The following is a 57,671-nucleotide window of genomic DNA, read 5'->3' as shown; positions in this document are numbered from 1 at the left end:
CAACCGCTATTGATTACTCAGCTTCAAAATCTTCAAATAGTGCGCGGACGATATGAGTCGTTGAAGCAAGAAACCTCAAGTCTGGAGTCAATGATTGCCGAACTGACCGCCAATGCTAAAAACTATGGTAGCAACGCCAAGCAGCTATTGCGTCTGCAACGTGACGTCACACTAAAACGTGAACTGTATGACGAACTGGTAGAGCGCTACGAAATGGCTGAACTTACCGGCTCACTGGGGATATTCGAGCAGAATAAACGCGTAAAAGTGATTGACCTACCCTACACACCGAGCAGCTCGACCAATTTGCCAGCTATCGTTTTCGCTATATTAGGGGTCATTGCCGGGATCGCACTTGGGATTGGCACCGCCATATTCCTTGAGCTATTTGATACGACCATTCGTCGTCGCCAACAGCTCGAAGACGCCAAACTACCTGTCATCACAGCCATTCCCAAAATCAGTTTCTAGATTTGCTATTTTGCATGTCATTTCGAGAAATGGCATGCAACCTTCCCTAACCCTCTGTTTTAAGGAAAATTAAATTCTTGGCACACTAAGTGCAATTCTTCTAGTAAACGGCGCTGCCATCGTTAATTTGCAACACGACGAGAACGGCGAATGATACAAGTAAGGAGACGAGAATGATGGCTATTCAGCGTAATCAATCCACAAAGAGCCAAGGTAGAAAAGCAACACTGACCACAGTGCATGTTGTTCAGCATTTAGCACCAGGCGGCCTTGAAACCATGGTCATTGAACTCCTGAAGCAAACCCCCACTGGCGAGCGCTGTTACATCATCAGCTTGGAAGGTACTCAGCAACAAGCCATTCAACACTGGCCTATTTTAAGACACTTCCAGTCTCAGTTGGTGTTCTTAGACAAAGCAGAAGGGTTTCAACTATCGCTGATTAAACAGCTCAGCGCCGAGCTAAAAAGCCTAAGTGCCGACGTGGTTCATACTCATCACATTGGCCCACTGCTGTATGGTGGTATCGCCGCAAGAATGGCACGCATCACTACTTGTATTCATACCGAACACGATATGTGGCACCTGCAAAACACCAAGCGTCGCCATGTTGAAACGCTTGCGCTAAAACTAGTGAACCCTATATTGGTTGCAGACGCAGACGAAGTGAGCAAACAGTTGAATGAGCTATTTCCATTTACAGAGTCAAAGGTGATCAAAAATGGTATCGACTGCAACCGCTTTGTCCCTGCTAACCAAGCTGCTGCGAGACGTATTCTAGGGCTACCAGCAGACACTCTACTTATTGGTACTGCCGGTCGATTGGTTCCCGTTAAATCCCATACAACGCTCATCAAAGCGGTATCACGATTACCAGAGAACACACACTTAGCGATTGCTGGCGCAGGGCCTTTAGAGCAAGAGTTAAAACAGCTTTGCCAACATCTAAACATTAGCCATCGCGTTCACTTTTTGGGGTTAGTGAGTGATATGCCAAGTTTTTATCAATCACTGGATTTATTCTGCTTACCATCAAGCTGTGAAGGATTTCCACTGTCTCCACTTGAAGCTCAGGCGTGCAATATCCCTGTCGTGGTAACCGACGTAGGCGCAGCGCGAGAAACTCTATGTCCACTCTCCGGGCTTACGACCAAATCCAAACGCGTATTTTCACTATTGGCCACGCTCGAGAAAGCCATTGCGACTCGTCACTTATTTACACCGAGAGATTTTGTGGTCGAACATAACGATGTTCGCACCATGAGCCAAGCATACCGCGCACTGGCGGTTAAGGCATAAACGATGACTCACGCACTTCAAGGAATAGATATGCAAACACTACTTATCAGCTTGTTTTGGACGAGTGCTTTTTTTATTGTCTATCACCACGCTATTTACCCGATGTTGCTGAAATGGTGGGCGTCACGCCATCCGCTACCTAAAGCAAAGCGAGTGCCGCTTTATCAACTAGACAACAATGCAGCCTTGCCAACGATCACTATCGTCATCCCTGCTTACAACGAAGCAAAGTGGATAGCCGATAAGATCCGCAACTGTGCAGTGCTCGACTACCCTCGCGATAAGCTGGAAGTCATCATCATCAACGACGGTAGCACTGACAACACTATCCGTGTTGCGGAAGAAACCATTCAAGAGGCCATCTGCTGCGATACTCTGTTTAGGATCATCGACAATGCGGATAACCAAGGAAAGGTTTTCCGACTCAATCAACATTTGTCGGCAGTTGAAACCGACATCACATGTATCTCCGATGTGTCAGCATTGATTTCCATCGATGCTCTCAAGCTCGCAGCGCATCACTTTCAGAACAAAAGTGTCGGCGTGGTTAACTCGACGTATCAGCTACTAGAACAAGATGAACGTGGTGAGTCTCTATACTGGCGCTACCAGAACCAGGTGAAATACAGCGAGTCTACTCTAGGCTCTACGATCGGTGCCCATGGTGCGCTCTACTTCATCAGAGCAAACTTATTTGAAGCGCTGCCTTACAACACCATCAATGATGATTTCATTATTCCGATGAACATCGTTCGTCGTGGCTATCGAGCCGTGTACGAACCGCACATGAACGCCATTGAGATGGAAAGCAGCGGCACTAACCAAGACTTTAAACGCCGATTACGTATCTCTGCTGGCAACATGCAGCAAATTATTGCCCTAATGCCACTGTTTGCCCCGCAGCACAAGGGCACTGCACTTACCTTTTTTTCTGGAAAAGGATTAAGAGTGCTTACCCCTTATTTGATGCTCATATGCCTGATTACCTCAGCTATGATGGCGTCGAGCAGTGCACTATTTGCCAGCTTTTTATTACTACAAGTGACGCTCTATGGCTCAGTAGCTGTCAGCGTACTTATCCCTAAACTACAGTCCATTAAGCTAGTGCGAGCGTTTACGTACCTAGTTGTTGGACACACTGCAAACTTAATCGGTGGTCTTCGCTATCTAATCGGCTTAGAGAACGGCGCATGGAAACGTCTACCACAACAGGAGAATGAACATGAAAAAGGTTAATATGGAAAAAACTCTGATTCGTACCTCAAAGCGCATCTTTGACTTAATCGGCGCGAGTTTAGGCATGCTCATTCTTGGTATGTGCTTTATCCCTGTTGCTTTAGCGATAAAGCTAACCTCAAAAGGACCGATTTTTTATCAGCAGCTTCGCGTTGGTAGATGGAGCCCAACAAAAATGGACTTTATCCATGTGCTTAAATTTAGAACCATGTACATCGATGCAGAGTCACGTACAGGTGCGACTTGGGCAACGGAAAACGACCCACGTATTACACCTGTTGGACGTTTCCTGCGTAAAACACGCCTCGATGAACTGCCACAATTTGTTAATGTACTTCGTGGAGACATGTCGCTTATTGGGCCGCGCCCAGAGCGCCCGGATTTCTATCAAAAACTAGAAAACGATATTCCATTCTTTGTTGAACGTACTTATGACGTGCTTCCTGGCATCACAGGACTTGCTCAAGTTAATCAAGGTTATGACACCTGTATTGAAGATGTGCGCAGCAAAGTTGGATTCGACCACAGTTACGCACTGTCGCTTTCATCGTATAAATCGTGGTTAATGACGGATGTGCATATTGTGTTTAAAACACTGAAGATTATGGTAGATGGTCGCGGTCGCTAATACGGAATCAAAGGCAGCATTTAAAAAAAATCCAGCTCAAGAGCTGGATTTTTTTGCAGTAAAAATGAGAGTAAGGCCAAGAAGAATACAGCCAATACCAGAAAGCTTAACCCAACTAAATGGCTCATCAAGCCAAGGCAGGGTGACAGCTAGAGCGTAAACTATAACATAGCTAAGACTGAGCAACGGATAAGCAACACCAAGTGGTAAGTGCTTCAATGCCATAACCCAGCAGCCCATAGACAGTGCGTAGCATCCCAGGCCGATAGCGACGCAAAGTAGCGCAGGCCAAAACTCAGCGACAACGGTAATCACATCGATTGCCATTAGAGCAGGTTGCAGTGTTCCCCACCCGGCGGACAAACCACCCATGCCCCATTTCATTGCGAGTTGTGCGACAGAAATAAGCAGCACACTAATCAGCGCAATAGGAAGCCCGGCTTTGAAATCTTTCAATACCATCAGTGCGCGCCCCCAATGATACCGATACCAATCATGATCATCATGACGCCAAGCCATTGTCTTGGCACAATCACTTCCCCAAAAGCAAATTTAGACACCAACAACATGATGACAAAATTGACGCTAAGCAGAGGGTAAGCGACGGACACGTCCCATTGGCTCAATACACCAAGCCAAGTAATCGCACTAGTACCCAAAAAGCCAATGCCTAAGATCATTGGAAAACTAAATAGCTTCCCCACCATCGTCAGCTGTGGATTCTCTTCAAAGTACATAGCAGCTCGCTTTTGCCAATATTGACTGAGCGAGCTTGCCAGTACCGATATGATGTACAGCAGTACTGTCATTACTCAACCGATACTTTATTGAAAATCAAAGCATGGTAGCGACCGCGATCGACGTGATCATCTGCGACAGGGAAGTCTTCTGGCAATGCCGGCAAGTTCCTAAAGTGAAGTAGTACTGGTGCCGTCTTTTGCTTCTCTTTAATAAAATCGCCAAGATCTGCAAATGGTACCCAACGATGATTCGCATCGTCGTAAGCTAAGCCATAATCGACTTCGCCCATACCTTTTGTTAGGTAGACATCTGTACGCTTTAGATACCAGTTTAGTGCTGACATCGTGTCTGGGTAATCAGCAATCAGCACCATTTCGTCGGTAACTTTCGGTGCTAACTCTTCCATAAAGCGACCTGGCATTTTTGAATCAATGGTCGTATTCGGTACCACGGTTGAGAACAACGCAAACAACGCTAGTGGAGAAAGCATATAAGCTGCAAACTTATGCTCAAACGCCTTAGCTTTAGCGGCAAAAAATGCACACGCAGCCCAGAAACCTAAGATAAATAAAGCAATCCAAGGACGGTACGCCTCGGATTCATCCAACGGCAGTTTGCCCATAAAGAACATAACCATCAACGTGATCGCCACAATCGCGAAGAATGCGCCGTTAATCAGTGAGCCAATCGTTAAGCCTTTCGCTTTCTTGCTATACGCTTTAAGAATGCCGTGTGTCAGCAAAATCGCTATCGGTGCCATACAAGGCAAAATGTAGGTTGCCAGCTTACCACTCGCATAAGAGAACAGTAGAAACGGCATCAACGCCCACAAAATAGAGTAACGAATCAACGACTTACTAAACTCACCTTTCAGTTGAACGGTCGCTGATGGCACCCAGAACACCCAAGGAAGCGTACCTAGGAATAAGAACGGAACGTAATACCAAATCGGAGCGGCGTGTTGTGCATCTTCTGCAGAGAAGCGGTGAATATGCTCTTCCCAGAAGAAGTAGTTCCAGTAGTCAGGTTCAGCAGCATGTACAGCAAGTGACCAAGGCAAGCAGGTAATAAATGCCACTAGCATCACCCACCAGCCCCAACGAAGGATCTCAAGGAACTGTTTTTGTAAAATCATGTATGGCACAACCACAATCACTGGCAGTGCGAGTGCAAGGAAACCTTTGGTAAGAACGGCACAACCGCAGAAGAAACCCGCGAGACCATAGTGCAGCCAACGCTGCTTGGTACTCGTTGCTTCTGTAGCAAAATAGAACGCGGCATAGCAAGCTGTTAGCCAAAATGCGAGCATGCCATCAAGAACACTGTAGGTACCAATTGCCGCTACCATAAACATGCTCAAGAACACGCCTGCAGTTAGCCAACCTTGACGACGATCAGCCATACGGCTTACTAACGACACTAGGAATAACGCACCGCCGAAGGTTGCCAATGCAGAAGCAATACGCACCGCGAAATTGGTATCACCAAACATAACTTGAGCGATAGCATTGAACCAATAGCCCATGACCGGCTTTTCGAAATAGCGCAGGTCGTTGAAGGTCGGAACAATCCAGTTTCCTGACGCGACCATTTCACGAGAGATCTCACCGTAACGAAGTTCATCTGGCGACCACAAAGGGCGCAAGTCTAGCGGTAATATGTATAGCGCAATAAAAAACAGCGGTACCCATACCGCCCAGTTAATTCGTGATTGTTGCATTCTTCATCCAATTGAATAAAAGCCCATGAAGTCATGGGCTCTGATTGATGGCACGTGAGACACTAAACCCAACGCGCCGTAACTAAAGCCCCATGCGCTCAACAAAAGACGCTTGGTGCGTTAGCCACCCTTCTCGCCCTTCCATCTCGATGTTTTTTATCGAATCTTTTGGAAGTGGCGTCTCTGCTTCGTGAAGCAGATCTATCATAGGCACGAATTCTATATTCTGTTGCTTAGCTCTGACAATCAATTCTTCAAACATGTCAGCGCAAACAATCCCTTCTACTTCCGCGTGAATAGTATAAACATTTAAAGCATCACGCTTGATGAGCTTAAGGATAGCGTCGTTATAGTTGCTATTGTCGACACCATCTTGGCCGACCAACTCATCATAAGTAGGAAGTGTAACAGGAATTTGCGGCGCCATTCCCTCACCAGGAGAGAAGATAGAATCACCACGACAGTCACTGTTATATTGGAAAGGAAATGCGTCTTTTTCAACCAAGGTTTGGTCTGTACAACGCCAACCGGCAACGGCGCTGCAGGGCAAATCACGTCCGGTGATCGCCTTCAACATCTCGTAGCCCTTGGTGATCTCACTACGCAACTGTTCTGCTGACATGGCGTCAGTTTTCATCTGCCATTTGTGGTGATCCCAAGCATGAAGGCCAATCTCGTGGCCAGCAGTATCGGTCGCTTCAATGATGTGACGGAGCTTTTTACCAATGACAGGTCCAGGCCAAATCGTGCCACGGATCAGTATGTCGTAGCCGTATAAGCTCGCAGCTTTTGAGCGAAGCATCTTCTTCAAAAATGCAGGACGCAAAAGGCGCCATATATGGCGCCCCATGTTATCAGGTCCAACAGTAAAGAAGAATGAAGCCTTCACTCCGTGCTTCTCGAAGATTTCGAGTAGCTTAGGGACACCAAGTTTGGTGCCTCTAAAAGTGTCTACATCGATACGAAGACCGACTTTAGTGACTTCATTCTGTTCCATTACTTCTCTTCTGCTACTGCACCTTTAAGGAAGAAATCGAGTGTCTCTTCGATTGTATCGTTCATGTGAACTGTTGGTTCCCAATCAAGCAGTTTCTTCGCATTTGCGATGCTTGGTTTACGGTGTTGAACGTCTTGGTAGCCGTCACCGTAGAACGCTTTGCTTTCTACTAGGTTGTAGCCAGCAAATGGAGGGAATTGATCACGCAGTGGGTGGTTCTCAAACTTCTCAACCAGTGTCTCTGCAAGCTCTTTGATGCTCGCTTCGTTTTCTGGTGCACCGATGTTGATGATTTGACCGTCACACAGACCTTCTTTGTTCTCGATGATGCGGAATAGCGCTTCAATCGCTTCAGATATATCAGTGAAACAACGCTTCTGTTCACCACCGTCGATAAGTTTGATCGGCGTACCTTCAACTAGGTTTAGGATAAGCTGAGTGATCGCGCGGCTAGAACCGATACGTGCAGAGTTCAAGCTATCTAGACGTGGGCCCATCCAGTTGAACGGACGGAATAGAGTAAACTTAAGGCCATCTTTCTTACCGTAAGCCCAGATAACACGGTCTAGTAGCTGTTTAGATACTGAGTAGATCCAACGCTGACGGTTGATAGGACCGACGATCAGTGGAGACGTATCTTCGTTGAACTCAGGATCCGTCGACATACCGTACACTTCTGACGTCGATGGGAAGATGATACGCTTGTTGTATTTCACACACGCACGAACGATCTTCAGGTTCTCTTCAAAGTCCAGTTCGAATACGCGAAGTGGGTTACGCGTGTATTCGATTGGCGTTGCGATAGCCACTAGTGGAAGAATGATGTCACACTTCTTAACGTGGTATTCAATCCACTCGTTGTGGATAGTGATATCACCTTCAACGAAGTGGAAATCTGGGTGGCTTAGGTGCTCTTCGATTTGGTTTGAGTTCATGTCCATTGCATAAACTTCGTAACCACCGTCGTCTAGAAGACGCTTAGTTAGGTGAGTACCGATGAAGCCGTTAGCACCAAGGATAAGTACTTTTTGACGCTTCTTAGCGTTGATAAGTGCACTTGCTTGAGGACCAAAGCGCATGCCTTCAACAAGGTGAAGCTCAGCAGCTAGCTGCTCACCACCTAGGTAAAGACCGTTTTCCGCTTCACCAGACTTAACAATCAATGAGCCTTGAGCACAAGCGATTGTCAATGGTGATGTAGCTACGATAGTACCTGGAGTCACGTCATAAGTTTTGTCACTTGCTTCTGCGCTCCAGATAATAAGCTTACGCTCACCTAGGAAAGTGAATGCACCTGGGAATGGTTCAGTCACAGCACGTACTAGGTTAAATACGGTGCGAGAATCGTTTGACCACTTAATTTCACCGTCAGCTGGAGTGCGACGACCAAAGTAAGTTGCTTTGCTTTCGTCTTGAGCTGTCGCTTTGAAAGAACCATCAACGATTGTTGGCAGTACTTTGCTTAACAGGTCGCTAGATGCAACGTTCATGCGCTTATGAAGCGTTTCAGCAGTATCTGCGTCAGTGATCGCGATCTTCTCTTGACCTACGATGTCACCAGCGTCCGCTTTTTGAACCATTTTATGTAGCGTTACACCTGTCTCTGTCTCACCATTTACTAGTGCCCAGTTGATTGGCGCACGACCGCGGTAAGTAGGAAGTAGAGAACCGTGTAGGTTAAAGCCACCTTTTGGTGCAATATCCAGCACTTCTTGGCTGATCATGTTGCGGTAGTAGAATGAGAACAGTGCATCTGGCTTCATTGCACGGATCTTTTCAACCCATAGAGGGTGGTTTACGTCTTCTGGTGCGTAAACTGGAATACCGTTTTTCGCTGCAAGTTTCGCTACAGACTCAAAAAACACATTCTCGTTGCTGTCATCAACATGGGTGAATACCGCTTCGATTTCCACACCTGCTTCAAGCAAGCTACGAACGCCAGTACAACCGATATTGTGGTAGGCAAACACGACTACTTTCATGGAATATTCCTCTGGATATAAATCTTATTCTTTGTTCTTTAATTCATCAGTTTCACGTGCTTGCTTAGTGGCTTCTCCCACTAGCACATCTTGCACGTAAAAACGCGGGCGCGCTCTAACATCGGAGTATATACGGCCAATGTACTCACCGAGCAAACCTAGACCGACAAACTGCGCACCCACAAATACAAATAGGATAGCGAATAGCGTAAACAGACCATCGCCTGCCCACTCAGAACCAAACATAATGCGCATCAACATCAAGATGATGCCAAACGCGATACCTGCCGCAGCGATACCACCACCAACAATGCTTAACAAACGCAATGGCGCGGTTGTCATGCTAGTGATCAAGTCAAACATTAGGCTAATAAGCTTCATAAAGCTATATTTTGACTCGCCGTCTGCTCGCTCATCGTGATGAACGTCGATTTCTGTCGTGTGACGAGAAAAGCCGTTCGCCAGAACAGGAATAAAGGTGCTGCGCTCGTGACACTCAAGCATCGCATCAACAACGTGACGACGGTAGGCACGAAGCATGCAGCCGTAGTCATTCATCTCAACGCCCGTAGAACGTTTCACTAACTTATTGATAAGCTTTGATGGGTAACGGCGAAGTGCGCTGTCTTGACGGTTTTTGCGAACAGTACCTACAGAGTCAAAACCTTCTTCAGCTTTAGCGACTAGGTTTGGAATCTCTTCTGGCGGGTTTTGAAGATCCGCATCGAGAGTAATAATCAAATCACCACGCACCTGCTCGAACCCCGCCATGATCGCGTTGTGCTGACCGTAGTTGCGGTTAAGGATAACGCCAACGACGTGGCTACCTTCTTTTTCCGACGCTTGCTCAATGATTTCTGCACTGCGGTCACGGCTACCGTCATCAACTAGGATAAGTTCATAGTCTTTGCCAAGACTATCACTGGCTTTAGTTGTGCGGTCAATCAGTTCTTGCAGACAGTTTTCTTCGTTGTATACCGGTATAACGATAGACACGAAATTAATGGCTTCAGTGTGTTTCATGGTTTATCCAATTATCTCTGACACGGCACTCACTACACGCTCTACATCATCCTGAGTCATATCAGGGAAAAGCGGCAACGAGCAAATTTGATTACTGTTACGTTCGGTATTCTGCAGATTTGGGTTCATGTCCCCAAACAGCTCCGCGTAATTCTCGCGGTAGTATTTCTGAGTATGGCAAGCTTTAAAATGAATGCCCGCACCGATGCCCTTTTCTTTAAGCGCAGCAATAAGGTCGTCACGATTCAGGCCGGCAACAACTGGGTCTACTCTTACAATCATAAGGTGCCAGCAGTGCTTGTGATCGTGGGAAGCCAAACCCAATGGCGTGATGCCTTTGATTGATTCAAGTTTACCTCGGTATGAAAGCGCAAGTTCAGTGCGCTTAGTGGTAATCTCATCGATGCGATCCATCTGACCAAGTGCAAGCACGGCACAGATGTCTGGCATGTTGTACTTAAAGCCAGGTTCAACCACTTCAGCTTGCGGTGCACGGCCTTGTGTTTCACGGTCAAAGGCATCTACGCCTAAACCATGGAATTTAAGGCGGCGCACTTTATCAGCCAGCTCAGCATCTTGAGTAGTAAAAATGCCGCCTTCTGCTGTCGTCACATTCTTGATTGCATGCGTTGAGAACAAGCAAGAACCACGATGCCCAATTGGCTGGCCTTTATATTCTGTGCCGAGAGCATGCGCCGCATCTTCAATCACTGGAATATTGTACTTCTCACCTAGAGCGTAAATAGGATCAAGATCAAGCGCAGCACCTGCATAGTGCACAGGGATAATCAGCTTAGTCTTATCGGTAATAAGCGGCTCGATCTTCGCTGCGTCTGTCATTAAGGTATCAGCATCCACATCAACAAAGACAGGTTTCGCACCCACCAAGGTAACCATGTTAACTGTTGAAACCCATGTTAATGACGGCGTGATAACTTCGTCGCCAGGTCCAATGCCCATCGCAAGTAGAACAAGATGCATGCCTGCTGTCGCACTGCTGAGTGCTACGCTGTGTGGCGCACCAGTGTGCTGAGAGATCTTAGATTCTAATTCTGCGTTTTTGGGACCGGTGGTGATCCAACCTGAACGAAGGACATCCACAACAGACTGAATGTCTTGCTCGTCGACAGCTGGTCGACATAATGGAAGAAAGGACTGGCTCATTTTTTAAACTCACAGTTAGTTCGTGACGCTGTGCACGAAAATTTGACACTAAAGTTTACTAGGGCGTTCAAAGAATTAAAAGGCTTGATATCGACTTACCACACAAAACATTGACATTCTGTACATATAGTCGACAACCATTAGCAAAACAAATCATTGTTCACCCGTTTTCATTAGCAAAATAGCGCTAATGACACGTTTCGTCCAAGAAAGCCCCCACAACTGAACGTTTGTCCCGCAACTTTTCACTTTAAAACCGGTAAAATGGCGCAACGTTAAATTTGTGTCAATTTAGCAAGCAGACAAGCGATCCCTACATTCGCTATTCTGGCACAGCAACTGGTTTAGCTATGTAACGATTTGTCGTCTCTTCGTTTGTAACTATGAACGCCAAAGAGTACACTGCGCCACCTGTTTTCTGCCCAGTGTCATATCAAGGTAGCGCCCATGAAACTTAATGATAGCCCAGTCACCGAACATCACTTTCAAGGGCATCACTTTTTCCTCAAAAGGGATGATTTGCTTCATGGACACTTTAATGGCAACAAAGCACGTAAGTTCATGTCCATGCTAGAGCAGCCTCTACCGGACAAAACTCGACTCATCGGTTGGGGCTCTGCGCAAGCAAACTCACTGACCTCCCTTGCCGCACTCGCTAAAATTAAAGGGCTCAAGCTAACCTACTACGTTGCACATAAACCATCTTGGTTAGATGTGAAGCCAATGGGAAACTATCGAACAGCGCTTGAACTGGGTGCTGAGATTATTTCACTCCAAGAGTTATTTGGAGAAAAGGCGCCGCACCCATCGGAATTTATCGTGAGGGAGCATGCAGGTGATCCAGAATGCCAGATCATTCCCGAAGGGGGGCATTTTAGAGACGCGAGAAAGGGTATAAGCAAGCTTGCGGACGAAATTCTCTCTTGGTCGAGGTTTGAAAAAGGCCGCAACATCAAAGTAGCTTTGCCTTCGGGCACAGGTACGACTTCACTCTATCTTAGCCAGCAGTTAAAGCCGCAAGGCATTGAGGTTCTTACCTGCCCATGCGTATCAGGAAAAGAATATTTATCAAAGCAATTTCTCGCACTTGGCGAGACTGAACATTACCCGACAATACTTGAACTCCCGTCTAAACATCACTTTGGGAAGCTATATCAAGAAGACTATAACCTTTGGCAAGAACTGCTTGAAGAGACACATATTGAGTTCGATTTACTTTATGACCCTATGATGTGGCGTTGTTTGCTTCCTTGGCTTCAGGACAATAACGACACAACTATCATCTATGTACACCAAGGTGGCCTACTCGGCAATGAAACCATGTTGGCTCGTTATCGACGCAAGTATGGCGACCAGCAGTCGGGCTGGTAACGTCGTTTGCTAAATCGAGGCAAACGTTTCGTAACTCTTAGTTTCGTAACTCTTATATGAAAAAGGAAGCATTGCGCTTCCTTTCAAACAAATCGCTAGTTAATCATTTATGAGACGAGTGCTGCGCTAAGTATTGTGCCGCTTTTTGCTGCGCGATCGAGAGTTCATCCGAACTGAGCTTTTGCGCTAAATCGTCACGAAGCTTTTCAGCCGTTTTATACCCGTTGGTAGAAGCAACCGATGCCCATGCATAAGCTTCAACACTATTAAGCTCTACGCCTTCGCCGAGTGAGTATTTATAGGCTAAATTGCGCTGTCCATAAGCATAACCGTTTTCAGCTGAACGTCGGTACCACTTAACGGCCTCATCGTCATTCTTTGCAATGCCTAGCCCTTTAGCGTACATAACGCCTAAGCTATTTTGCGCAACGTCAAAACCGTTTTCAGCTGCTAGGCGGTAGTATTCAACTGCTTTTTCGTTACTTTTAGGTACGCCACGTCCCCATTTGTACATCCCAGCTAAATAGTATTGCGCCTGAACGTTGTTCTTTTGAGAAGCCTTTTCAAACCATGCGGCAGCTTCTTTCGCATCATAAGGAACACCGTGACCGTTATCGTACATCATGCCAAGTTTGTACATGGCAGTCTCGCTACCTTGCTCAGCAGCCTTTCGGTACCAATCAACGGCAGTCACGTCGTTTTCTTCTACGCCATTCCCGGTTGCATAACGATCGCCCATCTCAATCTGAGCAAACAGATCTCCGCGATTAGCTTCTGCCGTCACTTCATGATTGCTTTGCTTTGACCAATCCTGAACAAATGCAAAGCTGCTTGCACTAAAACACAGACCACATAGTGAAACCGCTAACAGTGTTTTTCGCATTATCTTTTCCCACCCTTAAAGAATTCGTCAAATTCTGCCATATGATTATTAATGATCTAGCAAATTATTGAGAGTTGTCCTTACTCTGACACAGAATTCCGACCAGATCACAAAATCTCTTCCTAAAGGTTACATTATAGACAGCATATAATGTCTCTAATGTTTGTAAAACTTCGTTACCTCGCTTTAATGGCTAAAGCTGTAATCGTTTACAAATAGCACTCGTTTTCATTGCTGTTATTTTGTAGACTTAAACACAACAAAACCGCTACTTAACACACATCAAAACTGGAGTAATTATGGCGTCTAAATGGGCAAAACGATTTATTCAAATGGCTGAATTGGTTGGCTCATGGAGTAAAGATCCGTCAACACAAGTAGGCGCAGTCATTACCAAACAAAACCGTATTGTTTCTGTAGGCTTCAATGGCTACCCTCATGGTATTTCTGACAGTGCCGAAGTTGACGAAAGAGAAACCAAATACTTAAAAACGCTTCACGCAGAAGAGAACGCGATTCTTTTTGCTAAGCGTGATCTCGATGGCTGTGAAATTTGGGTCACCCACTTCCCATGTCCAAATTGTGCGGCAAAGATCATTCAGACCGGTATTTCAGTCGTCCATTGCCCAGAACAAGATGAAGACTTTATGTCTCGTTGGGGTGAGAAGGTAATGGTCAGCCAAGATATGTTTGAGCAAGCTGGAGTGTGCGTAGACTGGCTTCCTCTAAGCGAATTGAGCACCGATTCAAAATGAGATCAGTTTCTTAACCAATAGTTTATTTTGATTTTTTTTTGAACTAGCCGGAACTTCCTGACGTAAGCCTTGGTGCGATTAACGAAAGCAACGAGGCTTGTCATGAAAATTATTAAAATATCTTTAATCGCCGCTGCAGCAACGACATTATTTGGCTGTGGCAGCGATTCAAACAGCGATAACACGCATTCCGGACCAACTGCACAGCTCAGAGTCACCCATGCTAGCGCTGATGCGCCCGAAGTATCCATTTTGATGGACGGGGCTATTGTCAGTGGATTAGACAAAGTGGATTATTCTCACGGCAGTGGCTTGCTCACCATTGACTCTGGCGATCACGATTTGATCGTAAGAGGCCTGTTAGCTAGTGAGCAAACAGCAGATGTTATCATTGCCAACGCTGTCAATTTTTCTCCCGACATGCAATATGATGTATTTGCGGTGAACAATGTGTCTTCTATTGAGCCCGTCATCCTTTCGCGTTCAAGCACGGGACCTGACGCATCGTCCGTTCGCTTAGATGTATTACATGCCCACCCTGGTGTCAGCGGAGTAGACATTCACGTGACCACTGACGCAAGTATCAGCCCCAGCACGATTGCCATTTCAGATCTTACCTTCAAAGAAGACGATACTAACCTACCTGTCACTTTACCTGCGGGAACATATAGAATCCGAATTACTTTGGCGGGTCAAAGCACTGATGCCGATGTAGTGTTCGACAGTGGCGAAGTAATGCTTGATGGTGGTAGTGACCTAATGCTAACTGCGGTACCAAATGTTAGCGGCGGAACCGTTTCTCCTGTTAATCTGTTAGTAGCGGATGGTACGGGCGTTGACGTGGTACGTAGTAGTGGAGAGAAAGCGACCGTTAGGGTTGGTCACGCCGTTGCAGACTTAGGCAACGTGGACGTGAGAGCCAGTGGTAATGTCGTTGCTGGTTTAGACTCTATCGCTTATCAAACCATTAAAAGTTTGGACCTGGATGCAACTAGCTATGATTTGACGGTTACCCCTAGTGGAGCCACAACGCCGGAAGCGATCCAGGCACCGGGGACTTCGTTCGCTGCTGGCTCTGAAACGACTGTCTTTGCTGTTGGACAATTCTCAGCCAATTCCATTGAACCGCTCATTATCGAAGATGATTTAAGAAGCGTTGCCTCTTATGCGAAGCTGAGAGTGGTACACGCTAACCCAGTAGCAGGTACGGTGGATATCCATGCAACAACTGCTGGCGGTAGCTTTTCAGCTGATACGGTAGTTCTTGCTGGCGTTAATTTCAAAGATAGCGCTGTGTTGAACGTCAATGCTGGAACCTATGACTTTGCCGTCGCTGAAGCGGGTACAACTAGCGTTCTACTGTCAGCGACCAACGTAGCGTTAGGTGACGGGAACGTTGCCACAGCCTTTGCAACCGAGAACTCTATTGCTCTTAATGTTGACAAGTAATCCCAGCCCCTTGAGTAAAGGAAAATCTGCCGGTCCATTACTGGCAGAATTTGTTTTACATTAATAATAAATTCGCTTTTCAATCATTCATGCCTCATCTACAATCCGCCCTCCTATAATTAAGGCATATCATTCCAGAGAGCATGGCGTATTCAATGAAGGCAATTTCTCAACAACTAACCCGAACTCTGTTTGTTCTTCCTCTGCTAACGGCAAACATCGCTCACTCACTAGAACTTCCCTTGTTCAAAAAAGAGGCTGAAGAACGTGGTTACACCTTGCCTGAAGCCGTTGGGCTTAGTCTTGGCTATATGAGTGTGTCGCAAGGAATAAATGTCAACTCGATAGCTCTTACCGGTTTGCCTACCCAAGTACAAAATTTGGAAATAGGCACACAAGGGGGTTATCAAGAATCCGAAGTGCTGACATTGAAAGCAGATGTTTGGGTTCTACCGTTTCTGAACTTCTACGCTATTGGCGGTAAACTCAATGGTTATTCAGAAACGACTATCACCTCGGTTAAAGGCGAGCTCGACCTCTTACCTCCTTTACCGGCGATCCCAATTGAAGTCGATAACTTAAACGAACCGTTTCGATTGGATCTCGACGGCTACACCTATGGTATAGGTACTGTGATTGCAGGTGGATACGAAAGCTTCTTCGCGCTTGTAGATGCTAGTTACACCAAAACCAGTCTCACCGTGATTGATGGCGAAATTGATTCAATAGTTGTTTCACCACGAATCGGATGGGATTTCTCTCGAAACAGTGATTGGCCAATTAGAGCTTGGGTAGGTGCGCAGTACCAAAATATTGAACAAACCCTAACTGGTAACGTTAAAGACTTGCCACTTGGCTCTATTGGTTCCTTGCCTATGTTGGACGACGCAAAGTTCACTGTGACGCAAAGCCTCGCCAATAACTGGAACAGCCTAGTCGGCGCGCAATACGAGTTCACCCCCAACTGGGTACTAATAAGCGAGCTTGGCTTTGGTCAACGAAAGAGCTTTTTCGTCACCCTAGACGCTCGCTTCTAACCTTCAAGAGCTACATAAGCCCATTACTCAATGGGCTTTTTCTTTGTTACCTCGAGTAACAGTGGCAACAACGTCAAACTAAACACCAAAATACAACTCAGTGCGATCGTGAGCACGAGGCCGATAGAGTGCATTCCTTGGTGATCCGCGACGATCAAAGCACCGAACGTAGCCAGCGTCGTCAAACAACTCACCAGCGATGCTTTTGGTGTTGAGGTCTCAAAGAAGGCCTTCAAAGTTCGTACTGCCCGAAAACGTTTCACAATGTGAATACCATTATCGACACCCAAACCAAAGATCAGCGGGATCACTATGATGTTCGCCATATTCATCGATAACCCCAACCAATGCATAAGGCCCAAGGTCGACAGTGATGCCAATGTCAGTGGAATAAATATCAATAGTACATCGCGTTTCTTTTCAACCGACCAGATGAGAATCAATGCGATACCAAATACAGACATCATGATTGCTGCTTGAAAGGCACTGACAATAATCGTACCCACTTCTTTTTCTGCAACCGCTCTGCCGGTAGCATTCGGTGCAATTTGTTTGGATTCAGCAATAAACTGGTCTAATGCGTCGACGTTAGTCATGTCTTCTCGTGGAGAGATCACCACAAGCCATTCACCCTCGTCGCTAATGTAGCGCTCGCTCAAAACCGTTGGTAACGATTCTAAGGTCACCGGCTCAAATTGTGTTAGCGAACCCAAACTTCCCGATAGTTCTTTAAATAAGCTTCCAGCGACAGCTGCACTATCAATCGCACTAGGTAAGCGTTCACTACCCGGCCACTGCTTCATTTTGGCGACATCAACAAACTCCGAGTAACTCATTGGTGTCGCAACGTTCGCATCTAATAATATCGCTTGAAGTTGCTGTGTTCTTTTTTCGAGATCTTTTGGCATGAAGTCACTGACGACCCTTACCGATGCTACAGAAGGTTGCTTAGTTAAAAGAGCCTGCCACTGTTCCGCTTGCTGCTGATTTTTGGCAATAGCAAACAGCTGATAGCTTGATCCTAAACCTTCTTGTTGAAGTTGGTTCAACGCAAGCACAGACTCAGACTGTGGGTTTTTGAGCACCAATGTTGAGAAATCAAACTTGAATTGAGTGGCGCCATACCCCATCACAATCGTTAACACGATTGCCATGCTAAATACTAAGCCTTTAAAGCGCATCAACTGTGCACCAAACCAAGCAAAGCGATGTGTATCACGTTGATGACGTACTCTCGGGTAACCGAACAAGGTGAAGAATAGAGGAATAACGATAAAGGTGGCAGCTAAACCAAGCACCATCCCCAATGCAGAAACAACCCCCAATTCACCCAGACCTGTATAAGCGGTAGGATAAAAGCTCAAAAAGCCAAGTGCAGAAGACAGCGCACACAGTGACAACGGTCTTATTGAATGGGCTATCGCATCGCGCATCGCGAGCGAATCGTCTTCGCCTTTGAGTCTCAGTTCCTGAATATGAAGACACAAGTGAATTGAGAAATCGACAGCAAGGCCAATAAACATCACCATAAAGACGATCGATATCGTGTTGTAATGACCGATAACAGCAAGACCCGCTGCGAACGTCCAAGCCAACCCAACCAACACCGTCAGATAACAAGCGAGAATCACACGCAGTGAGCGGATACCAATCGCCAATATCAGAATAAGGCCGACTAAAGAAGCACTACCCGCAATAGCGATACTGTTGTTCGCATCCGCAATTTCATCAAAGTCCAGCGCAGCCTGACCGGTAATTTTCACATCCACGTCTGATGGCAAATCTGCTGCTTTGATACTGTTATGAATAGCTTCTATAATCGCGCGATTCGGCTCCGTCGCAGATACGTCTGCTTGAGCAACCAAAGTAATAGCATAAGCAGTAGGCTTTGTGAGATTTTTCTGAGCAAGCTGCTCCCAATCAACGGAAGGCTTCGCAATCGCATCTAACAGTGGGGCTAAATCAGGCTGCTCAGTTTTGTTCAGCTCAGCAAAATAAAGCTCAAGACTACCAACTTGTGCGGCAATCACTGCTGGTTTGATAGCATCACGAGTGAATGCTTCAATACGTTCAAACTCGTCTTGAGTGACAAACCCGAGTGGGTAGCCTTCAAACCACGCCAATAGCTGCGGCGCAAAAATCTCGCTAAAGATAGGCTGGCTGCGCAGCTGCTCCTCAATAGCGGTAACGGTCGATTTCAAATCTGAGCCATCACGGCTAGTGACCAGAACAGTCACATTGCCAGAGTCAGGGAACGTATCATTTAGATAGTCAAGATCATCAACCCAAGCACCATGTTGCTCGACCAATGACGATAAGTCAGCATTCATTTTGAAGTGTTGTTGGCCATACCAGATAGCAATACCTGTAATAAGGGCCACGAAAAGAAGGACAAACTTAGGAAAACGCTGAATAAGAGAAAATAGACGGTTCACGAGGTTAACGTTAGATACAGAACAATAGAGTAATCATAACCTAATTTTGGGGTAACTATCGTTAGATTCCTGTTAGCGAGACACAAAAAAGGGGCATTTAGCCCCTTAATTGCAAAGCTGGATAGACTGAGTCAATTACTCTTGGTCAATCATCCACTTGCGAAATTCCTTGCGTTCAGTTTTCGACGCTTTTAAGTACAACGCTTGTAACTGTTCCATATTGCTGGATTTAGCATCACCTTTCGCTGCTTGAGGTTTTTCAACCGCCTTCGGAGTAGACGCTGCAACAGCCGTTGTTGCTGTCGCTGCCACAGCAGCGGTTGCTGAAGCCACTTCAGAAACAGACTCACCGCCAAAAGTAATACCACGCTGCTCGTTGTAATCGGCAATCAGCTCATTCATACCAGAATAAGGAAGTACGCCTTCGCGTCCTTTCAATTTTTCTGCAGTATAAGGTAGTGAATTACCGTCTTGAGTGATACGCCACTCTGGCTCTGCTAAACGAAATGCAGCGCTCGCTTCTTGCTTGCTTCGAGCGACTGGGTGGTTAATCTTCACCTCATCACCGGTGATATTAAATGTGATGACATAAGGTGCAGAAGTATAAACCGACTGGCTGCTGCCACGGCCTACTTTTTTATCCATGCGTACCACAACCTGAGTGGTTCCGGATTCGACATCGTTGGAACGTATTTTTGATTCAGACTCTTGGCCATTCACATACAGCAATGACACACCATTCATTGGCGTTAACGTGGCAGCACTTGCAGCGAAAGCAGAACTTGCTGCCAATAAAATCGTGATAACAGACTTCTTCACGTTATTAACTCTCCTTAATTAGGCCTTTACACCTATAAACACTCGGTACGCGTTCAATCATGCCACAGCATTTGGTTAACAAAAGCTTTTTTTACCTTTATTGAGACATAATTTGATCGAACGATCAAAAAAGCCACCCGATTGGGTGGCTTAAATTACCTATATTAAAGCTAGATTAGAATTCAGCTTTAAGGCCTACAGCAAAACCAGTTTGATTGTCTTCACCGTTGTTACCACCAACTTCAGCATAAGCAGTTGTTGACGGAGCCAATGCGTAACCTGCATTTAGGAACCAGTTAACAACCTTGTCGCCTTCATCTGGGTTAGTTTGGCTAACACCAGTTGCGAACTTCCAAGAGTTTAGTGTGTAATCTGCCGCAGCTGCAATAGAGCCATCAGTTTGAGAATCAGCATCTTTAGGGTCAGCACCTAAGCTGTAGTAACCTAGTTCTAGGTTTAGGTTCTCTACGCCAGCGTAACGAGCTTCAAGAGCCCAGATAGTTTCTTTCAAACCATCGATATCAACACCATCAGCGTCTGTTAGGCCTGCTTCTTTAAACTCTGCTTGACCAACAAAACCAGTGAAGTCAAAGTCAGCAACGCGACCGCCAAGTTTAGCATCAAAGAAATTGCCGTTTTCGCCTAGGCCGTTATAACCTTGCTTGTCTTGCATGTAAGATACAGTACCGTAGAAGTTACCTTTGTCTAACTCATACTTAACTACTTCGTGACCTGCGAAAGGAGTACCGTTGCTGAAGAAAGAAGAAACACCAAATTGGTAATCAGAACCGATACCAGCATCATCAAGAGCAGTAGCTGTCTTACCGAACTTGATTGAACCTACAGATTGAGAATAAAGACCCATGTATACGTCACCAACAGATGCGTCAGCATTTGTGTCAGCACCTGAGAATTCCCAAAACGCACCAACTTGTACGTCATCGTTCACTGCATAACGAGTGTCGAAGCCGAAGTCAGCATCTTGAATTTCTTGTTTGAACTCATCACCGTCAGCTGTTCCTTTAACATAAACGATTTCTACGTCGCCAGTCATGTTAACAGTAACTTTGTCTTGGTTGTATAGTTCGATTGCTTGCGCAGAACCAGCTGCCGCTAGTACTGATAGCGCTACTAGAGTTTTTTTCATGATAATCCACTGCCTTTTCTTAGATGGGAATTCCCTTTCGGTTCCCTTTTTTAATATATGTGACGTCTAAATCTTCTAAAAGAACGACAACCTGTTGTCCCTTGGTTGACTTAGCGTCTTTAAATCTCGAAACCAAGAATGCAAAAGTTATAAGGACTTGTCAAACACTCTAAAAGAAAAAATCAAAATTATATAAAGACAATAAAAACAACACCTTAAAAGTATTTGCGTGATGAATCGCAAGTTTTTTGAACACCATTCAATTGCAGCAACAGCAACCATTTTTGCGAGCAAACCTACACAAAACTCTTCACTGAATACAAAAATCCGCACAAAGGCAGAATTTATGACTAGCTTAATATATTTTTTGGAGTTTTATATTTTTTACAAAATAAAAAATATCCTTCCCTGTTAAAGTTCACTCAGATTTTGTGATTTTGATCTAAATACCAGCTGTAAATATGCGCTTATTTGCGGATATTTTTCACACCTAGAACTGTGGTACACTCCCCGCTCGTCTACATAGGGCTCATCATGCTGACCAGTAAAATCCAAAAATCCATTCGCCAGAGTTATCAAAATCTACAAACCCAACTCGATAACTTTGTACCTAGGCGTGCCCAGAACTACCTTGTTTCAGAGATCGCTAAAACACTATGTGGCCAATATCACAAGTCCACACGCATGATCGTGGCAGAAGCAGGAACGGGAATCGGCAAAAGTCTTTCTTATTTGATGGCAACCATTCCTGTAGCGGTGCAAAACAATCGCAAAGTCGTGATTTCTACCGCGACCGTTGCTCTTCAAGAGCAGCTACTGAACAAAGATTTACCGCTGTTTCGCCGAATTACAGATCAAGACTTCTCCTTTATTATTGCCAAAGGCAGACAGCGTTACTGCTGCGCCGAGAAACTGGCCGTCGCGTGTGGCGCAGATGGCGGACAAATGGCAATGCTTGAAGCCAAACCCAAAGCGGCCGATATCGCTCAATTGCAGCTCATGTACGAGAAGTTAGCTCAAGGTAAATGGGATGGAGACAGGGACTCTTGGCCAAAGCCAATCGATGATGCTATCTGGCAGACGATTGTGAGTGAAAAGCACAGTTGCAATAACAGCCTTCCCGCTCATCGCGGCTGCCCGTTTTCTAAGGCACGTTCAGAGCTGGATAAAAATGACGTCATTATCGCTAATCACAGCTTAGTGATGGCAGACGCCGACCTTGGTGGCGGTGTCATTCTTCCCGAGCCAGAAAACACCATCTTCATCTTTGATGAAGCGCATCACCTGCCGCATGTAGCGAGAGATCATGCGTCCGCATCGGCGGCTCTAAAAGGTGTTTGTAGTTGGTTAGAGCGACTTAATCAGTCCGCGAGCAAGTTTTCAGGTATGGCGGATGAGAAGCGTGTCAGTCGCTTTCGTAATGAACTGCAAGATTCCATACAGCAACTGATTCCACTCTTAGGTGAAGTGAACAGCTATTGCAGTGGACTCCCATTTGAAGAAGACAGCTGCCGATTTGAAAACGGTGAATTGCCTTCATGGCTGGAAGAGCAGTCCAAAACCCTTAAGCAGTACTCTCAAAAAGGGGCTCAGGCGTCGGCAAAGATTGCTGACCTTATCTCTGAACGTCTTAAAGATGGCGAAATCAGCGCAAAACTCGCAGAGCCTGCCTTGGCCGAACTCGGCTTTTATATCCAGAGATTTGACAACCTTGCGGCCGTTTGGCGCCTCATGGCGGAGCCACAAAAAGAGAAAGGTGCGCCCCTTGCTAGATGGATTGAGAAAAGCAAAGAGCGTGAAGGCGACCATCTCGTGAGCGTTGCTCCGCTTGAGGTGGGCTGGCAGTTAGATCAACAGCTTTGGTCCCGTTGTATCGGTGCCGTACTTGTTTCGGCAACGATGCGTGCGCTCAACTCTTTCTCTTTTTTCTGTCACCAAGCAGGTATCAGCCAAAAAGAGGAGGATGGCGTGCAGTTCTTGGCCCTAGCTTCACCGTTTAATTACGCGGAACAAGCCGAACTCATCGTGCCTAAAATGAAGAATGAGCCACAGGCTCCTCAATTTACTGATGAGCTTATCGAGAAAATCCCTAGCATTATTGAGCCCGACAAGAGCAATCTGGTGCTTTTCTCTTCTTATTGGCAAATGAACAAAGTAGCGGATGAGCTAAGAACGAAGTTTGCGCTCAAAGGCTGGTATTTGCAGATTCAAGGCGAAAAATCACGCTCAGAAATCCTAAATAAACATAAAACCCTCACCCAAGGTGGCAAAACCAGCGTTCTTTTTGGAACTGGCAGCTTTTCAGAAGGGTTGGATTTGCCCGGTGAACTGCTTGAGAACTTGGTGATTACCAAAATCCCTTTTGGGGTTCCAACCTCACCGATTGAGCAAGCACACGCGGAATACATCGAGAGTAAAGGGGGCAATGCATTTCTCCAGATTACGGTTCCAGAAGCGAGTAAAAAACTGATACAATCGGCGGGCCGTTTGCTGAGGAAAGAAAGGGACTGTGGAACTCTCTACATTCTAGATAGGCGAATCGTCACTAAAAGGTATGGCAAATCTTTGCTTGATTCCCTACCCCCATTTAAAAGAACAATAGAATACTAAGGGTCATTCGTCTCGATGGAATTTATCGAACCAAGTATGTTGGTTATCTTGGCAATCGTGGCTTTCGCTGCGGGCTTTATTGATGCCGTTGCCGGCGGTGGTGGTATGTTGACCGTGCCAGCACTACTGTCATTGGGGCTGCCTCCTCACATTGCTCTTGGCACTAACAAACTTGCTGCAACCTTTGCTTCATCAACGGCAGCCTTTACCTATTATCGAAAAAGACTGTTTAAGCCTGAATGTTGGCGTCGAGCTTTTGTCGCAACATTAGTTGGTGCCACGCTCGGCACGCTTGTCGTCGATATGATCAGCACCGAATGGCTTGAAAAAGTACTACCGCTAGTGATTCTAGCCGCAGCGCTTTACACCGTATTCCATCGCCCTCCTCAGGGGGAAAACAGCAAAGTTAACGTTGGATGCCCTAAATTTAACCGCAAGCAATATCTTCAAGGACTATCGCTTGGCTTTTATGACGGTGTAGCAGGACCGGGCACTGGGGCGTTTTGGACAGTAAGTTCAATGGCTCTATACCGTCTAAACATTTTGCTGGCTTCTGGTCTATCTAAAGCGATGAACTTCACTAGTAACTTTACCTCGCTTATCACCTTCGCGGTGCTTGGCCATATTAACTGGGTACTTGGTCTAACGATGGGTGTCTGTTTGATGGCTGGAGCGTATATTGGCGCTCACTCAGCGATTCGATTTGGTGCTAAGTTTATTAGGCCTATTTTTGTAACAGTAGTGAGTATCCTAGCCATCAAGCTTGCCTATGACGCATGGCTATAGGTCAAGGCATTAGAGTATACAGCGGATGAAACTCGAACAACTCAAGTCACGATTACAGTCCCTAAAGCAAAAAGCCAAAGCGTTTGATGAATCAACGCAGCAAATAAAAGTAAGGCTGTTTGATGAGCACCTATTTCAATCCAGTGGGTTTCGAACCCTGCCTTGCGTCATTGAAACAGAGTCCTTACTGAATAAAATTGTTGCGCTTAGCCAGACTTCAGCAAGCCAAAGTACGTCTGATACATTGGTTGAAAAGTTTTCATGCCAGTTAGAAGCGCTCGAACGAGTACTAGCAACGCCTCCTAGCATTAAGCAAGATTCCACCCAACTGAAATCACTGGCTGAACTTAAAGCGTCACTTGCCCAGCATAAGGTTTGGGAGCAAAAACTTTGTCAGTTAGTTCGCGACAAAGAACAGAACCAGCATGATGAGCAAGCACTCATTGAGACGGAGCAAAGACTGCAGCGGTGCCGCAGCGCCATGAACCAAATTCAATACACGATCAATCAAAGGATGAAATTTATCTAATGTCGAATGAAACGGGCAATGAAACAGGCTTGGATGGCGCACCAGAAGAAATTAAACTCGCGGTGGATCTGATTTTCCTGCTAGAAAGCAACGAGATCGACCCGAAAGTTGCTTTAGAAGCGCTAGAGATCGTCAAAGGCGACCTTTTGAATAAAGTAGAAAACCAAGCCTCTTAACCACAGATATCCGCTGATAGAGTACTCCCCAATATTATTTCACGATCAGAAACAAAAAATCCGATACTGGAAACCAATATCGGATTTTACTTAATAAATTAGCATTTGATCACTAGACCGTTGCTTGCTCAACGAGCTGTTCAGCTTCTTCCAATCGCTTGTTCTCACCAAAGCCACGCAGACCCACTACGTGAACATGCTCGTGGTCTTTAAATACCTTACGCACAAGCTTATAGGTAGTGCCTTTTTCTGGGCTGATGTTCTCAGGTGCTGCAATCAATAGCTGCATACCCTGACGGTCACAGAGCTCAAACAAGGTCGCAATCGACTTAGCATCCAGACGTGCTGCCTCATCGAGGAACAATAGACGACACGGTAGAATATCTTTACTGCGCAGACGGCGCGACTCTTCTTCCCAGCTTTGTACCACCATCAATAGAATTGACTGGCCGGTACCAATCGCTTCACCTGTCGATAGCGCGCCGGATTCTGCTTGTAACCAACCATCAGAGCCACGATTTACTTCGACGCTTAGCTCTAAGTAGTTACGATAATCAAGCAGCTCTTCACCCAATACTTGTGGCGAGCGCTGACCCATATCAATATGCGGATTGACGCGCTGGAATAGCTTAGCCATCGCTTCCGAGAAGGTATAACGCGAAGTCTCAAACAGATCTTTATGCTCACCCGTTAGCGCCACCAGCAACTGCTCATGACTTTCACGGATCTTCACATTCAGACGAACGCCTTTAACCTGACCGAAGTGAATATTCGACAGGCCTTGGTTAAGCATACGAATACGGTTCTGTTCACGTTGAATGGTCTTCTTGATGATGCTCGACACCGACTCTGAGCTGATCGCAAGACGGTTTTCACGTTGAGTGAGCTCTTCGGTCAGACGCGCCAACTCCACTTCCATCTCTTCAATCGCTTCGACCGGATCGTCAGTACGGATGATGTCTTGACGGATACGCTCACGAAGGTGCTGGTAAACAGCGATGTAGAACAGAACTTTACGCTCTGGCTTCGAGGTATCTTCAGACTGACGAAGTGAATCACGAAGATCTTCGTTATCCGCCACAGCAAGACGCAGTGCACCCAAAGATTTATCCGACATAGAGCGAAGCTCACCGGCACTCATATACGCCAGTTCGCGCTTATGCAGGCGGCGCTCAACATCATTCGCTTTCGCTAGACGAAGTACGCTACACCAACCGGCTTTCGCGGCAACCACATAGGTGCGCAGCTCAATATACTCTTTTTGTACCTTCTTAAGACGCTTAGCCAGACCTTTCATCTCAAGCTCTGTCGACGTCATCGTCTTCTCGTATTCAGACTTGCGAGTGCGAGAAGTTTGCAGTGCTAGGTGTAGCTCATCACGACGCTTCTCTGCACGCTCAAGTGCTGATTCGTCAGGGACAATGCCATACTCTTGAAGCTCGGCCTTGAACTCTTGAACCGTCTCTAACTTAGCTTGATGCGAGCTCTTAAGTGACGCCAATACTTGGTTGTACTGGTTCGCTTGCTCTTGAACCTGCTTGAACCCTTCACGTAATCGTGCGCGTGTTGCTTCTGCTTGCACCAGTTTCGCTTTAAGTTGCTCGCTCAATTCGCTGCTTTGGTTCAGCATGTCCATTGAGTCAGCATAGGCAAAATAAGGACGACGCTCGGAAAGATCCGCAACGGCAAAGATCTGCGCTTTTAGCGTTTGCAGAGCTTTATCGGCATTTTGGTATTGGCTCGTCAGCGCATCAAATTGCTCCGGATCGCTGTCTAGCACATTGACTACTTCAGCCAGTTTCTCGGCTTTCGCACCGTGCTGCTGAATGTAGCTCTTAGCTCCGTTGAGATCTTCAATTTGAGATTGAAGTTCTTGATGACGCTCTACTAGAGTTTCATCGAAGAGTACGTTGGCGCTGATAGATAGACGATCTAGCAAGGTCACGCACTGCTTAGATTTCGACAGCTGCGCAGTCGCTTGTTGCTCGCGCTGTTTGTTGTCATTAAGCTCACGTGCTACTTGGCTACGAAGCTCGCGTAAACGCGCCAGTTCCACTTCAGGATCGGCTTCAAACGCCAGCTGCATGTGCTCTGCTGCGAACGCATTGAACGCTTGATATAGGCGCTGCAATTTTTGCGCATCAAACGCCGCTTTCGCGTGCTTTTCTACAGTTTCTTCACGTTGCTCACGAAGCAGCTCTAAACGCTGTTCACGTGCCGCACGGCCAAACAGAGGGATCTTAGGGAGACGAGAGTAACGCAATTGACGTTCATTAAGCTGAACGCAGACCGCACCATCAAGCTCATCCGCGTCGAACGAGCTGTCATCAAAGGCATCGATGTCGCCTTCAATGATGTAAAGATCTTCTGGACAATCATCAAGCTCAACCAGCTTTTCTTTAATGCCGTCTAGGTTTGATACCACGATAGCATGACGCGCTGGGCCATACATCGCACTGAAGTAAGGCGCATCATCGATGGTGATATCATCGTAAATTTCAGACAGCAGAACACCGCCCAGCGTATCCGCAAGACCTTTCAAGCGTGGATCGTTTGAACCACCCGGTGAGGCAAGGCGTTCAATCTCAAGTTCTAGCTCTTCACGGCGTTTCGCCAGCGAGTCGCGCTCGAAAGAGGTCTTACGCTCATTGTCGTTCGTAGCTTGCATTGAGCTAATAACGTCTGCGCGATCCACCAGCTCCATGCCACTCTGCTCACGAAGATCTTCTAGTGCATTAAAGGATTTGATCCACTTCGGCGCGTAGCACTCTAGCTTGCTGATTTCAGAGACAAACTCTTGTTCGCGCTGTTTGATGTCGCCAGATGCTTCACGAAGAGCTTCCAACTGCTGCTCGCATTCAAGTACGCGCTCACGTTGGCTCTCCGCTTCCATTTCTAGATCAGCTTCACTATCCACACGGATTCCCGCATCACCTAGATCGCCTGCCAGCTTCTGTGCTTGCTGTTGGCGCTCAATGTTTTTCTCAAGCTCACGATATTGAGCGCGAAGCTGAGATTCATTTTTCAATAGCTGACGATGCTCATCCGCTTGCTTGATTGCGGCCTTCGCAACTTGACTCGCTTCATTGCGGGCAACGTCACCTGCAATCTGCTTAACCAGCGACAGCGCCTGTTCAAACTGCTGGGCGGCGGCCGATGACATATCAAGGCGGTGTTTCAGCTCAAGAAGCTCCGTTGTGCTTTGTGATTCTTGCGATTTCAGCTGGCTCAGCGTTTCAGCTACGCCATCTTGATTCAGTGACTCGTTCTCAAGCAGGTTACGCGCTTTCTCAAGGGCTTGTACCGCTTGCTGATATTGCAGTGCTCGTGTTTGCTGCACATCCAGCGCTTGCTGGTAATCAGCGAGCTGAGTCTTGAGGCTATCCACCTCTTCTTCAGCAAATGTTGCCTGCTCTTCAGCGGCAAGCTTACGCTCACTCGCTTCTTCCACAACCATCATCTGCTCTTCAAGACGCTCATTTAGCTCTTCAAGATCTTCTTGGTAACGCTCAATCTTCTCTTGCTGACGAAGGGCGTTTTGTACTAATAACAGGTGGTCTTGCGCCGCTTGATGGTCTTGCTCTAGACCTGATTCATTCTCAACCAACAGCGTCAATTCTTGCTGAACTTTGTTGAGTAGTTCGTTTTGTGCGATAAGCGTTTGACGAGATCCAAACAGCTCGCCACGAAGCTTCATCGTTGTCTCAAGCTTATTGCGACGCTCGTTGGCATGGCGCATGTAGTCGGCTGCTACGTAGTTAGTCGACTCGGTGATCAAATGCTTAAACAGATCACGGTCAGCTTGAGTGGTCTTGATCGCTTCTAGCGTTAAACGGTTTTCGCGCAGAGCGGATTCCATGTCTTGGAACGCTTTCTTAACACCGCCATTTTGTGGCAGAAGGTAATCACGAAGCGAACGGGTAATCGCACTCGAGATACCACCATAAAGTGAGGCTTCAATTAGGCGATAGAACTTAGAGCGATCGCTGCTGTTACGCAGTTTCTTCGGTAGCACACCAAACTCAAACATTTGCGCGTGGTAATCCACAATCGAGTTGAAGGCTTTAAAATGGACGCCTTCCATTGCGCTTACCGCATCTTTCACTTCATTGATTGGACGCACGCGAGCGTGGTTATCCGATACCGCTTCAATCAAAATATCGGTGGGTTTTACGTTGCTTGGCAAGCCCTGAACAATAAATGGCTTAATATCTACTTTTTTATCACGACCCGCCACTTGTTGTAGCTTAACGACGAACAAAACGCGTTGGTTACGCGAGTTCACCACATCCAGAGCAGAGTAACACGTACCTGGCTGCAGCTTACCGTACAAACCTTTGTCGCGAGACGCCTGAGAGCTCCCCGCTTCCGTAGTGTTTCTAAAGTGCAGCAGGCTTTGGTCTGGAATCAATGCCGTAATGAACGAGGCCATGGTGGTAGATTTACCCGCACCATTACCACCAGAAAGTGTGGTCACTAGACTGTCGATGTCAAAGGTACGAGCAAAGAAGCCGTTCCAGTTGACCATCGTCATCGATTGATACTTACCTCTTTCAATCATGCTTCAGCCTCCTGTTGATTGTTCTTTGTATCGTTATCATTTGACTCAACTGAGTCGCTGCCTTCATCTGTTGGGATCAAGCTGCCTTGCGAGGGAGCTTGTGTATGCACCACAGCTTCACCGTCACGGATGAGACGAAGCTGTGCATCACGCATATCATCACCAACACGAACATCAGCACCAAAGCGGAACACCGCTTCACTGATGCGGAATTTGTCGGTATCGCCAATTGAGATTGTCATACCTAAGCGACGTAAACGACGCAGTGACGTACGTACTTTTTCAAACAGCTTTTCTTTGTCGAGATCTGAACCCGTTGCACGGTTAGTCACTAGGCGCATCAGCTTCTTTTCATCGGCTAGCGCTAGGATTTCTTCATAAAGCTCTTGGTTAGTAAAAATGCCTTCATGTGCAAGACGCTCTGGGCTTAGGTATAGGAAACACAGCACCTTACCCACCAGCATATCAAGTTCTGACAGCACGCTTCGACCAATCAACGTCGTCGAGCGCGGGCGCAGATAGAAAAAGCCTTCCGGCGCTTTCACCAACTCGGTGTTGTAGCGCTGATAGAAGCTCGCCAGCTCAACCTCAAAATCACAAAGTAGTGCGTGATTATCTAGGTCTTCAGATGAAATGTGCCTTCCCGCGCGCAGTGCACTATCCAATGCAGGGAACAGCGGGTTGGTGATCGCTTTTGCCAGCTTCTCTGGCATGTATTCGTCAATATTTGTCGATGACATTTGCTTGTACCTTTGCGCCAAAATCGTTGATAGCTTGCCAGTCTGGCTGAATAGCCGAGTAATCGGACTGGGAGTAACCCAATCGAACGGCTTGGTCTACAACAATTCTTGCGAGATCAAAATGGTGAGTATGTGGGTGTGACGCGAGGTAATCGCGTAGCACCAAGCCAAGATCGATTGGAGTGCCTTGTTCTTTATGACCTTTCAGCATGTCTCCAATGCGCTCAGCGAGCTCATCATTTACTTGTTCAAATTCTTCGTATTCCACTTCAAGTGGCACCGCACCGGTCACTTCTGCATTGCGAAGTACAAGGGCTTCGTCACGAAGATCGGTGAGCTTCTCGGCATCGGCGTAAGTGAGATACCAAGGAGCATCAAAATAGTCTGTAACCGATTGGCGCAGCCTTTGGCTAAAGGCGCGATTTTGATCCATATCGATCGCAGTACGAATAAACTTATGCACGTGGCGGTCATAACCGATCCACAAGTCAATCGCTTGCTGGCCCCAGCTAATGATGCGATCAAGTTTCATCTGCAAGCCAAATAGCGCTTCACCCACGAACTCGAGTTCATCATCGCCATAGACGATTTCTTGAATGTCTAAAATCTGGGTTTGCAGCTCATCACCCGCCGCTTGCAAGGTATCTTGCAGCTCGCGCAGCGTTGCTGAGGTTTCTGAAAGCAGAGTCTCACAGTTGTTGATCGCATCGCGCCAATCTTTATTTAGCAGCTCCGCAATCTGAAGTTTCACCGACTGCTGCTGTTCATCCATTACACGCTGGTTAAGATCGATCTGGTCGAAAATCTCGCCAACGGAGTATTTCAACACGCCAAATACATTCTTGCGCCAATGGGCAACCGTCCCGCCTTCTTGCGCAGCTTCAATGGCTTTTGCCATCTCACCTGCCACCATTGAAAGCTGGATAGAGAGTCGTAACTTGGAGAATTCGCGATGTCTGACGTAGTAATCGGTGATACCGATGGCAAGAGGGCTGAGCCTGTAAATGCTCGCCCCATCGTTGACTTCACTGGTAAAGCGGCTTAATAGGCGCTGCTTGACCAGTTCATTAATCGCATTGTTCGCACGAAACGCCGTGGCTTCGCCTGTTTGCTCAAACTGCCCGGTGACGATCTTAAATGCATCATGCAACTCGCCCTCGCCCAGTTCTTCATCAAATCTTTCATTACTCAACACCGCAATGGAGATGAGGAATGCCAACCGTTCAGTGGAAAGATTCAACGCAAAATCATGCTGTTTTACCCATCCGACTAGCTCGTCTATCGGTCGGTCATCAGCATTTAGAGTGTTATCACTCATGGTCTTTCCTGTTATTGTTTTTTCCTAGCCCATACATGTATGTATCGACCCATGGAGAGATAAGGCTCTTGGCGACACAGCTGTTGTTCCAGTTTTAGAACATCTTCAGCGGTGTAATCTCCCATGTACTGCATATTGCCAATGTAATCACTGAATGAACGAATGCCAGATTTGCCACATATTTCAAACCCGGCTTCTTCAATCCACTGATACACGTCCTCTGGCTTCAACCCTTTTTGCGGTTGAAGCTTAAATCTTTTTCTATGCGGCATTCCATCTAATACATGAGGAATATTGCCGCAAATGACATTCTTAAATACCAATCCATGATGATTGTAAAACATGACAGAAGCGATACCGCCAGGTTTCACTTGTTGTAATACTGCTTCGAGGGCTGGTCTTGGATCGGCCAACCACTCCATCACTGCATGGAACAAAGTGAGATCAACTTGCTGTTCCATGTGCTCCGCAATACGTTGTACTGGACTGTGGATCCAGTGATATTGCGAGAGTAGCCCGTTTTTTTCAACCTCTGCTTTAGCTAACTTAAGCATTTCAGAAGAAAGGTCACACAAGGTGATATGGTGCCCGCGCTCAGCGATACGCTGCGAAACTTGACCTAATCCACCACCAGCATCTAATACTTTGAGTGTTTTTTTAGTATCATCCAGCTCGGCAAGAGCTTGAGTTAAATCTTCCCAAACAATAGTTTGGCGGATTTCTCCCTTCTCGGAGCCGTAAATATTTTTTGCAAATTTGTGGGCGATATCGTCGAAATTACGGTCTTGCATCACGATTTATTGAGTTAAGATAACCAGTCGTACAGCTATTCTGTCATATAAGTGACAGGAATAAAGGGGCAAGTCCCTTTTTTAGCGTTAAGTGGTGTTTTTTCGGACTATTATTCTATGTTTGAGCTGAAAAAGCTGGTGTCTGCATTACTAATGCCTTTGCCCGCTATGCTAATCCTTGGTTTCTTGGGATTGCTTCTTATCATGTTTACCGCAAGACGTAAGTTTGGCAGCTTGTTGGTTCTCGTATCGCTGTGTGGGACATTTCTTATTGCATTCCAGCCGCTCTCTAGCCGTTTATTGATGCCGCTAGAGCGTCAATACAGCGCCTTTTTACCGATTAAAGAGTCCATTGATTACGTAATGGTGCTTGGCGGCGGCCACGTGGTCGATGACGATATTCCTCCAACTTCAGAGTTATCTCGTACCTCACTGATGCGCTTGACCGAGGGCATTCGTGTCATGCGCATGTATCCGGGAAGTAAACTGATTTTATCTGGCTATGCCGGTGGTACCAATGTCAGTCATGCCAGAGTCATGGCGAAAGTGGCACTCGCTCTTGGCGTGTCAAAACCCGACATCATTTTGCTTGAAGCTGCAAAAGACACTTGGGAAGAAGCGCGTCAAGCTTCGGCGTTTGTACAAAGCAAAAAGCTGGTTTTGGTGACATCAGCCAGTCATATGCAGCGAGCAATGTATGAGTTTGAGGCTGCTGGCCTTAACCCTTATCCAGCGCCTACAAACTTTTTGGCTCAAGAGGACGTAGAGCAGGCTTGGAGTCGCTACACACCTCAAGCTCGTTATCTTGAGCAGACAGAGCGTTATTGGCATGAAACTTTAGGTCAGCTGTGGCAGCGCCTTCGAGATTGGGTTGCTAATGAGAGCATGCAAGATTTGTCATTTTCGGTTTCTGAATTTGAAACTGAGTCAGCGGAGCCCGCGCAATTAGAGCAGCAACAAATTGAACAACAGCTTGCGCCAAGTGATGAGTCCGAGAGCGATAAGAGCCCCTCGACAAATGAGTAAGCTTAGAAAGTTAAAAGCAAGCTTGCTCCCATAAAAAAGCTCCAGTCACCTTTTTGGTAACTGGAGCTAATACGTAATGTAAACTGTCTAATGATGTTAGTCGCCAGCGAACATATACCCTTCACCATGAACAGTAATAAAAATCTGAGGATTCTTAGGATCCATTTCCATTTTCGCTCTCATGCGACGAATTAATACATCAATCGTTCGATCATTTGGCGCATCAACTCGATGGCTGATCATATTCAAGATCCGTTCACGGCTCAGCACTTGATTCGGATAAGTGGATAGCGCAACCAACAGCTCATATTCCGCCTTGGTCAGTTTCACAGGATCACCATTGTTACTCAGCGATCGGCGCTGCTTATCAAACGCCCACTCGCCAAAGTGAATAACATGCTCACTTTGAGTCGATGATTCCAACACTGGCTGCTTGCGCGCAAGCGAAATACGCCACAACAGGTTCTTTACTCTCACCAACAGCTCACGCAGCTCAAACGGCTTAGTGACGTAATCATCCGCCCCCATCTCAAGGCCAACGATTTTATCGATGCTGTCAGTGCGACCTGTTACTAGAATAATGCCAATATCAGACTGACTTCTCAGTTCTCTGGTCAGCATTAGGCCATCTTCTTTCGGAAGATTGATATCAAGCATAACTAAGTCAATACTCGACTCTTGAAGCACCTGACGCATTTCGTTGCCATCTTGGGCTTCACTAACTAGATAACCTTCATTTTCGAAATAGCCAGCGAGCTTACTGCGAGTGACTACGTCATCTTCTACAACCAAAACGTGATATTTCATATCTGTACTATCTCAATCTGTAATGACAAGGCCATTCTATTCATAAACATTCACAATTCTAGTCCACGACAGCAGAGAACGGCACAAACCTACTTTTTTTTGATTCAAAACAACCAAAACCTTCAAACGGCATATGCAACAGAAATGAAAATACGCAAATATCTGACAAAGACCTGCTTTTCATATTTTTTAATAATTTAACTCATTTATTCATAGTACACGTTATTGCTATTCATCTTTATTGGCTAAAATAGAAGTATCATTTTTGGAGACTATACAAATGCAAGAAATCAAAGCATTTAATGAGCAACGTGCGGAAATCTATTGGTGGCTATCGAGCTTGTTTGCGGCTGAGCTGACGGACGATGAGCTCAGCAAATATCACAGCCCTGAAATACGTTCGTTTCTAACTGGCCTTGGCGAAAACCCATCGCTGTCGGAGCCAATAAAAACCTTCACTGATTCGCTCAATAGATTACAAATACGTGAAGATGCTCAGTTGGAACTCTCTGCCGATTTTTGTGATCTGTTTTTGAAGACCGACAAATATGGCGCACTGCCTTATGCCTCAATGTACATTGGCACTTCTGGCCTACTCAATGACCAGCCTGCACAAGATATGGCAGATCTGCTCGCCGAGCACGGTATCGCGGTAAATAAAGATCTCAATGAGCCTGCGGACCACCTTGCCATCGAACTCGATTTTTTAGGTAACCTCATCATCCGTTCGAACGAGTTGGAAAACGACACACATATGAATGATGCACTGCACGAACAAGCGGACTTCATCAATACTCATCTAATGAGTTGGTTACCTCAGTTTGTTAAGAAGTGCCAACAGTTTGATGAATTTGGTTTCTACTCTGCTGCTGCTCTCCTCTTACACGCCTTCTGTCAGTTAGACCTGACCTACCTTACGGATGAAAACGACTAACTACGATTTCAACGAATAGGCGCAACACACACTAAAGGTGCAAACATGGTTTTCAGTCATCTGAGTCAATTTTGCGCCTTAGTTATAAATTTGTGGGATAAATGATTGCCAGCTCACTAAGCTGCGACTACAATCCGCCGTTTAAATGCAATCGCCCATTGGTATTACAGAAAGTCACCTCCACTTAGGTGTCAATATTGAGCTTTGAGCTCAATTTGTCGATTCTACTTAGGCTTGCATACACTTGCCGGTTTCCGCTTTTGCATCCGTTTATTCACAAAAGCGCTGGAACCACTAAAATTAAAGCGGCACAAACGTTTACTCACTAATTCAATAAGCCGCGACTTATAGGATATCACTATGGCAACCATTAAAGATGTCGCCCGACTTGCTGGCGTTTCCACGACCACAGTATCCCACGTAATTAATAAAACTCGCTTTGTTGCAGAAGCAACACAAGAAAAAGTGATGGCTGCCGTCGATGAACTTAACTATGCGCCTAGTGCTGTTGCTCGTAGTTTGAAATGTAACTCGACTAAAACCATTGGTATGTTGGTTACCCAATCGACAAACTTATTCTTCTCAGAAGTGATCGATGGTGTAGAAAGTTACTGCTACCGCCAAGGTTATACCCTGATTCTGTGTAACACAGGTGGTGTTTACGAGAAGCAGCGCGACTACATCCGAATGCTAGCGGAAAAACGCGTAGATGGCATTTTGGTAATGTGTTCTGACTTGACTGAAGAGCTTCTTGAGATGCTTGACCGTCACGCCGACATTCCAAAAGTGATCATGGATTGGGGTCCAGAGAGCTCTCAAGCCGATAAGATCATCGATAACTCAGAGGAAGGTGGCTATCTAGCGACTAAGTTCCTGATTGAGAAAGGTCATACTGACATTGCTTGCCTAAGTGGTCACCTAGAAAAAGCGGTATGCCAAGAACGCATCATCGGCTACAAACGCGCGCTAGCGGAAGCAGGCATAGAGATGAAAGAAGATCGCATTCTAGAAGGTAACTTTGAATGTGATACTGCGGTTATCGCTGCTAACCGCATCGCTGCAATGGAAGAGAGACCAACGGCCGTATTCTGTTTTAATGACACAATGGCATTTGGATTGATGAGTCGCCTGCAACAGCTTGGTGTGCGCGTACCTGAAGATATCTCTGTTATCGGTTATGACAATATTGAACTGGCTGAATACTTTTCGCCACCGCTGACAACAGTGCACCAACCGAAGCGACGTGTTGGTAAAAATGCCTTTGAGATTCTACTAGAACGAATCAAAGATAAAGGTCACGAAAAACGCATTTTCGAAATGCACCCAGAAATTGTAGATCGTGACTCTGTCAAAGCCCTAACCTAACGCTGACAAAAGTGCCGATTTCGGCACTTTTTTTTGATCTCCATTCAAACTTTTCCACTGCTTATGTCAATTTTTTTATTCACCTTGAGGCACAAATAACCAAACATTATTTGAACCAAGATCACATTTCCAAAAATCTACAATCAATCACTTACATAGTTTTCCTATATGCTATATGTGTCACGCACAGGGCAAACCATCTGAAAAGGTGGGACGCAAAGCCTCCGGCCTAAACCAATTTTATTGATAGGTAGCGGGGTTGCCGATGGCAAGGGAAAAGACTCAGTTATAGCGGCGGCTTAACAGAGCTCTGACACCCGTTTGCTATACTCTCGGACCTGATTTTGGTGACACAATCAATAACACCGAGAAAAGAATAAGCATGGACAATCCTATACTAAAAGATTCAATGCAGTTGTTCGCTCAGCTTGGAAGAGTAAAGTCTCGATCCATGTTCGGCGGATTTGGCATCTTCGTAGATGATACGATGTTTGCATTGGCAGTAAATAACAAATTACATATCAGAACTGACCATCAGACCATTTCCACCTTTAAAAAGCTAGGTTACAAACCATACGTTTATAAAAAGCGTGGATTTCCCGTGGTAACTAAGTACTTCGCGCTACCAGACGATTGTTGGCAAGATCAAGACGCTATCTTGACTCATGCTAAACAAGCGCTCGCGTTTGCAAAAACTGAAAAAGAGCAACAGTCAGAGACGAAGCCAAACCGATTAAAAGATCTTCCTAATTTGCGACTGGCGACTGAGCGTATGCTTAAGAAAGCCGGCATCGAATCTGTGTGCGATTTGCAGCAGCACGGTTCTGTTGAGGCATTCAAAGCCATTCAAAGAACCCATTCAAGTTCAGTTGGACTTGAGTTGCTATGGGCTCTAGAAGGTGCCATCAACGGCACTCACTGGTCTGTGATACCACAAACCAAACGAGAAGAGCTTGCTAGCTTAATCAACTAACCCTTGGTTTTCCCAATAAAAAATCAGCCTTATGGCTGATTTTTTTCGTATTAGATGAAAGGAAAAGCTCGCCTGCCCTTTCTACTACACTAATACTGAGACATTACAAAGGATATCGTCATGAGCAAGAAGCTAATACTTGGGTTAGTACTGGTTGCCATCATCATATTTTTAGGCGTTAATTTTGGTCAGCATCTTACGCTCGAGAACGCCAAAGCGCAGCAAGCCGCACTTGCTGAGTACATCGATGCGAATTTTGTTACTGCGGCACTTACCTACTTTTTTGCCTACATCGCAATCACCGCGTTTTCCATTCCAGGAGCAGCAGTCGTTACCTTGCTCGGTGCTGCTCTATTCGGGTTTTGGACGAGTTTATTACTGGTTTCATTCGCAAGTACCATTGGGGCAACACTGGCATTTTTGAGCAGTCGATTTTTGCTTCGCGATTGGGTGCAAAGTAAGTTTGGTTCAAAGCTCGATACCATTAATAAAGGTGTGGAGAAAGATGGTGCCTTTTACCTATTCTCACTCAGACTCATCCCAGTATTCCCATTCTTTTTGATCAACCTATTAATGGGTCTAACACCAATCCGTGCATCAAAGTACTACCTGGTGAGTCAGCTAGGCATGCTACCTGGTACTGCGGTGTATCTAAACGCTGGTACGCAACTTGCCAACATTGATAGTCTATCTGGCATAGTGTCGCCGACAGTATTGGCTTCCTTTGCGCTACTTGGTTTGTTCCCGCTCATTGCTAAATGGATCATGGCTCGACTTTCTCGTTCGCCACAGGTACAAGAATAGATGAAGATTTTTATCGGTAATAACCCACCAGAGACTCACATCGTGCAGCAACAACTGACTTCAGAGGGTATCCACTGTGAAGTACGCGGTGAGGGAGTATTTGGGCTAAGAGGTGAAGTGCCTTTTGACGAAAGTTCACTGCCTTATGTTTGGCTGTTCGATATCGAACAATCAATGATGGCAAAAGCCATTATCAAGCAGTGGCAGTTAAAAACTCAACATGCCAATCACGCTGATTGGCATTGTTTTGCATGTGACGAACTCAATGAAGGGCAGTTTGAGGTTTGCTGGAACTGTCAAACTCCAAAGCAGATTAAGATGCCACTGACTTGATGAAATCTATCGAGTGTTTATTAAACTCATCTGGCCTTTCAACATTGCACACATGACCACAGTCTTTAATCTCTAAAAGTCGGCTGGATTTATGTTCAGCCACCATCTCTTTGACCGGCTTAATGAACATATAATCTTTATCACCCATCAAATACAAAGTCGGGATCGGCAACTCACGATCTTTGAAGTAGCGATTAAGCGGGTTCACTTCTGTTGTCAGTTGATACCAGCGCTTAAACTCTTTCTGACACAACTTCTTCGCTTCACGGACGAATAAGTGACGAGATTCTTTTTGACCCGGCTGCGGCATCACAATGTAAGCAAATAGGCTGTATAGCCACATGTAAGGAATCATGTGCTTACTCCAGTTGCCTATCTTCACCAAGATCTGCGAACGAGTGTTAAAACGCGTTACAGCGCCACCTAGCACCATCGAGCGAACTCTTGAGTGTGCGAGCTCCGCTATATTGCGAACGATGATGGTACCTAAAGACATGCCAACAAAATGTGCTGACTGAATTTTCAAATGATCCAGCACACGTACAATGTCCATCGTCACCTCTTTAAAGGTGTACTTGTTAGACATGATGTCTTTTAGAAACTGATTCGACTTACCATGGCCACGAAGGTCGATAAACAACAAATTGAAGTGTTCACGATAAGCACGGATTTGTTTGAACCAGATATTTGAACTACCGCCTGCGCCATGCACAAAAACCACCCACTCGTTACTGGTAGGGTGTTGATACGTTTTATGAAACAGCAAACTCTCTGACATAGTACTCAATATTCTTGATGCAATTAGAAGTAAGTTACCATAATTCGCCTGACGACAGGCAAAAACTATCGATGAATTTGGTAAAAATGATTAATAAGTGTAGCCAAAAATGAAAAAAAGCGGCGATTGCCGCTTTTAAATTGAGCTTACTGCTGGCTCAGTGCCAAGTCATACATCTTAATGTATTCCTTCGCTGATTCAGTCCAGCTAAAGTCCTTACGCATTGAACGTAGCTGCATTTCATGCATTTGTTCAGGGTGCTGCAGATAAAATAGCAGTGCACGTTGCAAAACAATCAGCAATGCATCGTGGCAAGGTTCATCAAAGCCAAAGCCTGTTGCATTTACAGGATCGTCATCAAAATCAATGACTGTATCTTTAAGCCCGCCCACCTTACGCACGATAGGCAAAGTGCCATAAGCCATGCTGTAAATTTGATTTAGACCACACGCTTCAAACTCCGAAGGCATCAAGAAAAAGTCCGAGCCTGCCTCAACTAAGTGAGCAAAGCGGTTGCTGTATGCCTCGACAAACTTAAGCTTGTCAGAAAACTCTTCGGCTAGGTCGTTCAAATGAGACGCGATTTGTGGCTCACCAGTACCGATAATCACTACCTGAACATCATTCTTTAGGAACTTGTCCAAAATTGGCAGGATATAGTGGAAGCCTTTTTGGTGCGTTAATCGACACACCATGCCCACCATAGGAACGTTGCGCTCAGGCAGTCCTAACTCTTGCTGAAGTAATGTCTTAGAAGCGAGCTTCCCAGACAACATGCTTTCTAGCTCATCACTGTAGTTGGCCGGCAAAAACTCGTCATGCTTAGGGTTCCACTCGGAATAGTCACAACCATTAACGATGCCATGCAGATCCTTAGAGCGATGCACAAAGTCGTCAACAAGGCCATGAGAACCCAGCGGCGTTACTAGTTCAGCGGCATAATTTGGGCTAACCGCGTTGATTTTGTCCGCAAAGGCTATACCCGCACGCAGCGTACTCACCCAACCTTCTCCATATTGCAGAAACTCCATACCAGAGAGATGTAACTCAGGAATGATTTCCAGCTGGCTGTAAGAGAAGATGCCTTTAAAGATGGCGTTGTGAACCGTTAGCACCGATTTCGTGCCATTAAAGCGTGTGTCTTCAGCATAACGCGTTTTGAGCAGAAATGGGATGAGACCGGTATGCCAGTCGTTAGCGTGCACAACCGCAGGTTTGATACCAAGCTTTGGCAGCACATCTAAGCTCGCAGCAGCGAAAAAGCCAAAACGCTCACCGTTATCTGCGTACGCTCGGTTATGCTCAGCATAAAGCTCTGGGCGGTCAAAATAGCGATCGCACTCGATCACGTACACTTCTACCCCATCGAGGTAGGTTTTCTTGACTTGATAAGGCGTATGAGGCCAATGCTCTAGCTCAGTGGCAAGCACAAACTCATACTGATCCTTGTTAGGTAATTTCTGATAGCCTGGTAGCGTGATCGCTACCTCCTTGCCAAGTTCTTGAAGCGCTTTCGGCAGAGCCTTGGCGACATCCGCCAAGCCTCCACTTTTAATCAGCCCTTGAACTTCTGAAACTGGAAACCATACGTCTATGTTTCTCATTCTAGAATCCAACTTTTGTCCCTTTTTTGATGACAACAATGCCACCTGGAGACACATGGAAACGCTTCGCGTCTAGCTCGAGATCCTCACCGATCACAGTTCCAGGGGCAATTTCAACATTTTTGTCGATGATCGCGCGCTTGATGGTACAACCCGCGCCAATCTTAACGTCACCTAGAATAACAGATTCACTCACTGCAGAACCAGCAGCAATATTACTTCTAAAGCCCAGTACCGATTTGTAGATAGAAGAACCACGAACGTAACTACCACCAGCAATTAAGCTGTCTGTCACTTTGATTTTTTCATGCTCAGCATCGACAAACGTCGCAGGTGGCAACGGCGGGTAGTAAGTATGTAGGGGCCACTTACGGTTATAAAGCGAGAACTCAGGGTCTTCGTGCAGTAGATCCATATGAGCTGCCCAGTAAGAATCAATAGTACCCACATCGCGCCAATAGGTGGTCTCTTTCTCACCGCTGATTTTGTTCGTCGAGAAGTCATATACATAGACTTCACCTTCAGGGAACATCTTAGGAATGATGTCTTTGCCGAAATCATGGCTGGAGCTTTCATTCTCCGCATCGATGCGAAGTTCATTGCACAAACTCTCTGCTTCGAAAATGTAGTTACCCATAGACACAAGCGCCATATCAGGGTGGCCTGGAATCGATTTAGGGTTTGCAGGCTTCTCTTCAAAGCCGATCATTTTGCCATTTTCATCCACTTCGATAACGCCAAACTCAGAGGCCTCGGCCAATGGCATACGCAGCGCTGAAACCGTCAGCTTAGCTTCGGTACGTTTGTGGAAGTCCAACATCTGACGAATATCCATTTTATAGATATGGTCAGAACCAAAGATACAAACATGCTCTGGATTAGCCAGTTCAATGAATCGAACGTTTTGGTAGATAGCATCGGCTGTGCCTTCATACCATCGTTTACCGTCACGCATTTGCGCAGGAATTGGGTCGATAAATCTGTCGGTAATCCCCGTCAAGTTCCAGCCTTTACGCATGTGTTGATAGAGAGATTGGGATTTAAATTGAGTAAGAACATAAATTCTCATCAAGTCCGCGTTAATGAAATTATTAAGCGCGAAGTCGATAAGGCGGTAACTGCCTCCAAAAGGTACAGCAGGCTTACTGCGAGATTCCGTAAGAGGACGAAGGCGAGAACCCTCACCACCAGCAAGGATCATTCCTAAAACACCAGCCATTGATTTCTCCGTTTTTATTTCAGCTTTCCATGTTGCTAGATACTTAGGTTATATATTAGGGGGGTATCTAGCGTCGTTTTTAACGGATGACAATGTCGATTACTACACCGATCATTCAAACGTTGAATCTTGTATACAATTCGTTTGAGAGGCCTTGTTTTGCTTGTTTTTTGGCCTTATTAGCTCCATAACTTTCGTATGGTTTTTTCACTAAACTATCGTTTTATAGCGAGATTACAATGCGCTATCGCTCAATATTAAACATTGAACCCAATTGCATTGAAACTCTTGTGCTTTGTCACAGAATGCCATACTGAGATCACCCATTCAACACACAGAGTTAACATTGGTTTTACTAAACTGTATGAATTGGTAAAAATTCCTAAAAATCAGAAGGCTAACATGGTTCGACCAGTTAAAAAGTTTGAAAAGCGTTACATTTGATTAAAAATCGGACTGGGGTTGGTAACTTATGTATAAAATAAATACAAAAAAGCCCCAAGCGCTAATGAATATGCAAGAGGCTATTTAAAACACAAAACGCTTGATTTGTTACTCGTTGATTAACGAATGACTTCAAGATTAATGTACTTGCCTAAATCTCGTTTTTTGCAGCCTGGTACATAAGGAATTTCACCCAACTTCGGTGCGCCCATCGAGCCTTCTAACATCTCAATGATCTCAGCATAGTGCTCAACGCCAGGGTTAACACGATTCGCTACCCAACCGACAAGTTCGAGTCCATCCGCTTTAATGGCTTCTGCTGTCAACATCGCATGACTCAAACAACCAAGTTTGATACCCACTACCAGAACGACAGGCAGCTTCTCTTGCTTAACCCAAGTTGACAAACAATCTTGTTTTGACACTGGAACGCGCCAGCCACCGGCACCTTCTACCAATACAAAATCACTGTTTTGCTTATGTTGCTCTAGCACACTAGAGAGAACTTGGTAATCCACTTCGACGTCATCAGCAATCGCAGCGATATGAGGCGATGCCGGCAACGACAAGGCATATGGGTTAACTAGGTCGTATTCAACATCTAGGTTGGCTGCTTGTTGAAGATGCAACGCATCTGAATTACGTAAACCTCGCTCGGTTTTCTCGCAGCCTGCCGCAACTGGCTTGTAACCGATTGTCGTTTTTCCCTGTGCACCAACAGCACTTAATATCGCTTTTGATACAACGGTTTTCCCAACTTCAGTATCCGTACCTGCAATAAATAGTGCTTTCATCATAATGCAACTGATCCTAAACAAATTTGATAACTGGCGGGTAATAGGCCGTTTTGATTCGCGTACTGCTTGTATTCCAGTTCGAGCGTCTTCAATGCACGTCGACTGGTAAACCCTTTGGAGCGACCTTCAACATGCGTTGCTCCTATTCCTTTAAGGTCTTTCATCAAACCAAAAGCGGTCTCATACCACATAACTATTTTCGGCAAGTCTAGTTGATGGTGGATACACTCAGATTGCGCTAACGCAATTTTTACCTGATTGAGAGAGGTAAAGTCGTTGACATGTTGATATGCATCAATTTTGCCCCACGAGCGCTTTAGCTCCAATAAAGAGCCATCAAGGAGCGTTGAAAAATGCAAGCTTCCACCTAGTTTTGTTACTCGCTTCATCTCAGCAAGCGGCACGGCTAAATCACTGCACCACTGCAACGCTAGGCTTGATATCACGACATCAAAACACTTGTCTTCAAATGGCAGCGCTTCTGCATCCGCCACTTGATAGGAAACTCGCTTGGTACCGCAGCGCTGCTTGGCAACAGTAAGCATCTCACTGGACAAGTCAGCACATACAACATTCGCTCCCCGCTCTCGTAACGCCAAGGAACAATATCCAGTACCACAACCTAAATCGAGAATACGATATCCCGTCAAATCGGCTGGTAGCAAGGCCAACAAACGATCCGCAACGAGGCGCTGCAGTTCAGCGTGCTGATCATAGTGTTTTGCTGCGCGGCCAAACGACTCTGATATCGCCGCTTTGTTAGTCTGATAATCCGCAAGATTTGCTAATACCTCTGACATTTAGCATCCCTCCAAATGTCGTTTTAAACTGATGGCGAGTTTTTGGACGGCTGTCGCTTCGTGGGCTGCTGACAGTGTGATTCTAAGTCGCGCCGAGCCCCTAGGGACTGTTGGCGGCCGAATGGCTGTCGTCCAACTCTGCTCACGCTTTAATGCAGCGCACAGTGCTAAAACATTACTTTCCTCGCCTACCAACCACGGTTTAATTGGTGTTTTGGTAGCAACAAAACCCGCTGTTCCATTTAGCGTTTCATCATAGATAGCGCCGAGTTCAATCAGTTTTTCTCGGCGCCATTGTTGAGTTTGAATCATCTCGACTGCTTTAGTGATCGCCACAGCATGAGCCGCTGAAAACGCGGTTGAGTAAACGTAGTGACGCGCAAATTGAGTTAGGTAGTCTTTCATTTCTCGTGAGCACAAGATGGCGGCACCATTAAGGCCAAACGCCTTACCAAATGTCACAACCAAAATATCTGCGCGTTTACTTGCCATTCCGACTGCGCCATTGCCCTGCTCACCAATCACGCCAATACCATGAGCGTCATCAATTATGGAGAGCGCGCCCGCTTGCTCGCACAAAGAGACAAAACCATCGAGATCGGCAATATCGCCATCCATACTAAACACACTTTCTGTCACCACCATTATAGGCTTGTCGGCGCAGAGCAATTGAGCAAGGTGCTCTTGGTTGCAGTGGCGATAGCGTTTCATATCGGCGTCAGACAGCATGCCAGCTTCCATCAATGAAGCGTGATTTAGCTTGTCTTGAAGCAGCAAATCGCCCTTTTTCAGCAATGCGAAAACAGCGGCTTGATTGGCGGCAAAGCCAGAAGAAAAGAACACTGCACTCTCATACCCTAGCCATTCAGTTAAAGCAGACTCGAGGTTTTGATGTTGATTTGAGTAGCCTGTAACCAGCGGTGATGCTGCGCTACCAACGCCATAGTCACTCACTGCTTGCTGATAACAAAACTTGAGCTCATCACTCGCCGCTAAGCCGAGGTAATCATTCGAAGAGAAATTATCAAACAACTGACCATTGTTTTGAAAAACCGCTTGGTTGCCCCTTTCTAAGGGGATGACAGAGCGCAACAAGTCGCTCTGCTTTCTCTCTTCCAACGCCTTTTGAATGCGCTGATTAAACGCTAGCGTCATAAAATAGGTCGTCTTTGGTAGGACGTGCAGCAACTCGGCTCACTACTTGGTCGAGAAGGTCATTTTCTTGCACCTCATCCGGTTTTTGTGAGGTTTCTTCACGGTTAATACCGAGCTTTTTAAACAGCTGAAGATCTTTATCTTCATCTGGGTTTGGTGTGGTGAGTAGCTTACAGCCATAGAACACCGAGTTAGCACCAGCCATAAAGCACAGAGCCTGCATTTGCTCATTCATGTCCTCACGCCCTGCAGACAAGCGTACTGCTGAGTTCGGCATCATGATTCGTGCAATCGCGATAAGACGAATAAAGTCAAAAGGCTCGACATCATCCACTTCTTCAAGCGGTGTTCCCTTAACTTTAACCAGCATGTTGATTGGAACACTTTCTGGCTGGACAGGAAGGTTGGCAAGCTCCATCAGCAAGCCCGCGCGGTCATTGGCGCTCTCACCCATGCCAATAATTCCGCCTGAGCAGATTTTCATACCGGCATCACGCACGTGGCTGAGCGTATCCAACCGATCTTGGTAGGTTCGAGTTGTAATGATATTGCCGTAAAACTCAGGAGAGGTGTCAAGGTTGTGGTTGTAGTAATCCAAACCCGCATCAGCAAGGTGAGTAGCCTGATCTGGCGTCAACATACCTAGCGTCATACAGGTTTCTAGCCCCATCTCTTTGACACCTTTAATCATGTCGGTCAGCAAAGGCATGTCACGCTCTTTGGGATTCTTCCACGCCGCACCCATACAGAAACGTGTCGAACCTGCGTTTTTGGCTTTTTGCGCCGCATCTAGCACACGTTCGACTTCCATCAAGCGCTCTGCTTCCACATCGGTTTTATAGCGTGCGCTTTGTGGGCAGTACTTACAATCTTCAGGACAAGCACCAGTTTTAATCGACAACAGGGTGCTAACTTGAACATGGTTGGTTTGCTGATGTTGACGGTGCACAGTTTGCGCTTCGAACAATAGATCCATAAACGGCTTGTTCATTAGCTCTTGCACTTCGGCATGCGTCCAATCGTGTCGTACTTCCACAGGTAAATCCTTTGCTCTCATTGTTTTTAGTCTTGGCTAGTGTACCGACAAGCGATACACTGTCAACACCGACCACAGACGCAAGTTTACACTTGATTAAAATTTAAGCGGCCGCATTTCATGGATTTAGATTTCGACAAAAAACACATTTGGCATCCCTACACTTCCACACTCAATCCCCTTAGTTGTTACCCCGTAGTATCCGCTGAAGGCGTTCACCTCACTTTGGAGGACGGAACAGAGCTCGTCGATGGGATGTCGTCTTGGTGGTCGACCATCCATGGCTATAACCACCCTAAACTCAATGCGGCGCTGCAATCCCAAAGTGAAAAAGTGTCCCACGTGATGTTTGGTGGTATCACCCACCAGCCTGCCATTGATGTCAGCAAGAAGCTTCTTGAGCTTGCACCTGACAATATGGAGCATATTTTCCTAGCTGATTCAGGATCAGTTGCGGTTGAGGTGTCACTGAAGATGGCGCTGCAATATTGGCACGCTCGCGGTGAGCGCAGGCCAAAGTTCCTTACTCTCTCCCACGGCTACCACGGCGACACGTTTGCCGCCATGTCAGTGACCGATCCCAATAATTCCATGCATAGCTTGTATAAGGGATTTTTGCCTGAGCATATCTTTGCAGACTCTCCAGAGGTTGGGTTTTGGGACGAATGGAATGAAGCGGACATCCGTGATTTCAAATGCAAAATGGAAACTCATCACACTGAAGTGGCTGCGGTGATCCTTGAACCTATTGTTCAAGGGGCCGGCGGAATGCGTTTGTACCACCCTACCTTCCTGCAGCGCGTAAGAGAGCTTTGCGATCAATATGGTGTCCTGCTTATTCTCGATGAGATTGCGACTGGCTTTGGCCGCACTGGGAAACTGTTCGCCAGCGAACACGCCAACATCCAGCCAGACATCATGTGCGTCGGCAAGGCGCTCACAGGTGGTTACATGACACTGTCAGCCACATTAACCAGTAAACACGTCGCAGATACGGTCTGTGGCGGCGAAGCAGGCTGCTTTATGCACGGCCCAACCTTTATGGGTAACCCGCTGGCTTGCGCCGTAGCAAGCGCGAGTTTGGATATCGTTGCCAGTAACGAATGGCAGTCGCAAGTGAGCAGTATTGAGTCCCTATTTGCGGAACTGTTGCCTAAGCTAACAAGCTTCTCGAACGTGAAAGATGTACGTTGGTTAGGGGCAATCGGTGTAGTCGAAACGCATAAGGCGGTTAACATGGAAGTGATTCAGAAACACTTCGTCGAGCAAGGGGTGTGGATTCGCCCGTTTGGCCGTCTCATTTACATGATGCCTCCCTACATTAGCCAGCCAGAGCATATTGAAAGATTGGTCGCGGCAATTTCTGGCGCACTCGATAAACCTGATTGCTTTATTGAAAGGTAAAAAAAGGTCCTAGGCCCTTGGACCTAGGACCTAGGACCTAAGTCCTAACGTGTCACTGTAGTTAATACCCTTGTATTAGCCGATGTGCGTAGCGCCGCCCATGTACTTCTGTAGCGCAGTTGGGATAGCAATACGGCCGTCCGATTCTTGGTTGTTCTCAAGAATGGCAACCATAGTACGACCCACAGCTAGACCAGAACCGTTTAGTGTGTGAACAAGCTCAGGCTTCTTCTCACCTTTACGACGGAAACGTGCTTGCATACGACGCGCTTGGAAATCCCACATGTTTGAGCAAGAAGAGATCTCACGGTATGTCTCTTGCGCTGGAACCCAAACTTCAAGGTCGTAAGTCTTACGAGCACCGAAGCCCATGTCACCCGTACATAGAACCACTTTACGGTATGGAAGCTCTAGTAGTTGCAGAACTTTCTCAGCGTGACCAGTAAGCTCTTCAAGCGCATTCATTGAATCTTCTGGCTTAGTGATTTGAACCAGTTCAACTTTGTCGAATTGGTGCATACGGATAAGACCACGAGTGTCACGACCGTAAGAGCCTGCTTCTGAACGGAAACATGGTGTGTGAGCTGTCATCTTAAGTGGCAGATCTGCCTCTTCAGAGATGGTATCGCGCACTAGGTTAGTCACCGGCACTTCTGCCGTTGGGATCAGAGACAATTTACGTGGCTCTTCATCGCTTGCTTTTTCAGTCAGTGGTTCCGTGTGGAACAGATCTTTACCAAACTTAGGTAGCTGACCCGTGCCAAATAGGCTGTCAGAGTTCACTAGGTACGGTACGTACATTTCTGTGTAGCCGTGCTCTTCAGTATGAAGATCAAGCATGAACTGTGCGATAGCACGGTGTAGGCGAGCGAACTGGCCTTTCATTACGATAAAGCGAGCGCCAGTGATCTTAGTTGCGCTAGCGAAATCTAGACCGCCACCCATTTCACCTAGGTCAACGTGGTCTTTTACGTCAAAGTCGTAAGTCTTAGGCTCACCCCAACGAGAAATCTCTACGTTGTCGTTTTCGTCTTTACCTTGTGGTACATCGTCCGCTGGCAAGTTAGGAACAGAAAGCGTGATGTCTTCAAGCTGAGCCATTACCGCTGCTAGCTCTTCTTTCTTCGCTTCAAGATCGCTACCTAGTGTACCGATCTGCTTTTTGATCTCTTCAGCGCCTTCTTTGTCGCCGGCAGCCATCTTCTGGCCGATCTGCTTAGAAATGGAGTTACGCGTGGATTGTAAATTCTCAACTTCTACTTGAATCGACTTACGTTGCTCTTCAAGTTTACCGATAGTTTCTACGTCTAGCGTGAAGCCACGACGTGCTAATTTTTCAGCTGTTTCATCCAGCTCTGTACGAAGTAATTTAGAATCCAGCATTGCCAATCCTATGCTTTATAGTTGTGAAGAACTCTGTCCCTGGTCATTTCCTAACCAAGGACAGATATTGATTTGTTAACCGAGTAAAGATAACGAAAAGCCACTACTTTTCATAGCGCTTTTGTGGGCTTTTTGCGTCTAAATCCGCCAGATAATCTAACTTTTCACCAATTTTGGTTTCAAGCCCCCGATTTGTCGGCTCATAGTAACACGTGCCTGCCATTTCAGGAGGTAAGTAGCGCTCGCCAGCAGCGTATGCACCCGGCTCATCATGAGCATAACGATACTCCGCGCCATAGCCCATGCCTTTCATCAATGACGTAGGCGCATTTCTTAGATGGTGAGGGACTTCATACTCAGGGAGGTTATGCGCATCTCGCAGCGCTTGCTTCCAAGCTGTGTAAACAGCATTACTTTTAGGTGCGCAAGCAAGATAGACAATCGCCTGGGCGATAGCGCGCTCTCCTTCGGCAGGACCAACTCGAGTAAAGCAGTCCCACGCAGATAGCGCGACCTGCATTGCTCTTGGGTCTGCGTTACCAATATCTTCCGACGCGATTGCCAGTAAACGTCTAGCGATATAAAGCGGGTCACACCCTGCGGCAATCATCCTTGCGGACCAATAAAGCGCAGCATCGGGATTAGAACCACGAATCGACTTATGAACTGCCGAAATAAGGTCGTACCAAATGTCGCCTTTATTATCGAAACGATTGACCTTCTCGCCAGCAACCTCCGCAAGCAGAGGCAATGTTATCTCTTTCTCGCCTTGTGCATTGTCTTCTGCCATGTCATAGAGCAACTCAAGATAATTGAGCGACATTCTCGCATCACCATTGACTAGCTCAGCGAGGCGCTCAAGTACATTGTCATGAAAGCTTGCAGCAATGGCACCTAGACCACGCTGTTCATCATTTCTAGCTTGTTCCAGTACCAGAAGAATGTCGGCAGTATCAAGCGAGGTGAGTTTATACACCCTTGCACGGGAAAGCAGTGCGTTATTGAGTTCAAATGACGGGTTTTCAGTGGTGGCGCCAATAAAGGTAACCGTGCCGTCTTCGATGTGTGGCAAAAACGCATCTTGCTGACTTTTATTAAAGCGATGCACCTCGTCAACAAACAAGATGGTGCGCTTGCCAGCAAGCTTATTTTCTCGAGCACGCTCGATAGCTGCACGGATCTCTTTGACACCAGACGTCACCGCAGATACACGTTCCACTTCCGCGTTGGCGTAGTTGGCCGCGACTTCAGCAAGCGTCGTCTTGCCGGTTCCGGGTGGTCCCCACAAAATCATTGAGTGCAGTTGTCCCGCCTCAAGCGCTCGCCTCAGAGGTTTCCCCACACCCAGAATATGCTGCTGACCAATGTATTGCTCAACCGTTTCTGGGCGCATTCTAGCAGCAAGGGGACGAAAATCTTCGTCCCCTGAAAAATCAAAACTGAAATTACTCACGATAACGTCCTAGCGACCTAGTTCCGTTGGTCATCAATTTCGACACCATCCGGAACAACAAAGGTAAATCGGTCTGAGGCAGGTTTGCCTACTTTAATGTTGTCGAAAGCAAAGCTACCCTTTTGGCCATCTTGTTCAATCACATTAAAGCCATGAACAATGCCTTTGCTATCGATATTGATTTGAAATTGACCTTGCGTAGAATCGACAGCCGTTGGAACTAAAGTAAATACATCACCTTTTTGGTTGACGCTGTAGTTGTCCCAGTCGCTAGCGCGATTACGTGTCAAAAGTACAAACGGTGTCTGCTCAGTTGCCTGCTCTTGATTGTAAATACTGACCTGTTCAATAAATGGGCTGTAGTACCACAGGTTTTGTCCATCGGATACTAGAACATTTTCATCGGGCAGTGTCGTGACCCATCGAAACATACTTGGGCGTGAGATCTCTACATTACCTTCGCCTTCCATCACCACATCCCCATCTGGGCTGGTCACTTCTTGAGTGAAGGTGGCACTAAAACCATCGTTTAATTGAAGTCTTTCGCTGAGCTCTTTTTGCGGCGTTGCAAAAGCCATGTTTGAAAAAGCTAGAGCTGAAAAGCCCACTGCTGATACAGTTAACATCGCAGCATTAAACCATTTCTTCATTTGATTTCCTCTTACCTCTTAAGGCGAATCGAAATTATTCTTTTGGTGGCGCGGGTGCCAGTACTTCGCGGTTACCATTATGACCTGGTGCACTCACGATACCTTGAGCCTCGAGCTGCTCGACAATACGTGCAGCACGGTTATAACCAATCTTAAATCGGCGCTGGACACCAGAGACCGAACCTCGACGTGACTGAACAACATGTTCGACAACTTGATCGAACAATGGGTCCATTTCTTCGTCGCCTTCCATCTTCTCACCGGGTAGCAACGTCTCTGGAGACTGCTCGCCATTGGTAATTTCTTCAATATAGTTAGGCTTACCGCGTGCTTTCCAGTTGTTCACCACAGCATGCACATCATCATCAGACGCAAATGCACCGTGTACACGAGTTGTATGGCTAGAGCCAGGTGGCAGATACAACATATCACCCATACCAAGCAGGGATTCAGCGCCGCCTTGATCAAGAATAGTGCGTGAATCGGTCTTGGTCGAAACTGTAAAGGCGACACGAGTCGGAATGTTGGCTTTAATCAAACCAGTAATTACGTCTACCGACGGTCGCTGAGTTGCAAGTATCAAGTGAATACCAGCAGCACGTGCTTTCTGAGCCAAACGTGCGATCAGTTCTTCTACCTTCTTGCCTACGACCATCATTAGGTCGGCAAACTCATCGACCACCACTACGATGTATGGAAGTTTCTCAAGCAGTGGCGGCTCTGGATCCATGCTGTCGCCTTCTTGCCACAGAGGATCATGGATAGGATGGCCTGCATCCGCTGCCATTTTCAATTTGTCATTGAAGCCCTTGATGTTTCGAACGCCAAGCGCTGACATCAACTTGTAACGACGTTCCATCTCACCCACACACCAACGAAGTGCATTCGAGGCATCTTTCATGTCGGTAACGACCTCAGAAAGAAGATGAGGAATACCTTCGTAGATGGAAAGCTCCAACATTTTCGGGTCAATCATGATAAAGCGTACGTCTTCAGGCGTTGCCTTATAAAGCATACTCAAGATCATGACGTTAACACCCACAGACTTACCTGAACCGGTGGTACCCGCGACAAGCACGTGTGGCATTTTCGATAGATCCGCCACCACAGCTTCACCGGCGATATCCTGACCGAGCACTACCGTGGTTGGTGATTTTGAATCGATAAACGCTTGGCTACCCACCACGTCAGAGAAGAAAACGGTTTGACGCGTCATGTTCGGCAGCTCAAGACCGACATACGGCTTACCCGGAATCACTTCCACAACACGAACCGCCATTGCTGACAATGAGCGTGCTAGGTCCATTGAAAGGCCAGAAATTCGGCTTACCTTTACACCCGGTGCAAGATCTAGTTCGAAACGTGTAATCACAGGACCAGGGAAGATGTCCACGACTTCGGCTTTGATCTTGTAATCCGCCAGCTTAGATTCAACCAAGCGAGCAATGTTTTCCAACGCTTCTCGGTCAATAAAGTTCTCTCTCTTCTCTGGATGATAGAGAAGTTCTAACGTTGGCATTGGTTCTGCGGGTTTAGGTAGATTCTGGTCCTGCTGAACCAAGAATGGATTCATTTTCGCCACTTGTGCTTTTTGTGCATCGGCTACCAAGTTTTGGAATGCTTCGACATCTTGATCAACCGGTTCATTTTCGGCTTCTGCATCTAAAGCATCGAAATCTACCGTCGGTTCAATATGAGACGTTGAACGTTCAGCATCCATATCTGTAGCGTCAGCCCATGGAGGAGTAAAATCCTCCACTTCTTCGACGCTTTCTGATACCGAAGGCTGAACTTGTTGCGTGGCTTCATCTACAGCATAGGCTGATGATTCGACCTGTTGGTTAACAGGCTCCTCAGTAAACTGAGGCTCAGGAGCAAACATAGCCTCGTGACTCAATGGCTCTTCAATTGTTGGAGCAGCAACACTCGATGCTGGCCACTCAGTCTCCTCTCCCTGATTCGCATAGTCATCACTAGAGCGAGCAGCATTTTCCAGTTCTTCAATCGTTGCACCAAGCTGACGAGTGCGTTCAACTTGAGGCTGCTGAGGTTGAACGGTTTCCGGTGCGACTGCTTCTACTTGCACTGGCTCTTCGCTAAGTTGTGCCGTTTCAGGGATGCTCACTTCTGATGGAGCAGACACGGCTTGCAGTACAGTTGGCTCTTGTGAAGCGGTAGGCTCTTGTGAAGCGACTGTTTTTTGTAAAGCACTGGCTCCTTGCGAAACAGTATCGTCTTCTGATTTAGCAAACAGTGGGTCATAGGCTGGTTCAGGCTCTGCTGAAGCCGAAGGCACCGAATCTGGAACATGAATATTGTATTGCTTCTTACTGGTAACGGGAGCCTCTTGCACTTCACTGTCTGCGCTAAAGCGTGGCAGTTCCTCTGTTTCATCGGACTCTTGGTCTTCTAGGACAGGCTCATACACTTCTTCTTTGGTACCACGAACCTTATTAACGAGTGCCGCGCTCATTGATAGCACGCTATCGCCAATCCACTCGACGATTCTTAGCCAAGAGATGCCAGTAAGCAAAGTAAAGCCCGCGCCCCAAAGGAATAGCAGCACCAAAGTCGTACCTAACACATTTAACGTTGGTAGAGATAAGCTGGTTAGAACGTCACCAATTACGCCACCTGAAGAGAAGTACCAGATATCATCAAAGTTGATGTCAGCAAGGCCACTGCTCGTGAGAATTAGAACGGTCAGTCCAAGTAGACGCGTACCCCAGATCATCAGATCAATAGGATCATCTTCGTCACGATTACGGAAAAAGACCCAAGCACTAAACGCAATGATGAAAGGAATTGGGTATGCCAAAGAGCCAAAAACAAAAAATAGAGTATCCGCCAGCCACGCACCAACAAAGCCACCAGCGTTTTGAATGTCACCGCCCCATGCAGTCTGTGACCATGACGGATCCGCCGGACTAAAGGTGAATAAGGCTACGGCGAGTAGAATAGAGGTAAGCACAGCTAAGATGAAACAGCATTCTCTTAACCGCTGAAATCCGTTTAAACGAGTCGCCTGAGGCTCCTCACTCGTCTTGATAATCGTTTCGACTCTTTTTTTGTCCTGTCTGAACATAACCAACATCTAATTATTGAAAACAGTCCGAGCGGCAAAAGCCGCTCGGTGTATTCATTGATTTAACCACAATGAGGATTAAAACCCAATCTGACTCGAGAATAAAGCATGCTTTATCATAACTTTAGTCAACTTCTTGTCAGACTTGGAAGCGCCGTCTCTAGCGCGTTTTAATCACAAGCTGGTTAGTTTGTTTCACTTCTTCCATAACCACATAGGTTCGGGTGTCATTCACACCAGGAAGGCGAAGCAAAGTATCCCCTAAAAGTTTACGATATGCGCCCATATCCGACACCCTTGTTTTCAAAAGATAGTCGAAATCACCTGATACAAGGTGACATTCTTGGATGTCGTCTAACTTTTGTACCGCTGTATTGAACTGTTCAAATACATCTGGAGCACCACGATTCAATGTAATCTCTACGAATACAAGTAGTGAAGCATCTAAGTACTGCGGATTTAAGAGTGCGGTGTAGCCCGTAATATACCCCTGTCTTTCAAGACGGCGAACGCGTTCTAAACACGGTGTAGGTGAAAGACCTACGCGTTTAGACAATTCGACGTTTGAAATACGACCATCTTTTTGCAACTCATTGAGGATGTTGCGATCGATACGGTCTAGTTCCTTGGACGGCTTCTTATAGTTGTCTGCCATTTTTTATTCCACCTTGTTACTTCCTTGCAAAAAAATATACTACAACTCTGTAATATACAGTATCAAATTTTGTGTATTAGCTTCTATACTAGCTGGTAATTCGACAATAACACCCTACAAACAGTTAATACAACCACATTATAATGAGGAGTCAGGATGATAATTGGCGTACCTAAAGAGATTAAAAACCATGAGTACCGTGTTGGCATGGTTCCTGCGAGCGTCAGAGAGTTAATCTCAAACGGCCACGAAGTTTACGTTGAAACTAACGCAGGCACAGGTATCGGTTTTTCAGACGATGATTACATCGCTGTAGGCGCATCCATTCTTCCTACCGCTGCAGACGTCTTCGCGAAAGCAGAGATGATTGTAAAGGTTAAAGAACCCCAAGCTGTCGAACGTGCTATGCTACGTGAAGGACAAATTTTATTCACGTATCTCCATCTAGCACCAGATTTTCCACAAACTGAAGAGCTAATCAAAAGCAAAGCTGTCTGCATTGCCTATGAGACTGTAACAGATAATATGGGTCGTTTGCCACTACTAGCACCAATGTCAGAGGTCGCTGGGCGAATGTCTATACAGGCTGGTGCACAAACACTCGAAAAGTCCAATGGTGGACGTGGCCTACTACTTGGTGGTGTACCAGGTGTTGAACCGGCGAAAGTCGTCGTCGTTGGTGGCGGTGTAGTTGGCTCTAACGCTGCTCGCATGGCTGTTGGTATGCGCGCAGACGTCACAATCCTCGACCGCAATATTGATACATTACGCGTTTTGGATGAAGAATTCCAGGGTCGCGCAAAAGTTGTTTATTCTACAGAAGACGCACTTGAGAAGCATGTTCTAGAAGCAGATCTCGTAATCGGTGCAGTTTTAGTCCCAGGTGCTGCTGCGCCGAAGCTGGTCACCAAAGAGCACATCGCTAAGATGAAGCCAGGTGCGGCAGTGGTAGACGTTGCTATCGACCAAGGCGGTTGCTTTGAGACCTCTCACGCGACAACACACGCGGAACCAACTTACATCGTTGATGATGTGGTTCACTACTGTGTTGCTAACATGCCAGGTGCGGTTGCTCGTACTTCTACGTTTGCACTGAACAACGCGACGCTACCATACATCATCAAGCTCGCGAACAAAGGCTACCAGCAAGCACTGACTGAAGACAAAGGCTTCCTAGATGGTCTAAACGTAATTCACGGCAAAGTAACTTGTAAAGAAGTGGCTGAAAGCTTTAACCTAGAATACGTTGAGCCAGCAACAGCGATTGCGATGTTCAATTAATCGGTCTTTAGACATTCAAATTGAAAAACGGGCTGATAGCCCGTTTTTTATACCTGCGTTTTACGCGTAACTTAGCCGATACTATGACTTGAAGGCATGCAGCAGTAGGTTGCGCGGAGTCGTGGCCGTATCGCAAAAGGTCAACAAGCTCACCTGATAACCGTGAGACTCTAAATACAAGGCTTTGTCCAACGCGAGCCACACCTCAAGCGGACGGCGAAACACACTTTGCACCAAGCTCAGTGCTTCCATTTTCCAAAAGCGCGCCTGCCCTACCTGCTCATAGTGCTCGAAATCAACCTGAGGTAAAGTGAGTGACTTCTGCGCCGCCGCCCAATGACAGAAGTGCTCAAATCCATCGGAAAGCTGCGACTTTTTAATACTCGGTACTGGCTCATACCCCTCAGTTACCTTATTTTGCTGGCAGAGTGCATCAAAGCCAAGTCTAAACACCATCTCTTGTTCTCTGTGACGTTTCACGCGTTCACCACCTGTGACGGTTTCCTGAAGGGGAATGCGTAGCTCTTGCTTCGTTAATGAAAGTTCGGCTTGCCTACCTAGCTCAGATAGTGGTTGGTATTGTTCATCTTGAATTAAGTGATAGCAACAGGGTGAAAAAGTGAGTGCTGGAAGCTTGGCATCTACCACACGCTCAATCAGCGTGACATGCAGATCACCACATGCATGCAATGCCACCGCATGTTGATTGGCATTGAAAACCTGTTTTGATCTCTCATCAAACGCATCACCCTGTACGAACTGCATGCTTAAACCCCGTCTATCAGCCTCGTGCTGCCCTGCATCACAAAGAGTTTGCTGATACTCAAAGCTCGTCACCTTTTGCTCTGTTTGAGAGGAAAGAATACGCCCAAGAAATCCTTTACCAGAGCACCACTCTAACCACTCCCTTCCATGATGGTTGTGAATGCATACAGCTCCCATTTTGCAAATTTGTTCCAGCTTGCGTCCTGGCACACCAGAATCAAGGCCTCGAGGAAGAGTTAAATGAGAAACTTCT

49 protein-coding genes and 1 riboswitch (2 of these 50 cut by a window edge) are annotated in these 57,671 nt (G+C 46.4%); of the genes, 20 read left to right on the top strand and 29 right to left on the bottom strand.

What is annotated here, in order from left to right:
* The 4 genes from ACJB0T_RS07495 to ACJB0T_RS07480 form a co-directional block, all read left to right on the top strand.
* On the top strand, positions 1–471 hold the 3' end of the coding sequence (locus tag ACJB0T_RS07495) for a GumC family protein (RefSeq protein ID WP_479289424.1). It extends 957 nt beyond the left edge of the window; the window shows 471 of its 1,428 coding nt (coding positions 958–1,428); the start codon falls outside the window, past its left edge; its stop codon occupies positions 469–471.
* A 173-nt stretch (positions 472–644) separates the two neighbouring features.
* On the top strand, positions 645–1,769 hold the full coding sequence (locus ACJB0T_RS07490; protein WP_479289422.1) for a glycosyltransferase: 1,125 nt from the start codon (positions 645–647) through the stop codon (positions 1,767–1,769).
* Positions 1,770–1,799: 30 nt separating this feature from the next.
* Entirely contained in the window at positions 1,800–3,005 is a 1,206-nt protein-coding gene (locus ACJB0T_RS07485; RefSeq protein ID WP_479289420.1) for a glycosyltransferase family 2 protein, read from the top strand.
* On the top strand, positions 2,986–3,633 hold the full coding sequence (locus ACJB0T_RS07480) for a sugar transferase (RefSeq protein WP_479289418.1): 648 nt from the start codon (positions 2,986–2,988) through the stop codon (positions 3,631–3,633). Before ACJB0T_RS07485 ends, ACJB0T_RS07480 begins: the two co-directional genes overlap by 20 nt.
* A 36-nt stretch (positions 3,634–3,669) precedes the next feature.
* Here ACJB0T_RS07480 and arnF read toward each other — a convergent pair whose 3' ends face one another.
* The 7 genes from arnF to ACJB0T_RS07445 form a co-directional block, all read right to left on the bottom strand.
* On the bottom strand, positions 3,670–4,095 hold the full coding sequence (gene arnF, locus ACJB0T_RS07475) for a 4-amino-4-deoxy-L-arabinose-phosphoundecaprenol flippase subunit ArnF (RefSeq protein WP_479289416.1): 426 nt from the start codon (positions 4,093–4,095) through the stop codon (positions 3,670–3,672).
* The gene (locus ACJB0T_RS07470) at positions 4,095–4,442 is read right to left on the bottom strand and encodes a DMT family transporter (protein ID WP_479289414.1); all 348 of its coding nucleotides are present in this window, start codon (positions 4,440–4,442) and stop codon (positions 4,095–4,097) included. Before ACJB0T_RS07470 ends, arnF begins: the two co-directional genes overlap by 1 nt.
* Positions 4,442–6,094 carry a lipid IV(A) 4-amino-4-deoxy-L-arabinosyltransferase gene (gene arnT, locus ACJB0T_RS07465; RefSeq protein ID WP_479289413.1) on the bottom strand — a complete coding sequence of 551 codons (1,653 nt, stop codon included), beginning with the start codon at positions 6,092–6,094 and terminating at the stop codon, positions 4,442–4,444. The genes ACJB0T_RS07470 and arnT overlap by 1 nt, the downstream gene beginning before the upstream one ends.
* Positions 6,095–6,176: 82 nt before the next feature.
* On the bottom strand, positions 6,177–7,091 hold the full coding sequence (gene arnD / locus ACJB0T_RS07460) for a 4-deoxy-4-formamido-L-arabinose-phosphoundecaprenol deformylase (RefSeq protein ID WP_479289411.1): 915 nt from the start codon (positions 7,089–7,091) through the stop codon (positions 6,177–6,179).
* Positions 7,091–9,073, bottom strand: a complete 1,983-nt coding sequence (gene arnA, locus ACJB0T_RS07455; protein ID WP_479289409.1) for a bifunctional UDP-4-amino-4-deoxy-L-arabinose formyltransferase/UDP-glucuronic acid oxidase ArnA — start codon at positions 9,071–9,073, stop codon at positions 7,091–7,093. Before arnA ends, arnD begins: the two co-directional genes overlap by 1 nt.
* 24 nt (positions 9,074–9,097) lie before the next feature.
* Complete coding sequence (gene arnC, locus ACJB0T_RS07450; RefSeq protein ID WP_112462024.1) at positions 9,098–10,096, bottom strand: undecaprenyl-phosphate 4-deoxy-4-formamido-L-arabinose transferase; 999 nt, start codon at positions 10,094–10,096, stop codon at positions 9,098–9,100.
* Positions 10,097–10,099: 3 nt separating this feature from the next.
* Positions 10,100–11,260: an aminotransferase class I/II-fold pyridoxal phosphate-dependent enzyme gene (locus tag ACJB0T_RS07445; RefSeq protein ID WP_479289407.1), complete on the bottom strand. Its 1,161-nt coding sequence runs from the start codon at positions 11,258–11,260 to the stop codon at positions 10,100–10,102.
* 447 nt (positions 11,261–11,707) lie between these two features.
* Between ACJB0T_RS07445 and ACJB0T_RS07440 the strand changes: the two genes are divergently transcribed.
* Entirely contained in the window at positions 11,708–12,631 is a 924-nt protein-coding gene (locus ACJB0T_RS07440) for a 1-aminocyclopropane-1-carboxylate deaminase/D-cysteine desulfhydrase (RefSeq protein WP_479289405.1), read from the top strand.
* A gap of 103 nt (positions 12,632–12,734) precedes the next feature.
* Here the strand turns inward: ACJB0T_RS07440 and ACJB0T_RS07435 are convergent, their stop codons facing one another.
* Positions 12,735–13,514 carry a tetratricopeptide repeat protein gene (locus ACJB0T_RS07435; protein WP_479289403.1) on the bottom strand — a complete coding sequence of 260 codons (780 nt, stop codon included), beginning with the start codon at positions 13,512–13,514 and terminating at the stop codon, positions 12,735–12,737.
* 299 nt (positions 13,515–13,813) lie between these two features.
* Here ACJB0T_RS07435 and ACJB0T_RS07430 point away from each other — a divergent pair, with 299 nt between their 5' ends.
* The 3 genes from ACJB0T_RS07430 (at position 13,814) to ACJB0T_RS07420 (ending at position 16,755) form a co-directional block, all read left to right on the top strand.
* Positions 13,814–14,269: a dCMP deaminase family protein gene (locus tag ACJB0T_RS07430; RefSeq protein WP_479289401.1), complete on the top strand. Its 456-nt coding sequence runs from the start codon at positions 13,814–13,816 to the stop codon at positions 14,267–14,269.
* A gap of 102 nt (positions 14,270–14,371) precedes the next feature.
* Positions 14,372–15,718 (top strand): DUF4397 domain-containing protein, encoded by a 1,347-nt coding sequence (locus ACJB0T_RS07425; protein ID WP_479289399.1) that lies wholly within the window; start codon positions 14,372–14,374, stop codon positions 15,716–15,718.
* Positions 15,719–15,873: 155 nt separating this feature from the next.
* Complete coding sequence (locus ACJB0T_RS07420) at positions 15,874–16,755, top strand: TonB-dependent receptor (RefSeq protein ID WP_479289397.1); 882 nt, start codon at positions 15,874–15,876, stop codon at positions 16,753–16,755.
* Positions 16,756–16,778: 23 nt separating this feature from the next.
* On the opposite strand, the gene ACJB0T_RS07415 is transcribed toward ACJB0T_RS07420, so the two are convergent.
* The 3 genes from ACJB0T_RS07415 to ACJB0T_RS07405 all read right to left on the bottom strand — a co-directional run bounded on the left by ACJB0T_RS07415 (position 16,779) and on the right by ACJB0T_RS07405 (position 21,156).
* Positions 16,779–19,190 (bottom strand): efflux RND transporter permease subunit, encoded by a 2,412-nt coding sequence (locus ACJB0T_RS07415; RefSeq protein WP_479289395.1) that lies wholly within the window; start codon positions 19,188–19,190, stop codon positions 16,779–16,781.
* Positions 19,191–19,325: 135 nt separating this feature from the next.
* A complete protein-coding gene (locus tag ACJB0T_RS07410) occupies positions 19,326–20,009 on the bottom strand; it encodes a DUF2057 family protein (protein ID WP_479289393.1) in 684 nt (227 codons plus the stop codon).
* A gap of 175 nt (positions 20,010–20,184) precedes the next feature.
* Complete coding sequence (locus ACJB0T_RS07405; RefSeq protein WP_479289391.1) at positions 20,185–21,156, bottom strand: porin; 972 nt, start codon at positions 21,154–21,156, stop codon at positions 20,185–20,187.
* A gap of 534 nt (positions 21,157–21,690) precedes the next feature.
* Here ACJB0T_RS07405 and dinG point away from each other — a divergent pair.
* Genes dinG through rsmS form a run of 4 tightly spaced genes read left to right on the top strand, consistent with a single transcriptional unit; the run spans position 21,691 to position 25,257 of the window.
* Entirely contained in the window at positions 21,691–23,766 is a 2,076-nt protein-coding gene (dinG, locus tag ACJB0T_RS07400) for an ATP-dependent DNA helicase DinG (protein WP_479289389.1), read from the top strand.
* A gap of 15 nt (positions 23,767–23,781) precedes the next feature.
* Positions 23,782–24,552 carry a sulfite exporter TauE/SafE family protein gene (locus ACJB0T_RS07395; protein WP_479289387.1) on the top strand — a complete coding sequence of 257 codons (771 nt, stop codon included), beginning with the start codon at positions 23,782–23,784 and terminating at the stop codon, positions 24,550–24,552.
* 25 nt (positions 24,553–24,577) lie between these two features.
* Positions 24,578–25,081 (top strand): primosomal replication protein PriC, encoded by a 504-nt coding sequence (gene priC / locus ACJB0T_RS07390; RefSeq protein WP_479289385.1) that lies wholly within the window; start codon positions 24,578–24,580, stop codon positions 25,079–25,081.
* Complete coding sequence (gene rsmS / locus ACJB0T_RS07385; RefSeq protein ID WP_479289383.1) at positions 25,081–25,257, top strand: pleiotropic regulatory protein RsmS; 177 nt, start codon at positions 25,081–25,083, stop codon at positions 25,255–25,257. The genes priC and rsmS overlap by 1 nt, the downstream gene beginning before the upstream one ends.
* 112 nt (positions 25,258–25,369) lie before the next feature.
* On the opposite strand, the gene mukB is transcribed toward rsmS, so the two are convergent.
* From mukB to cmoM, 4 genes are read right to left on the bottom strand one after another with little or no spacing between them, the layout of a single operon-like run.
* Positions 25,370–29,818, bottom strand: a complete 4,449-nt coding sequence (mukB, locus tag ACJB0T_RS07380) for a chromosome partition protein MukB (protein ID WP_479289381.1) — start codon at positions 29,816–29,818, stop codon at positions 25,370–25,372.
* Complete coding sequence (gene mukE / locus ACJB0T_RS07375; RefSeq protein WP_479289379.1) at positions 29,815–30,558, bottom strand: chromosome partition protein MukE; 744 nt, start codon at positions 30,556–30,558, stop codon at positions 29,815–29,817. Before mukE ends, mukB begins: the two co-directional genes overlap by 4 nt.
* Positions 30,539–31,876 (bottom strand): chromosome partition protein MukF, encoded by a 1,338-nt coding sequence (gene mukF / locus ACJB0T_RS07370; RefSeq protein WP_479289377.1) that lies wholly within the window; start codon positions 31,874–31,876, stop codon positions 30,539–30,541. Before mukF ends, mukE begins: the two co-directional genes overlap by 20 nt.
* A gap of 11 nt (positions 31,877–31,887) precedes the next feature.
* The gene (gene cmoM / locus ACJB0T_RS07365) at positions 31,888–32,670 is read right to left on the bottom strand and encodes a tRNA uridine 5-oxyacetic acid(34) methyltransferase CmoM (protein WP_112462009.1); all 783 of its coding nucleotides are present in this window, start codon (positions 32,668–32,670) and stop codon (positions 31,888–31,890) included.
* A 114-nt stretch (positions 32,671–32,784) separates the two neighbouring features.
* On the opposite strand from cmoM, the gene elyC reads away from it, so the two are divergent.
* On the top strand, positions 32,785–33,693 hold the full coding sequence (gene elyC, locus ACJB0T_RS07360) for an envelope biogenesis factor ElyC (protein ID WP_479289375.1): 909 nt from the start codon (positions 32,785–32,787) through the stop codon (positions 33,691–33,693).
* A gap of 96 nt (positions 33,694–33,789) precedes the next feature.
* Here elyC and torR read toward each other — a convergent pair whose 3' ends face one another.
* A complete protein-coding gene (gene torR / locus ACJB0T_RS07355; protein ID WP_479289373.1) occupies positions 33,790–34,500 on the bottom strand; it encodes a two-component system response regulator TorR in 711 nt (236 codons plus the stop codon).
* 280 nt (positions 34,501–34,780) lie between these two features.
* Here torR and torD point away from each other — a divergent pair, with 280 nt between their 5' ends.
* The 5 genes from torD to ACJB0T_RS07330 all read left to right on the top strand — a co-directional run bounded on the left by torD (position 34,781) and on the right by ACJB0T_RS07330 (position 38,909).
* On the top strand, positions 34,781–35,434 hold the full coding sequence (gene torD, locus ACJB0T_RS07350; protein ID WP_479289371.1) for a molecular chaperone TorD: 654 nt from the start codon (positions 34,781–34,783) through the stop codon (positions 35,432–35,434).
* Positions 35,435–35,794: 360 nt separating this feature from the next.
* Positions 35,795–36,799 carry an HTH-type transcriptional repressor PurR gene (gene purR / locus ACJB0T_RS07345; protein WP_479289370.1) on the top strand — a complete coding sequence of 335 codons (1,005 nt, stop codon included), beginning with the start codon at positions 35,795–35,797 and terminating at the stop codon, positions 36,797–36,799.
* Positions 36,800–36,979: 180 nt separating this feature from the next.
* Positions 36,980–37,066, top strand: a riboswitch (cyclic di-GMP riboswitch).
* A gap of 115 nt (positions 37,067–37,181) precedes the next feature.
* Positions 37,182–37,772 (top strand): TfoX/Sxy family DNA transformation protein, encoded by a 591-nt coding sequence (locus ACJB0T_RS07340; RefSeq protein ID WP_479289369.1) that lies wholly within the window; start codon positions 37,182–37,184, stop codon positions 37,770–37,772.
* A 120-nt stretch (positions 37,773–37,892) separates the two neighbouring features.
* Entirely contained in the window at positions 37,893–38,576 is a 684-nt protein-coding gene (locus ACJB0T_RS07335; protein WP_479289367.1) for a TVP38/TMEM64 family protein, read from the top strand.
* Positions 38,577–38,909 (top strand): putative signal transducing protein, encoded by a 333-nt coding sequence (locus tag ACJB0T_RS07330; RefSeq protein ID WP_479289365.1) that lies wholly within the window; start codon positions 38,577–38,579, stop codon positions 38,907–38,909. It abuts the gene before it with no gap.
* On the opposite strand, the gene ACJB0T_RS07325 is transcribed toward ACJB0T_RS07330, so the two are convergent.
* The 7 genes from ACJB0T_RS07325 to bioB form a co-directional block, all read right to left on the bottom strand.
* On the bottom strand, positions 38,890–39,687 hold the full coding sequence (locus ACJB0T_RS07325) for an alpha/beta fold hydrolase (protein WP_112462002.1): 798 nt from the start codon (positions 39,685–39,687) through the stop codon (positions 38,890–38,892). The genes ACJB0T_RS07330 and ACJB0T_RS07325 overlap by 20 nt on opposite strands.
* A 146-nt stretch (positions 39,688–39,833) precedes the next feature.
* Positions 39,834–41,291, bottom strand: a complete 1,458-nt coding sequence (glgA, locus tag ACJB0T_RS07320) for a glycogen synthase GlgA (RefSeq protein ID WP_479289363.1) — start codon at positions 41,289–41,291, stop codon at positions 39,834–39,836.
* Between the two features lies 1 nt (position 41,292).
* Complete coding sequence (glgC, locus tag ACJB0T_RS07315; RefSeq protein ID WP_479289361.1) at positions 41,293–42,510, bottom strand: glucose-1-phosphate adenylyltransferase; 1,218 nt, start codon at positions 42,508–42,510, stop codon at positions 41,293–41,295.
* A 563-nt stretch (positions 42,511–43,073) separates the two neighbouring features.
* Positions 43,074–43,751 (bottom strand): dethiobiotin synthase, encoded by a 678-nt coding sequence (gene bioD / locus ACJB0T_RS07310; protein ID WP_479289359.1) that lies wholly within the window; start codon positions 43,749–43,751, stop codon positions 43,074–43,076.
* Positions 43,748–44,551 (bottom strand): malonyl-ACP O-methyltransferase BioC, encoded by an 804-nt coding sequence (gene bioC / locus ACJB0T_RS07305; protein ID WP_479289357.1) that lies wholly within the window; start codon positions 44,549–44,551, stop codon positions 43,748–43,750. The genes bioD and bioC overlap by 4 nt, the downstream gene beginning before the upstream one ends.
* Complete coding sequence (locus tag ACJB0T_RS07300; protein ID WP_479289355.1) at positions 44,552–45,706, bottom strand: 8-amino-7-oxononanoate synthase; 1,155 nt, start codon at positions 45,704–45,706, stop codon at positions 44,552–44,554.
* Positions 45,690–46,742: a biotin synthase BioB gene (bioB, locus tag ACJB0T_RS07295; RefSeq protein WP_112461998.1), complete on the bottom strand. Its 1,053-nt coding sequence runs from the start codon at positions 46,740–46,742 to the stop codon at positions 45,690–45,692. Before bioB ends, ACJB0T_RS07300 begins: the two co-directional genes overlap by 17 nt.
* Positions 46,743–46,862: 120 nt before the next feature.
* Here bioB and bioA point away from each other — a divergent pair, with 120 nt between their 5' ends.
* Positions 46,863–48,146: an adenosylmethionine--8-amino-7-oxononanoate transaminase gene (gene bioA / locus ACJB0T_RS07290; RefSeq protein ID WP_479289354.1), complete on the top strand. Its 1,284-nt coding sequence runs from the start codon at positions 46,863–46,865 to the stop codon at positions 48,144–48,146.
* Positions 48,147–48,221: 75 nt separating this feature from the next.
* Here the strand turns inward: bioA and serS are convergent, their stop codons facing one another.
* The 5 genes from serS to lrp form a co-directional block, all read right to left on the bottom strand.
* On the bottom strand, positions 48,222–49,529 hold the full coding sequence (gene serS, locus ACJB0T_RS07285) for a serine--tRNA ligase (RefSeq protein ID WP_479289353.1): 1,308 nt from the start codon (positions 49,527–49,529) through the stop codon (positions 48,222–48,224).
* Positions 49,530–49,632: 103 nt separating this feature from the next.
* Positions 49,633–50,982 (bottom strand): replication-associated recombination protein A, encoded by a 1,350-nt coding sequence (locus tag ACJB0T_RS07280; RefSeq protein WP_479289351.1) that lies wholly within the window; start codon positions 50,980–50,982, stop codon positions 49,633–49,635.
* A 17-nt stretch (positions 50,983–50,999) separates the two neighbouring features.
* On the bottom strand, positions 51,000–51,632 hold the full coding sequence (lolA, locus tag ACJB0T_RS07275) for an outer membrane lipoprotein periplasmic chaperone LolA (RefSeq protein WP_479289349.1): 633 nt from the start codon (positions 51,630–51,632) through the stop codon (positions 51,000–51,002).
* Between the two features lie 34 nt (positions 51,633–51,666).
* Entirely contained in the window at positions 51,667–54,717 is a 3,051-nt protein-coding gene (locus ACJB0T_RS07270) for a DNA translocase FtsK (protein ID WP_479289348.1), read from the bottom strand.
* A gap of 160 nt (positions 54,718–54,877) precedes the next feature.
* On the bottom strand, positions 54,878–55,372 hold the full coding sequence (gene lrp / locus ACJB0T_RS07265) for a leucine-responsive transcriptional regulator Lrp (RefSeq protein WP_004734558.1): 495 nt from the start codon (positions 55,370–55,372) through the stop codon (positions 54,878–54,880).
* Between the two features lie 156 nt (positions 55,373–55,528).
* Here lrp and ald point away from each other — a divergent pair, with 156 nt between their 5' ends.
* Positions 55,529–56,653 (top strand): alanine dehydrogenase, encoded by a 1,125-nt coding sequence (gene ald / locus ACJB0T_RS07260; protein WP_479289346.1) that lies wholly within the window; start codon positions 55,529–55,531, stop codon positions 56,651–56,653.
* 81 nt (positions 56,654–56,734) lie between these two features.
* Here ald and ACJB0T_RS07255 read toward each other — a convergent pair whose 3' ends face one another.
* A protein-coding gene (locus ACJB0T_RS07255; RefSeq protein ID WP_479289343.1) for a methyltransferase crosses the window boundary here: on the bottom strand, positions 56,735–57,671 show its 3' portion. The gene runs 260 nt beyond the window's last position; only the last 937 of its 1,197 coding nucleotides appear in the window; its start codon lies beyond the right edge, outside the window; the stop codon is at positions 56,735–56,737.

The organism is Vibrio sp. CB1-5 (genome assembly GCF_059412285.1).
Note: the sequence above shows the minus strand (reverse complement) of the source record. Positions and strands in the feature narration are given on the sequence as shown.

Bases quoted from the DNA above. Each gene is read 5' to 3' on its own strand.
- ACJB0T_RS07435 (WP_479289403.1), bottom strand. From the start codon at position 13,514: ATGCGAAAAACACTGTTAGCGGTTTCACTATGTGGTCTGTGTTTTAGT.
- arnA (WP_479289409.1), bottom strand. From the start codon at position 9,073: ATGAAAGTAGTCGTGTTTGCCTACCACAATATCGGTTGTACTGGCGTT.
- ACJB0T_RS07270 (WP_479289348.1), bottom strand. From the start codon at position 54,717: ATGTTCAGACAGGACAAAAAAAGAGTCGAAACGATTATCAAGACGAGT.
- arnC (WP_112462024.1), bottom strand. From the start codon at position 10,096: ATGAAACACACTGAAGCCATTAATTTCGTGTCTATCGTTATACCGGTA.
- ACJB0T_RS07430 (WP_479289401.1), top strand. From the start codon at position 13,814: ATGGCGTCTAAATGGGCAAAACGATTTATTCAAATGGCTGAATTGGTT.
- ACJB0T_RS07420 (WP_479289397.1), top strand. From the start codon at position 15,874: ATGAAGGCAATTTCTCAACAACTAACCCGAACTCTGTTTGTTCTTCCT.
- bioC (WP_479289357.1), bottom strand. From the start codon at position 44,551: ATGTCAGAGGTATTAGCAAATCTTGCGGATTATCAGACTAACAAAGCG.
- arnT (WP_479289413.1), bottom strand. From the start codon at position 6,094: ATGCAACAATCACGAATTAACTGGGCGGTATGGGTACCGCTGTTTTTT.
- rsmS (WP_479289383.1), top strand. From the start codon at position 25,081: ATGTCGAATGAAACGGGCAATGAAACAGGCTTGGATGGCGCACCAGAA.
- ACJB0T_RS07470 (WP_479289414.1), bottom strand. From the start codon at position 4,442: ATGACAGTACTGCTGTACATCATATCGGTACTGGCAAGCTCGCTCAGT.
- mukE (WP_479289379.1), bottom strand. From the start codon at position 30,558: ATGTCATCGACAAATATTGACGAATACATGCCAGAGAAGCTGGCAAAA.
- ACJB0T_RS07300 (WP_479289355.1), bottom strand. From the start codon at position 45,706: ATGACGCTAGCGTTTAATCAGCGCATTCAAAAGGCGTTGGAAGAGAGA.
- torR (WP_479289373.1), bottom strand. From the start codon at position 34,500: ATGAAATATCACGTTTTGGTTGTAGAAGATGACGTAGTCACTCGCAGT.
- ACJB0T_RS07330 (WP_479289365.1), top strand. From the start codon at position 38,577: ATGAAGATTTTTATCGGTAATAACCCACCAGAGACTCACATCGTGCAG.
- dinG (WP_479289389.1), top strand. From the start codon at position 21,691: ATGCTGACCAGTAAAATCCAAAAATCCATTCGCCAGAGTTATCAAAAT.
- ACJB0T_RS07490 (WP_479289422.1), top strand. From the start codon at position 645: ATGATGGCTATTCAGCGTAATCAATCCACAAAGAGCCAAGGTAGAAAA.
- ACJB0T_RS07405 (WP_479289391.1), bottom strand. From the start codon at position 21,156: ATGAAAAAAACTCTAGTAGCGCTATCAGTACTAGCGGCAGCTGGTTCT.
- lrp (WP_004734558.1), bottom strand. From the start codon at position 55,372: ATGGCAGACAACTATAAGAAGCCGTCCAAGGAACTAGACCGTATCGAT.
- lolA (WP_479289349.1), bottom strand. From the start codon at position 51,632: ATGAAGAAATGGTTTAATGCTGCGATGTTAACTGTATCAGCAGTGGGC.
- glgC (WP_479289361.1), bottom strand. From the start codon at position 42,510: ATGGCTGGTGTTTTAGGAATGATCCTTGCTGGTGGTGAGGGTTCTCGC.
- purR (WP_479289370.1), top strand. From the start codon at position 35,795: ATGGCAACCATTAAAGATGTCGCCCGACTTGCTGGCGTTTCCACGACC.
- elyC (WP_479289375.1), top strand. From the start codon at position 32,785: ATGTTTGAGCTGAAAAAGCTGGTGTCTGCATTACTAATGCCTTTGCCC.
- mukF (WP_479289377.1), bottom strand. From the start codon at position 31,876: ATGAGTGATAACACTCTAAATGCTGATGACCGACCGATAGACGAGCTA.
- ACJB0T_RS07335 (WP_479289367.1), top strand. From the start codon at position 37,893: ATGAGCAAGAAGCTAATACTTGGGTTAGTACTGGTTGCCATCATCATA.
- ACJB0T_RS07485 (WP_479289420.1), top strand. From the start codon at position 1,800: ATGCAAACACTACTTATCAGCTTGTTTTGGACGAGTGCTTTTTTTATT.
- arnF (WP_479289416.1), bottom strand. From the start codon at position 4,095: ATGGTATTGAAAGATTTCAAAGCCGGGCTTCCTATTGCGCTGATTAGT.
- ACJB0T_RS07480 (WP_479289418.1), top strand. From the start codon at position 2,986: ATGAACATGAAAAAGGTTAATATGGAAAAAACTCTGATTCGTACCTCA.
- bioD (WP_479289359.1), bottom strand. From the start codon at position 43,751: ATGATGAAAGCACTATTTATTGCAGGTACGGATACTGAAGTTGGGAAA.
- ACJB0T_RS07340 (WP_479289369.1), top strand. From the start codon at position 37,182: ATGGACAATCCTATACTAAAAGATTCAATGCAGTTGTTCGCTCAGCTT.
- arnD (WP_479289411.1), bottom strand. From the start codon at position 7,091: ATGGAACAGAATGAAGTCACTAAAGTCGGTCTTCGTATCGATGTAGAC.
- ACJB0T_RS07395 (WP_479289387.1), top strand. From the start codon at position 23,782: ATGGAATTTATCGAACCAAGTATGTTGGTTATCTTGGCAATCGTGGCT.
- ACJB0T_RS07425 (WP_479289399.1), top strand. From the start codon at position 14,372: ATGAAAATTATTAAAATATCTTTAATCGCCGCTGCAGCAACGACATTA.
- ACJB0T_RS07445 (WP_479289407.1), bottom strand. From the start codon at position 11,260: ATGAGCCAGTCCTTTCTTCCATTATGTCGACCAGCTGTCGACGAGCAA.
- glgA (WP_479289363.1), bottom strand. From the start codon at position 41,291: ATGAGAAACATAGACGTATGGTTTCCAGTTTCAGAAGTTCAAGGGCTG.
- ald (WP_479289346.1), top strand. From the start codon at position 55,529: ATGATAATTGGCGTACCTAAAGAGATTAAAAACCATGAGTACCGTGTT.
- priC (WP_479289385.1), top strand. From the start codon at position 24,578: ATGAAACTCGAACAACTCAAGTCACGATTACAGTCCCTAAAGCAAAAA.
- mukB (WP_479289381.1), bottom strand. From the start codon at position 29,818: ATGATTGAAAGAGGTAAGTATCAATCGATGACGATGGTCAACTGGAAC.
- torD (WP_479289371.1), top strand. From the start codon at position 34,781: ATGCAAGAAATCAAAGCATTTAATGAGCAACGTGCGGAAATCTATTGG.
- ACJB0T_RS07440 (WP_479289405.1), top strand. From the start codon at position 11,708: ATGAAACTTAATGATAGCCCAGTCACCGAACATCACTTTCAAGGGCAT.
- ACJB0T_RS07325 (WP_112462002.1), bottom strand. From the start codon at position 39,687: ATGTCAGAGAGTTTGCTGTTTCATAAAACGTATCAACACCCTACCAGT.
- serS (WP_479289353.1), bottom strand. From the start codon at position 49,529: ATGCTGGATTCTAAATTACTTCGTACAGAGCTGGATGAAACAGCTGAA.
- bioA (WP_479289354.1), top strand. From the start codon at position 46,863: ATGGATTTAGATTTCGACAAAAAACACATTTGGCATCCCTACACTTCC.